The sequence below is a fragment of the Corynebacterium durum genome (assembly GCF_030408675.1).
Classification (GTDB): domain Bacteria; phylum Actinomycetota; class Actinomycetes; order Mycobacteriales; family Mycobacteriaceae; genus Corynebacterium; species Corynebacterium durum.
Map to the genome: position 1 here is coordinate 2476698 of NZ_CP047200.1, position 57401 is coordinate 2534098.

Below are 57401 nucleotides of genomic sequence, written 5' to 3' on the forward strand. Positions count from 1 at the left end.
CCACCATTTTCCACAAAATATCCCACTACCAGGGCAATGAAGCAGGCTTCCTCCGGCGAGGCAACGTCGGTGACCAGCGGCGCGAGTTGCGTCATGGCGTAGTGCCGTCGTTCGCTGTCGTCGCCAACTTCTTGCATGACCGGCGACAATGCAGCTTTCACATCATCACCATTGTGTTGCGGATTGCGGATTACTGTCAGGAAGTCGGCGATGGCTTTTTCGATCATGGGCGTGAGGTCCTCTCAAGGTAATGAATAAAGCATAATTGCTACCTTCTTCAACCATACAACCTCGCCACACTCCATCACATGGGAAGCGTGCCCGTCCGAAGCGAATGAACAGGGCTCCACATGCGGGCGTATCGACGTCCCGATGAACTACGGCAATCCCGGCGGCCCCTTCGGCTCGGTATATGACCGTTGTGATACGAATGCCAGATCGCTGTACTGGGCAGCCCGCAATAAGCAGGCACAACCCACGCCCTAGTCCGCCCTATGCCTCTGGCTTCACAATCGGGAACAGCACGGTTTCGCGGATTCCCAGTCCGGTCAGGGCCATGAGCAGGCGGTCGATACCCATACCAGTACCCGCTGTGGGGGGCATGCCCTGCTCCATGGCGGCGAGGAAATCCTCGTCCAGGACCATGGCTTCGTCGTCGCCCCCGGCGGCAAGCCGGGCTTGGTCTTCAAAGCGTTCCCGTTGGATCACCGGATCCACGAGTTCGGAGTAGCCGGTGGCCAGCTCAAAGCCGCGAATATACAGGTCCCACTTTTCCGTCACACCGCGTTCGGTACGGTGCTGGCGGGTCAGCGGAGAGGTTTCCACGGGGAAGTTCCGCACAAAGACCGGGCCGTAGAGCTGGTCGGCACAGAGTTCTTCCCAAATTTCTTCGACGAGTTTGCCGTGACCCCAGCCACCATTCTCGGGAACCTTGACCCCCACGACGTCGGCAAGCGCCTTGAGTTCTTCGACGGTGGAATCCACGGTGACCTCGGGTTGACCGGGGTGTTTACGCTGTAGTGCCTCATTGAGGGAGGGGTACATTTCCATGGTGGCCCACTCGCCACCGAGGTCGTAGTCGGTGCCGTCCGCGAGGGTGACGGTGGTGGAACCGAACACCTCACGGGCGACACTTTGGATGAGACCCTTGATCATCTCGGCGCCGTCGTCGTAGGTGCCCCAGGCTTGGTAGGTTTCCAGCATTGCGAACTCGGGGCTGTGGGAGGAATCCACACCCTCGTTACGGAAGTTGCGGTTCACCTCAAAGACGCGTTCCATGCCACCAACCACGCACCTCTTGAGGTACAGCTCGGGGGCGATGCGCAGGTAGAGATCGATATCCAGGGCGTTGGAATGGGTGACAAACGGCCTAGCCGCCGCACCACCGTGCAGGGTCTGCAGCATGGGGGTTTCCACCTCTAGGAAGCCCTCGCCCTCCAGGTAGTTGCGCAACGCACGCATCACCTTGATGCGGGTGAGCGCGTTAGTGCGGGCGGCATCGCGCATGATCAGGTCGGTGTAACGCTGCCGCACGCGGGTGTCCTCGCTCATGTCTTTGTGAGCCACAGGCAGAGGGCGCAGGGCCTTGGACGCCATGTGCCAGGTGCTAGCCAGCACGGATAGCTCACCGCGTTTGGAGGAAATGACGCGCCCGCGCACAGACACGATATCGCCGAGGTCAACGGTGGTTTTCCAATTGGCTAGGCTTTCCTCGCCGACTTCCGCCAGCGACAGCATGGCCTGCAGTTTGGTGCCATTGCCCTCTTGAAGAGTGGCAAAGCACAGCTTGCCGGTATTGCGGACAAAGATCACGCGCCCCGCAACAGCCACCTCATCCTGGGTTTCCTCCCCCACGGCAAGGTAACGCACGCCCTCGCGTTTTTCTTCGTGCTTATCGACGCTCTCGTCCTCCCGCAGCACCACATAATTGTTGCGCAGGTCCGTGATAGAGGTGGTGCGATCCACAACAACTGGGTAGGCATCAATGCCGTCTTCCAGCAGGCGGGCGCGTTTTTCACGACGAATGCGCAGTTGTTCTGGGACATCATCGTTGCGGTTGTGGGGGTTCTTCGCGTCAGTCACAGGTTTACAGATTAGTCCATCACGGCAAAAGACACAGCTACGGGAGTCATGGAAGGCATGAGCAAAAATCTGATATCTATTTTTGTGATAAACTGATATCAGTTTTTTCGTAAGCGCCTTGTAAGGAGTGACACCATGTCCGCCGATACCCCGTCCACTGACCCGGCCCAGGAGGAGACCATCGTTGTCTCCGACACCCCCGTCGGTCATTCGGGAACAAACGTCGATGTGATGGAGAAACCAGCCTGGACGATGGGTCCAGGCGCAGCCATTGCAGCAATCCTCGTTTCCCTCGCGCTGACGGTAGGGTCCGTGGTTGCCGTGCTTGCCAAAGCCGCCCAAGAAGACGCGAAACAGTTGGGCGGCCAGATAAACGTGACACTCATTGGCCTTGGCATCTTGGGGGTCGTGATGGGCACATTGGTCGCCGGAATGATCAAGGTCAACAGCCCCGGCCACACCCAAGTAATCCAGCTGTTCGGCCGCTACCTGGGCACTAACCGTCGCACTGGATTGTCGCTAGTGCCGCCACTGACCAACGCGAAAAAGGTCAGTGTACGTGTGCGCAACTTTGAAACCAACGAAATCAAAGTCAACGACCTCAATGGCAACCCCGTGGTTATCGGCGCGATTGTGGTGTGGCAGGTAGCAGACACCGCCAAAGCCACTTTTGCCGTGGAAGACATGAAGGAGTTCATCTACTCCCAGTCCGAATCCGCGCTGCGGCACGTGGCCACCACACACCCCTACGACTCCACCAACATTGACACTGTTCCCAGCCTGAGCGGTTCCACAGACCTGGTATCCCAGGAACTCGCTGATGAAGTGGCCGCACGGGTCGCTGTTGCTGGTCTGGAAATTGTTGAGGCCCGCATCTCCGCGCTCTCCTACGCCCCCGAAATCGCGCAGGCTATGCTGCAGCGTCAGCAGGCCACCGCGATTGTCGACGCCCGCGAAACCATCGTGGAAGGTGCCGTCACCATGGTAGAAAGCGCCCTGGACAAGCTGGACGAACGCGACATCGTGGACCTCGATTCCGAGCGCCGCGCATCCATGGTGTCCAACCTCCTTGTGGTTCTCTGCTCTGATTCCTCTACCCAACCCGTGGTGAACACCGGCAGCCTCTACACTTAAACCACAATGCCCAGAAAAAATGTGCCCCTCCGCCTCGACCCGGCGATCTACGACGCGATCGCCCAGTGGGCTGGGGACAACATGCGCAGCGTCAACGCCCAAATCGAGGTGATGCTGCGCGATAACCTCCGCACTGCGGGCAGGCTCCCCAAGGACGCAGGTGACCTGCCCAAACGCGGCCGCCCCAGAAAAGACCCTAGTTGATCAGCCAATCGTTGGGGCTAAACAACTCAAAGTGCACATCAGCCGGTGCTTGGTCGGCGGGAATGGCATCAATCTGATCGCGAACTGACTGCAGGAACCGCACCCCGCCACACAGATACACGGAGGCACCAGCGGGAATGATGGCCGGGGCGTCGACACGCTCGCCCTGGTCACGGAAATACAGCTCGAGGCGAGCATTCGGAAGCTGCTCCACCAAGCGCTCCATCTCGGATTTCTGCGCGCACTCAGCCTCTGAGGCATCCGCGTGCACCACAATGACCTGCCGCTGAGAACGTTGCGCCGCCAGATACGACAACATACCCACCATGGGTGTCGAACCAATGCCCTGGGAGAGTAACACCACAGGATTATCGCCATCAGTGAGAATCAAATCACCCGCCGCGAGTGTTGCCTGAATCGTATCTCCCACAGCAACATGATTGTGCAAAAACTCCGAGACTTCGCCCGAGCGCTCCACCGCCACCCGATAGCAGGAGGTTGTTTGCTCATAGGCACCATCCAGCAGGGAGTATTGGCGCAATTGGCGGGCACCATCAGGAAGAACAACACCAAGAGACGTGTATTGCCCTGGACGTGGGGGCACCAACCCTTCACCCACGAGCGTGAATTCAGTCACCGTATCCGAAAGCGGTTTCTTGTCGGCCACCGTCACATCACGGAACACATCCCCCGCAGCCACACCTGATGCTGTGTAGAGCTCTTTTTCAAAACGGACGAGCGTATCGGCCATCATCCAATAGACAGCATCCCATGCTTCCGCCACTTCAGGCGTGACAACGCTTCCCAGCACCTCGGCAATGGCGGCAAACAGATGATCATGAACAATCTGGTACTGGTCTTTTGTAATCCCCAGAGACACATGCTTGTGCCCAATGCGGGCCAACATCTCATCTGGGTGCGGTTTATCCGGGTCAACCAACACAGAAGCAAACACCGCGATAGACGCGGCCAGTGCTTTGGCCTGATCGCCATGTTGTTGATTGCCGCGATTGAACAGATCGGCAATAAGCTCCGGATGAGCGGTGAACATCTTCTTGTAGAACACCGGCGTGATGTCGTTGATCCGGGAGCCAACAAGCGGAAGGGTAGCGCGGATCACCTCGGCATGGGCGTCGGAAAGCCCGGAACGGTCAGTGGTGGGAGTTGGCGTGTGATGGTCATGGATGTCGTGAGACATGGCGATAAAGCTCCTTACTTCACATGTAGGGGGGGCAGGTAGCTATATTAAATTCATATCGCAGCGTCCGGCATTACGCCCTAAACCAACCGAAAGTTTGACTTAGGCAAATGCTTCCGTGCGATCGCTAGGGTCAATCATTTGCGGGATCCCCAACCCCACAGCCCCTGAGCGCTTATGCTCACGAGCTGTGTGCTCCAGCAAATCGGCAATCGTGAGGTCATCTAGGGCAGCAAAAAACGCCTCCCGAGCGCGGGCCAAACGCGTGCGAAGCAGGCAATTGTTGGAGTAGTACGGGCATTCAGTGGGCTCAACACAGTTGATCACCTCACTGCTAACCTCCAGCTTGCGCAGCACCTCCCCCACCTTCATTGAGGGCGCGTCATCCGCAAGAACGATGCCGCCCTTGCGCCCACGGACACTGTTTGCCACACCAATATTCACCAACTTGGCCACGACTTTGGCCACATGCGCACTCGACGCACTGATGTCTTCCGCAAGGTTATTTACGGTATTGCGTCGCCCTTCCTGGTCAGCGCTGGGAGCGCCGAGTCGCATCACAACGCGCAGACCAAGGTCTGCGAAGCGCGTCATTTGCACGAGTACCACCTAGACTTGTCCATAGAGCAAAGCTTCACATCTGAGGCACCGATCAGCCACAGAAAAAGCTTTATGTAATAAATATATGCCTATTATTTCCTACTATTTGTCGGAACGTCAACAAAGTTACACCTCCGTTTCACCCGAAAAGGAAAATGAATATGATTACCATTTGCGGCGAAGGGCTTGTCGACCTCGTGCCTTCCCCCACCATTACCGGCGAACCACACGCAATACCACTACACCCCGCCCTTGGGGGTGGTCCCTTCAATGTCGCCATAGCCACCGCCCGACTCGGAGCTCCCACCCGATTCCTTTCGCGCCTCTCCCACGACACCTTCGGAACAGCACTATACAACCGGCTAAACAGCGAGAATATCGACACTGAACACGTCCAGCGCGGTGTCGAACCCACCACGCTCGCCCTCACCTCCATCGGCGCGGACGGAAGTGCCAGCTACACCTTCTACGTTGACGGCACCGCCGACCGCTTCGTCGAACCACCTCAAGACCTAGACACCCACATCGCTTGTTTTGGAACGTGCTCACTCGCTCTTGAACCCGGCGCGTCCCGGTACGCCACCCTGTTGCATAGCCTTGCGGCGCGCGGAACGTTTATCGCGCTTGACCCCAATATCCGAGACTTCTACGCCACTGATGCTCACCGCGACTTCCTGCATTCGCTCCTGCCTAGCGTCACGCTGCTGAAACTTTCCGAAGAGGAGGTGGACTTCCTCGGCGACACCGATGTTCCCGCACGCGTGATCACCCGTGGCGCCAACGGTATCACCCTCGAAACACGCGACCTGCGTATCGACGTCCCCGCGGTCTCCGTCCCCGTCCAGGACACCATCGGCGCGGGTGACACCATCATGGGAGCTCTACTCACACAATTCGAACTACGCGGCAACGGAAACCCGCGCGCCCTCGTCGACTCCCTCACAGCCGACGAATGGCGCGATATTCTCACCTACGCCGCCACAGCCGCAGCCATCACCTGCTCCCGCGTCGGCGCGCAACCGCCGACTGATGCGGAAGTACAGGGCATGCTTGCGTAGAAACCTTACGTCTCGCGCTGAACTTCCCCGAGCAGGATTCCCGCGTTATCAATGAGCCGCGTGGTCCCCACGCGCGCGGCAATCAGCAGCCTGGCATCCCCCGCAGCCTTGTCCTCGCCAATCTCGCCCAGGTCGGAGGCGCGGCGGAGTTCAAGATAGTCCACATCTAAGCCATCAACAGCGGCGAGGACGCTACGGGCTGCTGCGAGCACAGCATCGGCACCACTCTCGGAGGCATGGGCACCCGCAGTCAGCGCAGCAGAGAGGCCCAGCGCCACCTCATGTTCCTCCTCGCTCAGGTACCTGTTGCGGGAGGACATTGCCAAGCCGGAGGCTTCACGCACAATGGGCACCCAATAAATGCGAATGCCCATATTCAGGTCTGTCACCATCTGCTGGATAAGAATGAGCTGTTGATAGTCCTTCTCGCCGAAGATAGCGTCGGTTGGCCCCACAATGTTGAACAGCTTGTTCACCACCGTCAGCACGCCCGTAAAGTGCGTGGGCCGGAACGCGCCTTCAAGAACAGTTCCTAACGCGCCGGGCTGAACGGTGGTACGGAACTCGTTGGGATACATCTCCCTGGCAGAGGGCGCGAACACAACATCGGCACCTTCACCACGCAGCAACTCCACATCGGCATCCAGCGTGCGTGGGTAAGCGTCAAGATCCTCCCCTTCTGCGAACTGCAGGGGGTTGACAAAGATGGAAACAACCACGAGCGCACCGGGGATGCGTTTGGCCACACGCACGAGTTGAAGATGCCCCGCGTGGAGCGCTCCCATCGTGGGCACGAGCACGACAGGTCGCCCTGCTTTCCTGAAAGCACCTGTGATTTCCTGAAGGTTGTCTATGGTTTGTACCAGGGTCGCCTGCCCTGATTTAAAAGTTGGGGTCAATGTTGTTCTCCGGTGTGGGCCCACAGTTCTACATCGTGTGCGCCGGTGAGTTCGGCTGTTCGGCGCGCTAGTTCACGATACGCTTGTCTGCGTCCAGCATCGTCAATTGCCCCCATGTGTCGCTGCACCATGGCTACATCGTCGCGGGCTGCGGGCCCGGTGATGGCATCTGGCCCGGCTTCCAGCACGTTGCGTATCGACGCCTCGACAAGCGGCCTGAGCACCCGCGCCGCCGCATCCTCGCCGCTCTGTAAAGCATCAGCGAGCTGGGCGCGAGCGTCGGAAAGCACAGTGGCAGTGTAATTACTGGCATAAGCGAGGGCGGCGTGGTACGCAACGCGTTTGTTGTTGGACACCCGGATCATTTGTCCACCGAGTTCGGCGACGAGCAGTTCCGCAATGGTGTCGCTGAGCTCATCGGTGGTGGTGACTCCCCAGTAGCATCCTTCCAGGTTGCTCGCGTCTTCAGGCCCACCAACGAAGGTCATGATGGGGTGCATGGCCAGGACTATCGCACCGGTTGTTTCAATGGGATCCAGGATGTCTAAGCCGTGCGCTCCCGAGGTGTGCAGGACAATATGCCCGCGTTTCACGTGCGGTGCGAGTGCCGTCACGACATCGCTAAGCTGCGGGTCAGGAACGCTGAGGACGATGAGTTGGCAAGTCGGGGCGTCAACAAGCAGCGAGGAGCTGTCACGCGTGATGCGATGCACAATGCTGTGGCCTGCGGCGCTGAGGCGTGTCGCCAGGGCGGTGCCCACACGACCCGCGCCGACGATGGCCACATCCATGCGTGGCGGCAATTAGCTGTTCCTGTTGAAGTTCTTAAGCAGGTCAGCGACGGACGGTGCTTCGCTGTTTTCGTCGCGGCGACGACGACCCCGGCGGGAATCGTTCATGGGCGCAGGTGTGGGTTCCACCTTGGGTTCGGTGTTGGCGGGTTTCCACTGCACAGCGGCGAAAGCCGTGGTGTCGAAGCGTTTCGAGGGTTCCGGAGCGGGGCTGGGTTCGGCCAGGTAGTCCTCGGAGCTGAAGTCACTGTCGTAGGAGAAGTCACTGCTGTCGTCGTAGTCGTCGTAGCTGTCCTTGGTGGTAGCGTAGCTGCGCACCGAACTTGCCGTACCACCTGAACCTTGCATCGAGTAGTTGCTGGCAGCGTAGCTGGAGGAGAAAGCGTTGGTGGCGTACTGAGTGGACGTGTACTCAGCTTCGGTGTACTCGACTTCTGTGACGGAATCGTCACCCGAATAGCTGTCGTTACCGTAGCCCGTGTCGTAGGCGCTGGTGCTGTAGCTGTCGCCATAGGATGATGTGTCGCCGTAAGACGTATCGCTGTAGGAGCTGGCACCGTAGGAGCTTAGGCCACTAAAATCATCCTCAGTCGCCTCACTGGGGCCGTGAACGGGGCCAGAAAGCTCAGCCATGTCATCCATCCGCATAGCGGAGGCACGCAGTGCTGTGGGCTCGTAGTCGAAGGACCTGCCGTTGAGTTCTTCCAGCTGCTCACGCACGACTGTTAATTGATCACGAATATCATCGAGGCGGTTGTCTTCTTCCTTCATCAGCGTCTTGCGCAGAGTCTGCTCCAAACGCAGCTCCTGCTCACGGTGGGCGGCCTTTTCCAGCTCCAATTCGGCCTCATGGCGGTCGTACTGTTCCTCCAGAAGCGTCTTTTGCTTCTCATACTGCCTGCGGTAACGAGAGACCAAAAGCAAGCCGAAAAACGCAGCCCATAGTGCCGCTAACACAGCCACTTTCATCACAGCGGTGCTATCGGTGAACAGCATAGCCACGCTGGCAAAGACGGCAAGGGCCACTAGCACGATTTGAAGGATATTGCTGCGGTCTTGTTGTACTTTGTTTTCGGCGCTCATGCGTTCCAATGTACCTAAGCTTTCACGCAGTTTCGCCATCCGGCGGCGGCGGGGCGACACAGTGCCGCTCCAGAACCACGCCAGCGACACACAATGCAACCGCACCGGACAACGATGCCAACACACCGGGAAGATCATCTGAAGCCGCCACAAGCTCCCCGGATCGCGGCACCACAAAACTGGCTATACCTGCATAAACGCCGGACACGATTGCTCCGGTCCAGGCTGACGCTTTGCCCACGACAAGCCACTGCGCGGCGGTCATGGGATTGATTTGCGATCGATCCATGCCGATACCGCCCTTTTCCATGCCGCTTCGCATGCGCCACGCCATCACTGCACACACCACCGACATGAGCCACAACGTGACCGATACGCTCACCCCCACAGGCGGCATATAGCCATAAAAACCCCAGGTCAGAATGCCTGATGCCGCCCCGACAAACAGGCCGGTAGCCACCAACGCACGTATCGACGTCCGCTTCACTCAAGCCCCCTTTCCGCGAAACTGCCGACCACTCGCACGGCCTCAACGTCCGCCGGATCGAGCGCAGCTAGCAGTTCGGTGACATGTACACCATTGAGTGTGGCTTGCGAATCGGCGTCCAGCCACGGTACCAGCACAAACACACGCTCTGCTGCCCACGGGTGCGGCAATGTTAACGTCGGATCGCTGGACTCGATAGAGTGCCCAGCACCGTCGGCGCAACAAATTAGATCAACATCAAGTGTCCGTGCCCCCCATTTGCGGGTATGTACCCGATGTGCTGCACGCTCCAGAGCCTGCCCCGCGCGCAATAATTCCATCGGCGACAATGACGTCTCAACGATCAGAATCGCGTTGAGAAAGTCCTCCTGGTCCGTCACGCCCCACGGTGGGGTGGCGTAGATATGTGATGCCGCGACAAGCTCGGGGCGGAAATGGTCGTACGCGCCCTGCAAGAGGGCGCGTCGGTCATTCATGTTGGATCCGATGGACAGCACAGCTCTCATCACCCCACCACCCGCGGTGCACTCGCTGCTTTTTTGCGGGATCGGCGTGCAACAACAGCGACGTCGGCAAAGCTCAGGGGAATCGGGGCCTGGGGTTTATGCAGGGTAACTTCGACAGCATGGAGTTGGGGATACTCCGCCATGGCGGAGTCGGCGATGTTCGCGGCGACGGTTTCAATAAGGTCACACGAAGGTCCTGAGACTATAGTGTGCGCCATATGAGCAAGGTCCGCATAATTAATAGTCAAATTTAAGTCATCTGTGCGCGCCGCTTCTGCACAATCCAACCAACATATAAGGTCAACAAGAAAAGTCTGCCCGGTGCGTTTTTCTTCCTCAAACACACCGTGGTACCCGAAGCATTCCAATCCGCGCAGCTCAATACGATCAGCCATGAGGTGCCTGCCCTCCCGCAATGCCACCTTCGCGCCAGGCCTGGGCAACATCCACGGCATCGCGGTTGCCTGCAACATCGTGCACACGCACCGCCCACGCACCCTGCATGGCAGCCAGGGCGGTTATGGCAAACGTCGCGGGATCGGCGGAATGTTCGGCAGTACCTGGCAACGCCATATCCAACATCCCACGGTCGGTGCGTACCGCCTGCAGGAAACGCTTGCGGCTCGCCCCCACCAGGATCGGAAAACCCGTGCCAACAAACGAGGGAAGTGCGTGGAGCAGAGCCCAATTATCTTCGGGGGTTTTGGCGAACCCTAGGCCCGGATCAAGGATAATCCGCTCGGGAGCGATGCCCGCCGTCACGGCGCGCTCGACAAGGCGACGCAACTGCGCATGCACCTCATCGACAACATCTCCCTGAATATGCGCTTGACCTGCAGCGTCACCATACTCTTCGGCCTTCCAATGCATGAGGCATACGCGCTGGCCACTGTCGGCCATCACGGACAGCATGTCTGGGTCGGCAAGGCCACCAGACACATCGTTGATGATCTCCGCGCCCGCTTCCACAGCGGCAGCAGCCACCTTGGCCCGCATTGTGTCCACGCTGACCCGCACTCCCGATTGCGCGAGTTCTCGCACTACGGGAATGACGCGGCGCTGTTCCGTCGCGGCGTCGATACGCTGCGCACCTGGGCGGGTGGACTCCCCGCCGACATCAATAATGTCCGCCCCTTGAGTCAGGAGCTCACGAGCGTGATCGACGGCCACGTCCTGGTCGAGGTAGCGGCCTCCGTCGGAAAACGAATCCTCCGTAACATTGACAATTCCCATGACCATGCAGCGTGCCATTAGTGACCTCGAATCAACGCCAGCGCCTCAGCACGTGAGGACGCATTTCTCTTAAAACCACCACGAACAGCCGAGGTTGTGGTCATGGCACCCGGCTTGCGGATTCCCCGCATAGCCATGCACAGATGCTCACACTCGATCACCACAATCACGGCCTGTGCGCCCAGCTTGTCCACCAGGGCGTCTGCAACCTGGCTGGTCAGACGCTCCTGCACTTGCGGACGCTTAGCAAACAAGTCCACCAGGCGCGCCAACTTGGACAATCCGGTCACCTGGCCGGACTCGCCCGGAATATAGCCGATGTGGGCGACACCGAAGAACGGCACAAGATGGTGCTCGCAGGTGGAATAGATAGGAATGTCCCGGACCAGCACCAGCTCCTGGTGATTCTCCGAAAACGTCTTATTCAACACGTCCGTCGGTTCGGTGTGCAGGCCAGCAAACATTTCCGCATACGCGCGAGCCACCCTTGCCGGGGTTTCCAGCAAGCCCTCACGGTCTGGGTCCTCCCCTACCGCGATGAGCAACTCGCGTACGGCAGCCTCGGCGCGCTCACGATCAAACACACCGCTAGGCATGATCGTCCTTCTGGTCCCGTGAAGAATCGCCGCTGCCGTGCTCGGGGCGTTCCGGGTATTCCGGCTGCTCGTTATCAGGCAGCCGGAAGCCAATGATCTCAGTTGGAGCTGAGCTCGGTGGGTTTTTTGCAGCGTGACTATTCTGTGTGGGCTGGTCGCCGTACGTATCGGGCGCACCCGGACCGTAGGAGTTCATCCCAGGATGTTGGCCGCGCGGCTGCGGCTCTGGTTGCGCATGCCTGCCACCATCTGAAGGCTGCGATGGTTGCGCTCCCTGGGGTGCGCCCTGTGGTGTGTCCTGCGGAGATTGCGGCGATTGCGAGTCCCAGCCGGGCACAGTCCAGTTCGCTGGCGGCGGCGTGCCACCATAGGTGGGCTGGCCACCCGTGTGCTGGGGCCCCCGAGAACCACCAGAACCAGGACCACCCGCGCCATTGTTGTAGTTACCTGGGCCATTGCTGGTGCCATCTCGACGCGTCGCTGCATCCACCGGCGGCAAGGGCATCAGCCCCTGAGCTGCGCGTTCCGCTTCGCGACGGGCGCGAGCAGCCTTGGACGCCTCCAACAGAGAAAAACGCTTCGGCGGCTCTTCGCCACGCTCAATGGCCAGTTCCGTGGGGGTTTTCACCGGTTCGCGGCCGATTTGCGCAGGGAAGTAGGTTGCCTCGTTGGGGAATACTTCAACACGTTCGCGCTGCGGCATGCCTTCGAACAGAACCTCCAGGTCGGGGCGTCGTAACGTTTCCTTTTCCAGTAGTTTCTCGGCGAGTTTGTCCAGCACGTCGCGGTTATCGCGGAGGATGTTGTATGCCTCTTCGTGTGCCTTGTTCATCAGGTACCGCGTTTGCTCATCGATGGTTGCGGCAACAGCCGGGGAGTAATCCATCTGGTTCCCCGCACCACGCCCCACAAACGGGTCGCCTTGTTCCTCGCCGTACTTGACCACACCCAACTCTGGGGACATGCCGTATTCGGTGATCATGGCGCGGGCAATCTTGGTGGCCTGCTCAATGTCATTGGAGGCACCTGTGGTGGGCTGGCCAAACACCAGCTCTTCGGCGGCGCGGCCGCCCATGGAGAACACAAGCCGGGCAAACAATTCGGCGCGGTTGTACATGCCTTTATCGTCTTCGGCGGCTGTCATGGCATGCCCGCCGGTACGTCCACGGGCCAAAATGGTGACCTTGTACACGCGCTCGATGTCTTTCATCGCCCAGGCAGCCAGGGTGTGGCCGGACTCGTGGTAGGCGGTGACTTTCTTTTCGTGCTCGGAAATGATCTTGGAGCTTCGGCGCGGGCCACCCACCACACGGTCGGTGGCTTCCTCCAACGCATCAGCCGTGATCACATTTCCGCCAATACGGGCGGTGAGCAGCGCGGCTTCGTTCAGCACGTTTTCCAGGTCCGCTCCAGACATGCCGGCGGTGCGCTTGGCCAGGGATTTCAGGTCTGCATCATCGGCGAAGGGCTTGCCCTTGGCATGCACCTGAAGGATTTGTTCGCGGCCTTTCAGATCCGGGTTGGTCACCGGGATTTGCCGGTCGAAACGCCCCGGACGCAGCAGGGCCGGGTCCAGAATGTCGGGACGGTTGGTGGCGGCCATGAGGATCACGCCTTGGCGGTCTCCGAAGCCGTCCATTTCCACCAGCAGCTGGTTGAGGGTTTGTTCGCGTTCGTCGTGTCCGCCGCCCATGCCGGAGCCGCGCTGGCGACCAACCGCATCAATCTCGTCGACGAAGATGATGCAGGGGCTGTTTTCTTTGGCCTGTTTGAACAGGTCACGGACGCGGGAGGCACCCACACCGACGAACATTTCCACAAAGTCCGAGCCGGAGATGGAATAGAAAGGTACGCCTGCCTCACCGGCCACGGCCCTGGCCAGCAGGGTTTTACCGGTTCCGGGTGGGCCGTAGAGCAGCACGCCGCGCGGGATTTTCGCCCCGAGTGCTTCGTAGCGGCTGGGGTCCTGCAGGAAGTCTTTGATTTCGTGGAGTTCGTCCACGGCTTCGTCCGCACCGGCTACGTCGGCAAACGTGTTGGTGGGCATGTCTTTGGTGAGTTCCTTGGCGCGGGATCCACCAAAGCCGAACATGCCCATGCCGCCGCCCTGCATGCGGTTGAAGAAGAACATGATCAGGCCGAACAGGATGAGCATGGGCAGCAGCATGCCCAGCATGGAGGTGAAGAAGTTCTCGCGGTTGACCTTTGTGGTGTACTTCTCGGGGTTGCTGGCCTGCACCTTGTCAAAGATGACCGGCGCTGAGCGAGCTGGGTATTCGGCGATAATTTCCGTCACACCATCACGTTTATCCACGTTGATGCCGTTTTTGAGGGTGAGGCGGAGGCGTTGTTCGCGGTCGTCGATTTGCACTTCTTTGACGTTGTTGTCATTGAGCTGTGCCATGGCGACCGAGGTGTCCACCTTGCGGAAACCGCGGGTGTCGTCGATCAACACAGTGATTCCGAAGAGCACGATGAGAACGACGGCGGCGATGGTGCCGAATCTGAGGATTTTCTTGTTGTCCATTGGTTAGCCTGTGGCGGCGTTGACCTTTCTTTGTCAAAGAGCAGATTGTTTCAGTGTACTTATTCCACCGTGGTTCTTCCGCGTGCGCTTCTTAGGTTGCCGTGAGCTGGCTGTTAGTTACCGTTGTCGGTGGAGTACACGCGGGGGTGCAGTGTTCCGACGTAGGGGAGGTCCCGGTAGCGTTCCGCGTAGTCTAACCCGTAGCCGATGACAAATTCATTGGGGATGTCGAAGCCAATGTCAAAAAGATCGACTTTTCCGCGCACGGCCTCGGGCTTGCGGAGCAGCGTCACCACGTCGAGGGACTTGGGTTTGCGGTTGCGCAGGTTTTTCACCAGCCAGGACAGGGTCAGCCCCGAGTCGATGATGTCTTCAACAATAACAACGTGTTTGTCTTCAATGTCGCGGTCCAGGTCTTTCAGAATCCGCACGACACCGGAAGAGGACGTGGAGTTTCCGTAGGAGGAGACCGCCATGAATTCGATTTGCGTGGGTATGGACATGGCTCGCGCAAAATCGGTAATAAAAAAGACCGCGCCTTTGAGCACGCAGACGAGGATCAGGTCATCGCCTGCGTCTTTGTATTTTTCGGAAAGTCGATCGGCCATTTCTTGAATGCGGGTGTGGAGGAGTTTTGCATCCACCAGCACTGCTTCAATGTCGTCACCGTAGGGTCCTGCGGGAACGTTGTAATCCTTCTTGTCGTGCATCGGCGAGGGCATCCTTTGTCAGAGAGTCAACGTACAGACACTGCAAGAATGCCATTTTTCCGCGCCACAACCAACCTCCGCCCACCCGGGGCCTTTCCAATGGCCACGGGTCCCTGACCACGCCACGCCACTATCAATTGTTCTACTGCCGCGATGGTCGCGGCAGATTCCCGACCACCATTGGTTCGAATAAACTCCGCCAGCACGGCCCGACGCAGCGCGGGGTGCGGGGGTACCTGCGCCACCTCCAGCTCGACAATCCCCTCCCCCAAGCCCTGCTTATCGACGCCCACCCGAACCAGGTCCGCTTCCCAGGCCGCCCTTTCCGCCGCCTGCGCCAACCCGGGAACGGGATCCCCACCAATAATGTCAGCGAGATCCGGCAGAAGACGATTCCGTAGCGCCACCCGGCGAAAAGACTGGTCATCGTTGTGGGGGTCGGACCACACTTCCAGCCCAAGTTCCGAGCACGCTCCGACCGTGTTGGCGCGGCGCACCCCTAGCAATGGCCGCACAATTGTCGTGCCATCCTCCCAGGTGCTGCGTTCCAGCATGCCTGTGGCGTGTCCGCGTAGCGCGCTGAGCAGCAAGGTTTCTGCCTGGTCATCCATGGTGTGCCCCACCCAGATGGGCCGGCCATTGGCCGCCGATGTTAACGCGGTGTAGCGGGCGTGCCTGGCGTTTGCCTCCATACTTCCGGTAGACGGGACGTCGATACGCAGAACCGTAGCCGCAGCACCGAGTGCGCGTGCCGTCTCAGCGGCGGTGGCGGCGACCTCGGCGCTGGCATCTTGGAGGCCGTGGTCAATGCAGATGGCCTCCACCTCACGGCCTTCGGCAAGTGTTCCTGCCAGTAACGCCACGGAATCCGGGCCACCGGATAACCCCACCACCACGCGCATATCGGTGTGCCTACGCACAGCCCGACGGATCTCAAGAAAATGTGGGCTGGTGTGCGGCAGTTCCAGGGAGCCGAGGTGGCTGGGCATGGTTTAGTCCCGAATTGCCGAGGTCATAGCGTCCATCGCGGCGCGGGACCCCTGCACGTCGGCATCGTTGGAGAGGAAGCCATAGCTGTAGATGTGGCCGTCAGCGCCCATCACCGTGCCCGCGAGACCAGTGGTTTTAGTGAGGGTCCCGGTCTTGCCGCGTACCCACCCCGCACCGGCTTGATCGCGGTAGCGTTCCTCCAGGGTGCCACTGGCACCGGCCACGGGAAGGGTTTCCAACAACGGCCGAAGCTGCGGGTCGGTGACCGCACGGTGCATGATGTCGTTGAGCAACCCTGGGGGGATCAGGTTCTTGGTAGACATGCCGGAATTGTCCACCAGGGTCACGCCGCTGGTACTGAAACCATTGCTGTTAAGAATCTGCAGAGTGGCGGCTACTGCGTCCTTGTTTGTTCCTGTCATTCCTTCATGCAAGGCAATCTCGCGCCCCACGGCTTCCGCCGCCACGTTGTCGCTTTGCTGCATCAACTCCCGAAGACGTTCCTCCAGGGTGTCGGAGTGGACGAGGGCCAGCGGCGCTTCCTCGGTGGTGGGGGCCTGCCCCAGGCCGCTTTTCTCCGCGCCTAGGCGCGTCGCCAACTGCCGCGCCACGTCCAGCGCCGGGGTTTCGCTGCGCGGTACGTCACCGGTGGTCTCTCCGATACGCGCACCGTAGAGCATGACCGGTTCCATGGGCGCGATGAATCCGCCTGCGATGTCGGCTCGGTCCCAGTCGGAGAGGAAGGATTCGCCGCTCCAGTGGGAAGTATCCACCAGCACGGTATTAATTGGCGCGGGGTGACTGTGTTTAATCTGTTTCGCCAGGTCGTCAAGCTTTTCGGTGGTGAGCATCACGTCACCTGCGCCGCGAAGGACCACAGTCCCAGGAGCGTCGCCCTCCACAACGGCAGTGTCAATGCGATCGTCCGGACCAAGCACAAGAAGTGCGGCCGCTGCCGTGAGGATTTTGGTGGTGGACGCGGGCGTCATGGGTTTGGTGGGGTGTTTCTCCCACACAATGGACCCGGTGGTGGCGTCGGTCACTTGGCCACCAAATTGCCCTAACCGGGGGTCCTGGGAGAGCGTTTCCAGGGTGGTACGCAACTCGTTATTCGTCGACGGCGCCACCGCTGATGTGGACGTGTCTACAGAAGTGGAGGTGCCCACCGGCTGGACAAGCTGCTGCGGTTCAACGGCTGCCATCGCCGGATCATGTACTAAATCCCCAGGTCCGGTTGCGTTGATCACCGCCAACGTTGTGCCGCCGCCCACCGCAATGGCAGCTGCGGAGGCGCCTAGAATCCACCAAATCTTCTTAACAGTCACGTCACTAGGTTAGACGGTGATGGTACTGGCTTGTGTTATTGACAGGGTAGGATGTTGGGAAAGATTTGAGTAGTTTAACCCGCACCTTTACCGTGGGTGCTGGGAGAAGGGACCACTGTCCATAGTCATGAGTATTGAAGTTACTATCGAGATCCCGAAGGGTTCCCGCAACAAGTACGAAGTTGATCACGAATCCGGCAAGGTCTACCTGGACCGCTACCTGTTCACTCCGATGGGATACCCCCTGGATTACGGCTTCATTGACCACACCCTCGGCGAAGACGGTGACCCGCTGGACGCGTTGGTAATCCTTCCCGAGCCGGTGTTCCCCGGCGTGATTGTGAAGGCACGTCCGCTGGGCGTATTCAAAATGACCGATGAGGCAGGCGGCGATGACAAGTTGCTCTGCGTCGTTGATGATGTTCGCTGGAACCACCTGCAGGACATTGACGATGTGTCCGACTTCCTCAAAGACGAGGTGGAGCACTTCTTTGTCCACTACAAGGACCTGGAACCCAACAAGGAAGTCACCGGCTCCGGCTGGGCAGGCAAAGCCGAGGCCGAGCGTATCCTCACCGAGGCCGTGGAACGCCACAAGTAAGACACCACAGCATAAGGAGTATTGCATGAAGTCCGTCACGGTCACCGAAGTCCCCGACGAGGCACAGCTTATCGACGTCCGCGAACCCGACGAATACGCCGCAGGCCATGCGCAGCACGCCATCAACATCCCTATGAGTGAATTCGCCCAACGTGTTGGTGAGGTGGACACCAACCGTGACGTGTACGTCATTTGCCTATCTGGTGGCCGTTCAGCCCGAGTCTGCGAATACCTGGACGCCCACGACATCGCATGCATCAATGTCGAGGGTGGAACCTCTGCATGGGAGGCCGCTGGGCTTCCGATGTCGTAGTTTATGGTCAACCGATTTATGATTTAACTATGCCTGGTTTGCCCGAGATACCCACGCTGCTGCTGGAATCACCATCTTTCCAGCTGGAGCGGCTGCGTCGCCGTACCCGCGATGAGGTAGAAAAATCGCTTGTGGACTACGACACAACCCTGCGTGAGTACTGGGCACTCACAGCCCTGGTGGCGGGGGATGCCGCCAGCCAATCCACCTTGGCATCCATCCTCGCCGTCGATGCCTCCGACATGGTACGGCTGATCGACTCGATGGAAAAGCACGGCTGGGCAAAACGCGAACGCGACCCGAAAGACCGCCGCCGCCAGATCGTGGCAGCCACTAAACGGGGCCGTAAAGTGCATGAAGAGCTGGCAGAACTGGTCAGCCACGCCGAGGATCGAGCCCTGGATGATTCAACCTCCAAGCAACTAAAGCACCTGCGGAAACTCGCGGCATCGATTATTGCCGCAGAAGAGGAGTGAGTGAAGACTGTGGGACTGCCAGCGGTTCCAACGCAGTTTTTACGCAGCGCTTCGGCCCCGCCGGAACGCACACTTGTAGATATTCTTCGACACACCGCAGCCACCCACCCGGAAGCCGCAGCCATTGATGACGGCACCACAGTAATCACCTACTCCGAACTGATGGACACCCTCGACGCAGCGGTGGCCGACCTTTATGAGCAAGGCATACGTCGAGGTGATCGCATTGGCATCCGACTGCCCAGCGGTTCCCACGAGCTTTACATCGCCATTCTGTCGGTGCTTGCGGCGGGGGCCGCCTACGTTCCGGTGGATGTGGATGACCCTGACGAGCGCGCTACCTTGGTCTTTGATGAAGCCGACGTCACCGCGACCATCACCTCAGATGGCCTTGACCTACGCCGCACGCGCAGTCGTGGAGACACTGGTCCCCCACTCCCCCATGACGATGCCTGGATCATTTTCACCTCCGGGTCCACCGGCACCCCGAAAGGCGTGGCCGTGACCCACCGCAGCGCCGCCGCGTTTGTGGATGCGGAAGCCACGTTGTTCTGCCAAGACTCACCCCTCGGCCCCGACGATCGTGTCCTTGCAGGGCTTTCCATTGCCTTTGATGCCTCCTGCGAGGAAATGTGGCTGGCTTGGCGTCATGGTGCCTGCCTGGTTCCCGCCCCGCGTTCGTTGGTGCGCTCCGGCATGGATCTCGGCCCGTGGCTGATTCGGCGCAACATCACTGTAGTCTCCACGGTTCCAACGCTTGCAAGTTTATGGACCACAGAAGCTCTTGACCAAGTGCGTTTACTCATTTTCGGCGGGGAGGCGTGCCCGCAGGAACTGGTTCAGCGAGTGTCCGCGCAGGACCGTGAGGTGTGGAATACCTACGGCCCCACGGAGGCGACCGTCGTATCCTGCGCTGCCCCACTACAACCTGGTGAGGCAGTATCCATTGGACTGCCGTTGTCGGGGTGGGATCTCGCGGTCGTCGATACGCACGGAAATCCAGTGGAGGTCGGGCAGACCGGGGAGCTGGTCATTGGTGGCGTGGGGTTGGCGCGTTACCTGGACGCGGACAAAGACCGCACCACGTACGCACCGCTTCCAGCCCTCGGATGGAAGCGAACTTACCGTTCCGGCGACCATGTACGCCTGGCCGAGGATGGGTTGTACTTTGTGGGGCGCGTGGACGATCAGGTGAAGATCGGCGGGCGCCGCATCGAGCTGGGCGAGGTGGAGGCCGCCGTCTCAGGGCTGACAGGTGTGCATTCAGCGACGGTGGTGGTTCGGGAAACCCCAGGTGGCGATAAGATTCTAGTAGCGTACCTCACACTCGACACTCCGCACCCAGACTTTGAGAACATCGCCACCGCGCAGCTCGCGGACCTCATGCCGCGGGCACTCATTCCCCGCCTGTGCGTTCTGGACGAGTTACCCGTCACCACCTCCGGAAAGGTAGATAAAAAAGCATTGCCCTGGCCCCTGCCTGGCACGAATGTGCAGGCGGAAGGCTTAACACCCACGGAGGACTGGCTCGCGCAGCTGTGGGTCGATGTCCTTGGCACCGCTGTGACGGAGAGGGACGCAGACTTTTTCGCCCTCGGCGGAACATCACTGGCTGCGGCGACGCTGGTGGGTCGGGTGCGTGACCGCATGCCCACCGTATCCGTCCGTGACCTGTACGATCACCCTCGGCTCGGCGCATTCGCCGAACATGTCGATGCCATTTCCAGCACCCTGAGCCCCAGCGCCACGCGTATCGACGCCCCCACTCCCGACCCGTCACCCGTAAGTATGCGCACCCGCGTGGCACAGGAGGCAATCCAGGTTCTGGTGATGGGAATGCAGGCGGCAACACGCTGGGTGCCGTGGTTGCTGGTGATCAACGCTTTTGCCGCGTACCTGGGTTACGCGTGGGCGCGCCCCGTATCAGTACCCTGGTGGCTGTTGTTGCTGGTTGTTCTTGTTTTTCTCACCCCACTGGGTCGGCTTCCCCTGTCGGCGCTAGCAGCACGGGTACTCACTGCGGGTATCACGCCGGGTGACTACCCACGCGGTGGTGCTACGCATCTGCGACTGTGGGCTGCGGAACGTCTCAGCGACACCCTTGGGGGACGCGATGTCTCTAGCGCCACGTGGGTGCTGTATTACGCCAGGCTTCTTGGCGTGCAGGTAGGCAGCGGTGTGAATCTGCATTCCCTACCTCCGGTGACGGGCCTGCTCACACTGGGTGACCACTGCTCCGTGGAACCGGAAGTTGACTTATCAGGCTACTGGCTGGAGGGAGACATCCTGCACGTGGGGGCGATTTATATTGGCCACGGTGCCCGCATCGGCGCGAGATCCGTGCTGTTGCCCGGCACACGCGTGGGCAACAACGCCCATGTGGAGGCTGGATCCTGCGTGACCGGGCGGAAAAAGGTGAAAGATCAGGCCCGCTGGTCAGGATCCCCGGCAGCGAAGGTGGGTCGTGCCCGGCACCGATTCCCCACCGACCCACCGCCCCGGGCTACCTATTGGGTTCCGATATTTGGGTTGACATCCCTGCTGCTCAGTGCGTTGCCGCTGGTGGCCGTGGTGGCAGGCGCGGCGTCGATAAGCGGAGCCCGGAGTTTCCTGCAGTTGGTGGCGCTGACACCGCTGGGGGTGCTGGTGGCGATGGCAACCTACGCTGGGTTGACGTGGCTGCTGGTGCGGCTACTCGCCATCGGCTTGCGACCAGGGATTACGCCCGTGCGCTCGCGCCGGGGATGGCAGGCGTGGGCGACGCAGCGCCTCATGGACGACGCACGTAGGCACCTGTTTCCCCTGTATGCCGCGCTGCTTACCCCGCTGTGGCTGCGGAGCCTGGGCGCACAGGTGGGCCGCAACGTGGAGATTTCCACGGCGGTCATGATTCCGCGGTTCACGGTGGTGCGCGATGGCGCGTTCCTGGCCGATGACACGATGCTCGGCGGCTACGAGCTGGGCGGCGGGTGGATGCTCACGGGAGTGTCGAAAATTGGCAAGCGCTCCTTCCTGGGCAATTCCGGTATGACTGGCCCCACCCGCAAACTATCAAAGAATTCCCTGGTTGCGGTGCTGTCTTCCACCCCCAAGAAGTCCCAGTCGGGTAGCAATTGGTGGGGGTCGCCCCCTGAACGCCTGCGCCGAGTTGTGGTGCAGTCTGCGGCAGGTGAATCCAGCACCTACGAGCCGGGCTGGCGGGTCAAAGCGGCCCGCGGCTGTGTGGAAACTGTGCGTCTGTGCGCGCCCATGACCTCTGCCGTGCTGGGAGTCTGCGTGCTCGGCGCGCTGCAGTGGGTGTATGTGCGGCACGGACTTGGGTGGACAATACTTTCCGGCGGTCCGCTCCTCATGGCTGCGGGTGCCTGCGCCGCGGCGATCACTGTAGCCATGAAATGGATCTGTGTGGGCCGGATACGCGCAGGATCGCACCCCCTGTGGTCGCGGTTTGTATGGCTGAACGAGCTACAAGACACCTTCATCGAAGTCGTGGCTGCGCCCTGGCTGCTCAATCACGTGCCCGGGTCAAGTGCAATGAACGTTTTTCTGCGTTTTCTCGGCGCACGCATCGGCAGAGGTGCCTGGTTGGAAAGCTACTGGCTCCCCGAAGCCGACTTGTGCCGCATCGGTGTCGGTGCCACCATCGGACGGGGTTGCGTCGTGCAAACCCACCTATTCCAGGACCGCGTGATGAGCCTCGACCAGGTGCGTATCGACGCCGCCGCAACCCTCGCCCCGCATTCCGTTGCGCTTCCCGGCAGTGTCCTCGGCACGGGGGCTGTGGTAGGGCCAAGTTCCCTAGTGATGCGCGGCGACCATGTTCCCTCGGCGACGCGCTGGCAGGGCAATCCGATTGAAATATGGGGATGAAACAGCGTTGGGTAGTTATCCTGTTTAGTCGCCGATTTGGTCCCTGCCGCGGTGCACAATCTTCGGGTCAGGATCCCCTACTAGGTCATGATCCTTGCCGGTGTACTCGAACTTGCTGAGCACATACTTCATGGCGTTGATGCGCGCCCGCTTCTTGTCATTCGATTTAATGGTGATCCATGGGGACTCGTCCGTGTCTGTGTAGCGGAACTGTTCCTCCTTGGCACGGGTGTAGTCATCCCAGCGGTCCAACGATGCCAGGTCCATAGGCGACAGCTTCCACTGACGCACCGGGTCTACCTGGCGGATGGCGAAACGAGTGCGCTGTTCCTTCTGGGTGACAGAGAACCAGAACTTAGTCAAAGAGATACCCGACCCCATGATCATGTTCTCGAGCATGGGCACTTCCCGCAGAAACTCCGCGTGCTGCGACTCCGTGCAGAACCCCATGACGCGCTCCACCCCCGAGCGGTTGTACCACGAGCGGTCAAAGAACACGATCTCACCCGCAGCAGGGAAATGCTGGATATAGCGCTGAAAATACCACGAGGTGGACTCTCTAGGCGAGGGCTTCTCCAACGCCACCGTGCGCGCGCCACGGGGATTCAGGTGTTCGTTGAAGCGTTTAATGGTACCGCCTTTTCCTGCGGCATCGCGACCTTCGAAAAGAATGATATGGCGTTGACCCGTGTCCTTTGTCCAGTTCTGCCACTTCAGCAGCTCAATTTGCAGAGCACGCTTGATGTGCTCGTACTCATCGCGGCTCATGCGTTCCTGGTACGGGTAGTTTTCCCGCCACGTTTGCACAGGCTCACCGTTCGGTTGGATAAGGACGGGGTCATCCTCATCTGAATCATCAACGATGTAACCCTGAGTTGCCGCTAGGTCAACAACGGGCAAATCCTGCTCATTCGTTTCATCCATAGGTTAAGTCTACCCCGCATAATGGTGCCCTGTTAGGGGAAATGATTAACCACATGTGGTTTTTGACCACACCACCACATACCCCCCATCCCCCCATCCTCATATATGCAGCACCATGCAGTGAGGCAGACAGAAAGAAAACCCCGGCGCGCACCTTGCACGGCCGGGGTTGTACATCTTTGAAAGATGACCGAATTAGGCCTTCGGAAGCAGACCGAGGAGGTCACCAACGGCGTCTGCAACCTTGCCGAAGGGGTTCAGGAAGCCTGCGAGGGTGTTCAGGAAGGAACCTTCCGTGGAGAAACCTGCAATGCTGTGTACAGCGTCTGCCTTGCTCATGAAACTACTCCTAGTGATTAAAAGTTGGTATGGATGATTATCGACCGATAGAGGCTACTTGCCCATCAGGGAAGAACCCTGGAAGGCTTCAGCGGAGAAGAACACATTGTGTGTTGCCTTCGGGAAGAAAGTAACAAGGTCGCCGAAAGCGCTCACGAAGGTAGCAAAGTTGTCGAACTGAGTCTTCAGGACTGAAAGGTCCATGTTGTATCTCCTTGAGAGGCACCAGCAATGAAGCTGGTTGTGTTTCCAGTTGCTGACGCCGCTCACGACGTCCTAGAGCAAATTTAAGCACATTTCAGCGCTGAGTCAACCTGTTTTGAAATTTCTCACGTTTGCGTGTCCCACTTATTTCAACAAAAGTGTCACCTTCACTGCCCTGGGATTTTGCGTCACTCACCTGCATTTTTCCATTTCAGAGCGTGGATAGTTTTGCACACATGGCAGGCAGTCAAGGGTTTTAAGGAAAAAATTTTCATAATTCCGTAACATCGCGTTCGGGACGCGCGATTAGGGGGAATCTGTATCAGAATCGTTATCCAATATACCCTATTAAGGGGGTAAAGAACGTGCTGTAAGCGCCTCTGAGCGCCGAATCGGACGTCTCTACACAGCCGCAATAAAGAAGCATGCCCCGCAACAGCCTGCTCAGAATCCTGAGCAGAATCTGTCACGGGGCATACGAAACCCTGTGCCGCACCAAGCAATTGGCGGGCGACACCAAGCATGTGAGGCCGATTAGAAGCCGCCCATGCCGCCCATCTCGTCGGCACCCGGGGTTGCGGCACCGGCGGGCTGCGGCTTGTCAGCCACCACAGCCTCGGTGGTCAGGAACAGTGCCGCGATGGAGGCTGCGTTCTGCAGGGCAGAACGGGTCACCTTCACCGGATCGTTGATGCCAGCGGCCATGAGGTCCACGTAGTCACCGGTAGCGGCGTTCAGACCCTCGCCTGCGGGCAGGGAGGCAACCTTATCGGCCACTACGCCGGGTTCGAAGCCAGCGTTCAGGGCGATCTGCTTCAGCGGAGCGGACAGTGCGGTACGCACGATCTTCACGCCGGTTGCCTCGTCGCCGGTAAGGCCAAGGTCGTCGTTAAGCACGTGAGCAGCCTGCAGGAGGGCGACGCCACCACCAGCAACGATGCCTTCTTCAACGGCTGCCTTGGCGTTACGCACGGCGTCCTCAATGCGGTGCTTGCGCTCCTTCAGTTCCACCTCGGTGGCAGCACCAACCTTGATCACTGCCACGCCGCCGGCCAACTTAGCCAAGCGTTCCTGCAGCTTCTCGCGGTCGTACTCGGAGTCGGAGTTGTCAATCTCAGCGCGGATCTGGTTCACGCGGCCTTCGATCTGCTGGGCGTCGCCAGCGCCTTCGACGATGGTGGTATCGTCTTTGGTCACCACGACCTTGCGGGCGCGGCCCAGCATCGGCAGGTCAGCGGTTTCGAGGGACAGGCCAACTTCTTCGGAGATGACCTGACCACCGGTGAGGATGGCAATGTCCTGCAGCTGTGCCTTGCGGCGCTCACCAAAGCCAGGAGCTTTGACGGCCACGGACTTGAAGGTGCCGCGGATCTTGTTCACCACGAGGGTGGATAGTGCTTCACCTTCCACGTCTTCCGCAATAATCAGCAGCGGCTTGCCGGTCTGCATGACCTTCTCCAGCAGCGGAAGCAGGTCCTTGATGTTGGAGATCTTGGAGGAAACGAGGAGGACGTAGGGATCCTCCAGCACAGCCTCAAGGCGCTCCATGTCGGTGGCAAAGTAACCGGAGATGTAGCCCTTGTCAAAGCGCATACCCTCGGTGACTTCCAGTTCCACACCGAAGGTGTTGGACTCTTCGACGGTGATTACGGATTCTTTGTTCAGCTGACCGTTGCCCACGGCATACATGGCCTCGGCGATTTTCTTGCCGATGGCCGGATCGGCAGCAGAAATACCAGCGGTAGCGGCAATCTGCTCTTCGGTTTCTACTTCCTTAGCGCCGGAGAGCAGCTGGTCGGTCACCTTGGACACAGCCTGCTCGATGCCCCGCTTGATGCCCATGGGGTTGGAACCAGCGGCGACGTTGCGCAGACCTTCGCGAACCAGGGCCTGCGCCAGCACGGTGGCGGTGGTGGTGCCGTCACCGGCGACATCGTCGGTCTTCTTGGCTACTTCTTTAACCAGTTCTGCGCCGATTTTTTCGTAGGGGTCTTCCAGCTCAATTTCGCGAGCGATGGACACGCCATCGTTGGTGATGGTGGGGGCGCCCCATGACTTTTCCAACACAACGTTACGACCCTTGGGGCCGAGGGTAACCTTCACTGCATCGGCCAGGGTGTTCAGGCCGTTTTCAAGGCCACGGCGTGCTTCTTCATCGAAGGCGATGATTTTTGCCATAGTCGGTGTTTTCTCCTTGTTATTAGAGGACGACACTCGCGTCTTCTTCAGCGGGCGCCCGCGACGGCATGGTTGGTGAGTGTGGTGCCAACCTCACCCGCATCCGATGTTTCATTTCCTGGCACTCTCACGTATCAAGTGCTAAATCCGTTCTAGCAGTCTCCCCCGTCGAGTGCAAGGCACGTGCTCTAAAATTGAGACGCATGAGCGACCATATAACTACAGCAAAGATACCTGCGGACACGGTGCGCGCGAGCGTCGAAAAGCAAAGGGACCGCATCAAGCAGGACCTCACCGAGCTTGTGTCCTTTAATTCCGTACACGGCGACCCATCCACGAAGGCCGACACACAGGCCGCCAAGGAGTGGGTGAAAAATGCGCTCCAGGCTGCGGATTTCGCCGTCGATGAACATGTGACCGACGACGGTTCGGTAACGCTGATCGGCAATCGCGCGGGATCGCCCGACGCGCCAACAGTGCTGCTCTATTCGCACTATGATGTCGTTCCCGCCGGGGACCCCAGCCTGTGGACCACCAACCCGTTCGCCCTGAGCGAGCGCAACAGCCGCTGGTATGGTCGCGGCACCGCCGACTGCAAAGGCAACCTAGTGATGCACCTGGCCACGCTGCGCACCGTTCAGGAGCTGGGCGGGACCCAACTGAACCTAAAGGCAGTCATTGAAGGCTCGGAGGAGCAGGGCGGTGAAGGCCTGGAACGACTCATCCGCACCCAACCGGACCTATTCCAGGCCGATATCATTTTCATTGCCGACACCGGAAATGTCGCCGCAGGCACCCCCACCCTGACCATCACCCTCCGCGGAACCGTACAGGCCACCGTGACCGTGGACACCTTGCGCGCACCCGTGCATTCAGGTGGTTTCGGTGGCCCCGCACCCGATGCCGTCGCCGCGCTTGTCCGCCTACTGGATACGCTGCGCGACGAACACGGCCGTACCACCATCGACAACGTGGACTTTTCCGCCACCTGGGAGGGCGAGCCCTACCCGCCCGAGATCTTCCGTACCGACGCCGGGGTACTTGACGGCGTTGACCTCATGGGCGGCCCCGACGACACCCCCGCCGATCTGGCATGGGCACGCCCCGCCATCTCTATCATCGGCTTCACCTCCACCCCCGTGGACCAGGCCGTCAACGCCGTACCTGCCCGCGCCGCAGCCAAGCTCAACCTACGTGTCCCACCAGGAATGAAAGCCAGCGATCTTGCCGACGCCCTGACCGCCCACCTTAAGGCTCACGTCCCGTGGGGTGCCCACCTCACCGTCGACATTGAGGAAATGAACGACCCCTTCCGCGCCAACACCGACGGCCCCGCCTTCGCCGCGCTTGCCGACGCCCTGAGCGCCGCCTATTTCGATGTACCCACCGTGTTCAGCGGCACAGGCGGATCCATTCCCCTAACTACACTGCTCGCCGAGAGCTTCCCGAGTGCCGAACTCATGCTTTTTGGCGTAGAAGAACCCCTCTCAACTATTCACTCCCCCGACGAATCCGTCTCACCGGACGAAATCATCTCTATAGCCATTGCAGAGGCATTATTCCTGCTCAACTACATATAGTTGGGACCCGCACCGGCAGCGGGGGCACCCAAGCTAGCCCCCGAATTTGCCCCCGCACCCAACATCTGACTAGCATGTGCTTCGTGATATACACAGTTAACCTTCGCGACACGGCCCTCGCCGCCACCGTAGCGGCGCCTGTGGCCGACGTAGCCGCGCTTCGAGTGCTTCAGGCTACGTACCTCTGCGAAGGATAACCGGGACTGACCCCTTCGCACGGGGCAGTAGTCGTTAATCTTCACCAACAACCATGGTCGGTCCGCCCCATCACACACACTTTATTTACTAAGGACCGCTACCATGCAGACCTCCACCATCACCCAGACGCGTACACACCGGACCCGCACCTCCCCTCACCCCATCTCACCGATCCGCAGCACCTGCCGCACACTCAGTGACGATCCTTTCCGCAGTCGCTTCGGCCACCAACTGCCACCAGGGTTGCGTGAAGAAGCTCGTGGAATGCAGTGGCGCACCTTTACCGCCACCTATTCTCCAGCCAGTTCCCTGCGGATTCACAACATTGAATCCCAACGACTGCGCGCCGGTAGATTCCATTACACCGCCACACTGACCAGCACCGATGCCGGATGCCGCCGCAGCGAAAACAAAGACATTATTGCCATGGGTCCGATTTCGGCCTGCACCAATCTGTTAGCTGATGCCGGGCGTCGCGTCGAAATCCTGGAATTCCACCAGTACGAGATTTTCGAAGCCACCGTCATCTTCATCCGCACCTGCGACCACGACAAGCAAGCATGGGCCATGGGATTCGGTGCCACCACCGAACTTGCTGCTGCTTCAGCTCTCAGTGCCGCTGCTGAGCGCCTTCACGGCTAATCTTCGACACAGGATTGAGCTCCATATACAACTGGCACGGGCTTACAAACCTCGTAATGACGGAGCGTGCATGCTCATGGGAGCCAGCACCCCCAGCACCCGTCACGCGTTTTCGCATTAATAATGGCCCTCCTTGTGGGGCAGGGCACCCAACGTGCCTGCTTTCAAGGAGGGCCTGTACACCCGGGTTTTTCTCTCCCGGGATCATACTGAAACTACTGCGGATTAATCCTTCCGGTTAGCGTGCTCGACGGGAACGAACCACCAGGAGAACCACACCGAGAACCAGCACTGCCAGGGCGGCGCCAACAATTTCAATGACACGCACACCGGTGTTGGCCAGAGTCTTTTCAGCCTGAGCAGCGGCTGGGGCTGCAGAGGTCGGGGTAGCCTGCTGGCCACCACCTTGGCCTGCGGGGATACCCTTGGCCGGTGCTGCCGCTGGGGCACCACCATTACCGGCTGGGGCTGCCTGCTGCTGGCCTGCGGGCCTATTCGGGCCGGGGGCTGCGGCAGGCGCTGCGGCCGGGCCGTTGTTGGAGCTACCCACGGCGGAACTCCCCACGGCAGAGCTTCCTACTACGCCAGCGGCGAGCAACGGCACAGCCAGCAAGCCAACCCACAGCGGCAGGCCAGAGGACCCAGCGGAGGACCCCTCACTGCTTCCGCCACTGCTGCCGCCACCAGTGATGAGGAGTCCACCACCCGTGGTCTTCGGCTTACCAGTTGCGGAGTTGGTGACCTTGATGTCGGCGTTCTTATCGTTGCTGATCTTGACGGTCACGCTGTTGCCGTTCACAACAGGATTATCAACATCATCAGCGGAGTACTGCGGATCCTTGAAGGTCAGGCCACTAACCTTGGGCAGGTTCTCTTCAGAGACGGTGACGCGGGCACCAGCGGGGAGTTCCTTCTTGCTCACATAGGTCTTGTCGGCCTTGAGTTTGATGGTGTCGGTGGAGTCGAAGCGGTCGTCGTCAGCGTCAACCTTGACGGTCACCTCAAATTCCTGGTTGGCATCAATCGGAGCGGAGTCAGCAGCGATCTTCTTGGTGATCTGGTAGCCCTTGCGGGACACACCACCGATGGTGCCGGAGGCATCGTCCTTGTAGTCCACAACGTGGGTGCCAAAGTCAATGTTCTCGGCCTTTGCACCATTCTTGAACACGCCCTCAGCAACTGGGCTGTCCACGCAGGTGTGGTACTTAATGCGGTAGCCCTCATCAGACTTCCAGCCGCCCTCTGGGGGATTGACGGTCAGGTGCATGGTCTTGTTGTTGTTCTCAAAGGTCTGCGCAGTCACGCCGAGATGAGACTTTGCGTTGTTATCCAGGTCTTTGAGCACGTCAGAGGAGTTACGGAAACCCAGTGCCTGAACGCGGAAATTCCCTGGACCCTGCGGAACAATGTAGCCCTGGTCGGGTGCACACTTGAAGGTGTGTGGGCTGCTATCAGCAGGAATAGCGTCGGTGATGTGCAACGGCATGCTGGGGTTGCTGGGCAGAGACTTACCCGGCACGTAGAGGACCCAGGTGAGAGTGCGGCCGTCGTTTTCCATCCAGCCACTCTTAAAGGAGTTCTCTGGGAAGTTCTGACCACGGCCAACAATGCCCTTGTTACCAGGAACATAAGCTTCCACGGACCCCTTACCAATGGTAAAAGCGTAGGAGGTGAGGTTGGCGTTTACCCCGCGGGTGGCGGCAGCCACACGGATAGTGCCATGCACGTCATCTTTGTCAACAAAGCGGTCATCGGGGTGGCATGTCACTTCACCTTTGGCTTCATTAGCAACGCAGGTGCCGCCGGATTGACCATTGGTATCTACGAGGTCGAACTCGCGACTCTGCTTCAAGCCCAACAGCGGTGCACCATTGTCATCCTTGGGGAATTTGATGGTGAACTCATCCCCCGCCTGCACACCACCCTTGGGTGCAGACCAGTCAAATTCAACTTCCAGCCCGGACCATTCGTATAGGTTCCCGTCAGCATCAACGGACTGGGGGTAAGGCTTCAAGGTTACGTTGTCAACGCGATAACCATCATTGTTGGTGGTCTGTGCGCTGGCGGTGGGCACATAGAAGATGCTCGCCAGCACCAGCATAAGCGCAGAAAAGATACGAAGCGCCATGGATGTCTACTACCGTTTCTTACTTCATTGGATATTACCTTCTACATATTATCTTGTTAGGTAGTAAAATTGAAATCTAATCGCGCTCAATTTCGTCACAGATAGCATCCACCGCAGGATTCCAGTTGTTTGCTACCCGATAAAGTTCCCGCTGACGGGCATAATTTGGGGTCCGATAGATCATCTGTGACACGTCACACAATTGTGGGTAGCACCCTAATTTTTGGGCCGTTTCCCCCAGCTCACGCACCCACCATTCAAGGTCTTCTCTCACCAAAATCTCATCTGTGTCACGGTTTTTGATGATAATCGCATCCATCCCGTAGCGTGCGGCACGCCATTTATTTTCCTCCACATGCCACGGCTGCAGCGATGGGAGGGGTTCACCACGGTCTATTTTTTCATCAAAATACACCACGAGGCAGTGCATAAAAGCGGAAAGCGCTGCAAGTTCTATGGTGCTGCTAACAGAATCACAGACGCGTAACTCTACTGTCCCCCATTTACCCGCCGGGCGGATGTCCAGATGCATCGAACCCGTATGGTTGATCACACCAGACCGGGATTGGTCCTTCATATAAGAAGACCATTCTTCCCAGCTGTGAATCTGCGGAGGCAACCCGGCTGTGGGCAGCTGCTGGTAGAGCATGGTGCGATTCGACGCGTAGCCGGTGTCAAGGCCATTCCATCCCGGCGAGGAGGACGACAAGGCCAACATGTGCGGGTGGCAGGTCATCAGTGCATGGATCAACGGCCACACGCGGTCTTCATGCCGAATCCCCACATGGGCGTGAATTCCCCAGATCAGCATCTGGCGGCCCCAGAACTGCGTGCGCTCAATAATCTCGGTGTAGGTGCCCTTCTCCGACACGGGCTGGGTCTGCCAGTCAGAAAACGGGTGGGACCCTGCCGTCCACACCCGCAATCCCAGCTCCGCCGCAGCGGACCGCACCGCATGTAGTCCGCGTCGCAGCTCCTCCACCGCCTCTGGAACTGTCTCGCACACGGAGGTGACAAGCTCCACCGTGTTGGCCAGAAACTCCCGTTCGATATGAATATCTGGGTGGGTTTCCGCCACACGCTGAACTATCTCAGGAGCTCGGGGAACAAGGTCTCGTGTCACGGGGTCCACCAACGCCAGCTCCCATTCGAGTCCCAGCGTTGGCTTATCAGAACGGTTAAAAGGTAGCAAATCCATTATTTAAGGTCTTCGGTGATCACAAGGATGATGCCGGGCGGTGTGCTGTTTAGCCGCTCAGGGCGTGGAGCTGCGGTGATGCCCAACTGCTCGGCGAGCGCCTGCGCAGCACGCTCCTCAACGGCATTGCCCTGGGTGAAAAACACCACGGAAGCGGGCAGCACCTCGTAGGGATAATTCCCCACCTCGCCAATCGTCCACCCTTTGGCTTTGACTTGCGCAGCTACCTGCTGGGCAAGTCCTTTCACAGTCGAATTATTCAATGCGTGGACGGGCACAATCACAGCGGCCGAAGCCGTTGTGGAGGATGGTTGTGTCGTATTGCTGGTGACGGCGGCAACCGGCGTGTCCGTCGTTTGTTCAGGTTCACTGGGATCATCTCTCGTGGCAGAATATACGCCCCAGCCAGCAAGAAGTATGGCCACGGCCGCGAGAATCATAGCGAGGCCGCGAAGCGGTAGACCTGAGGTTTCATTGTTCGGCACGGTTATAGATATTAGCGGCATCTCGTGCCTCAGCGCGCATGTCACGCCGCCGCCGAAGTCGTGCCATCAGTAGTGGATGTGCGGCGTTAGCCTCCGGGACGTCGATAAGCGTGTTGAGGCGCTGATAGTAGCGTGTTGGGCTTAACCCGAGTTCCGCGCGGATGGCTTCCTCCTTGCGTCCCAGCGAGCGTGGCGCGTTTTCCTCAAACAGGAGGATGCGTGAATCAAAGTCGGAAAGCTCAGCCATGAGGATAAGACTAGACTGTTCGACTATGACTGTTCGGCCAATTGTGATCCATGGTGATCCTGTGTTACATAATCCCACGTCACCGGTGTCGGAAAGCCCCTCCGAGCTTGCCCAGCTAATCACCGACATGTACGAAACAATGGATGCGGCCCACGGTGTTGGCCTCGCCGCGAACCAAATCGGTGTGGGGAAACGTCTTTTCGTCTACGACTGCCCCGACGTTGATGGGCCAGAGGGAACCGAGAAATCCCAGGAAGACATTGATGCACAAGGTGGCCCCATGCGTCGCGGCTGCGTGATCAACCCGGTCCTGGAAACCTCCACCATCCCCACCGGCATGCCCGATGACGACGATGACGAAGGCTGCCTCTCCGTCCCAGGTGAATCCTTCCCCACCGGGCGTGCTGACTGGGCGCGGGTCACCGGCACCGACGAACATGGCAACCCCGTCACCATTGAGGGCTACGGCTTCTTCGCCCGCTGCCTGCAACATGAGGTTGGGCACCTCGACGGGTTCCTGTACACCGACGTGCTCACCGGGCGGTGGAAGCGCATGGCAAAGAAAACCATCAAAGCCAACAGCTGGACCGAACCAGGCCGCACCTGGATGCCTGGGGTTGACCCCGACCCCTTTGGCCACGACGACGTTCCTGATGATCCCCATGCGGAAAATTAGCACCCCCAGCATCGGCGACCGCGTGGTGGTTCGCCGATTCGTGCCCGACCAACCGGGAAAAGTATCGGACATTATTGGCCATGTGCTGGCCACCGAACCGCTGACGGTACGCCCCCAGGACGGCACCCCTGAGGTCATCATCCCCGTCGAACTCATCCAGATCCTCAAGATCATTCCTCCGCAGCGAGTCCGCAACTCCGACATTCGCGCTGTGGAAACCGCCACCGCCAAAGCATTTCCCGGTATTGATCACCGCTGGGAGGGGCAATGGCTGCTCCGTGCAGGCGACGGCATCACCGAACGCTCCAACTCCGCCGCACCGCTTGGGCATTCGGCCGGCCTCAGTGAAGTGCCCACCCAGGCGATTTTCGAGTTCTACCAGCATCACAACCTCCCCATCCGCATCCTCATCCCCGACCGCATCGGCAACCCGGCACGCACCCTATGCCAAGGCCCAGCATGGCACTACGGCCCGGAGATCAGCGTGATGACACGCACCCTCAACGACCTCCCCGAGGCACCTGAGGTGCGGTTCCGTCTCGACGTCCAACCCACCAAGGATTGGCTGAACCTTTACCATTTCCGCGGCACCGCGCTCCCCGAACACGCCCTCAATCTGCTGCGCACCCGCATTGACGGAACCATGGGCTTCGGCCAACTCATTGACAGTGATGGCCGCACCGTCGCCATCACTCGAGGCACCATCACCACCTCCGACGATGGGCGCACCTGGCTCGGTTATTCCGCCGTGGAGGTTGATGCCGCGTATCGACGCCGCGGCCTGGGCACCCAGCTGGGCATCCACATGCTGCATTGGGGCAAACAGCAAGGCGCGGACCACACCTACCTGCAGGTGGTCGACACCAATGTGGCGGGGATTAGTCTGTATAAGAAGCTGGGATTTGCGGAGCACCACCGCCACCGCTACGCCGAGTACCGCGCTGGATAACGCGAGTGCGGGCCGTGCGGTCGTGTGGCCCCATGCCAAACGCGTCGGTGCGGGCCGAGGCCGCAAACCAACCGGCGACCCCCACGGTGATAAACGGACCCGCGAAAGGAATGAGCGGCAATAACAGCCAGGAATTCCTGCGCGCAGCCTGTCCGAAACTCACGGGAACATCAGCGGGGCCAACCACCCGCAGACCCATCATGCGCTTGCCGATACTCCCGCCGCCCGCGTCCAAGGCGGATTGCAGGAGATAGGCGGGTACCACGCCGCCGAAGAGCAGGAACCACCACCAGGCGTTGCCAGTCGCAACGGTGATGGCGATGAGGGCGCTGATCAGCAGGGCACTGTACAGCGCGGCGTCGATAGTCAGTGCGGCGATGCGGCTACCCACTGGCGCATTGCTCACGTCCGGCGCACCCGGGTTAAGCCCAGGAGTGAAGGCGCGGTAGCGTTCCATGGTGCCGTAGCGGCGCGGGGCGTCGAAAAGTGACACCGAAAGCTGCTTCAAGCGGGAAGGACGCGGCTGGTGCGGCATGGACGTGTTCACACTACAGAAACGTTTGGCAGCAGTGATGAGTTCCCCCGAGGAGTTCCCTGAGCCGCTAGTGTGGATGACATGCGCATTGTGAACTGGAACGTCAACTCCGCACGCACTCGGGTGGACCGCATGACGGATTTCCTCCAACGTCACGACGTTGACGTGCTGGCCGTGCAGGAAACCAAATGCACCGATGCCCAGTTCCCCTACCTGGCCTTTGAAGCACTCGGCTACGAGGTGGCCCACTACGGGCTGAACCAGTGGAACGGTGTGGCCATTATCTCTCGGGTGGGCATTGACGACGTGCGCACTAGCTTCCCCGGGCAACCTGGCTTTGCCAAAGACCCCTCCGCACCCCAAGACGTGGAGGCCCGCGCCATCGGTGCCTTCTGCGGCGGCGTGGACATCTGGAGCCTGTACGTACCCAACGGTCGGGAAATAGCCGACCGACACTACGACTACAAGCTCCGCTGGCTCTACGCCCTGGGTAATTACGCCTCCACTCGCCTAGACGTACCCGCCGTGTTCCTCGGCGACTACAACATCGCGCCCCGTGATGAAGACGTGTGGGACATGGCATTTTTTGAAGGCAAAACCCACGTGACTGAGCCCGAACGCGCAGCCTTCGACGACCTGCTTGACCTTGGGCTTAGCGAAACCACACGGCAATTTACCGAGGGCGGCTACACCTACTGGGACTACAAGAGCGGACGCTTTGGCAAAAACGAAGGCATGCGCATCGACTTCCAGCTCGCCACCCCTTTACTGACACCGGTTGGCGGGTTCATTGACGTCGAGGAACGCTCCACCAAAGGCGCCTCGGATCACGCACCCGTCGTGGTGGATTATGAGGTCGGCGGGGATGCCCGTGGGGCTAGCAAGGCCAGCGGGGAAGACACGCCATGATTCATATCGAATGGTGGCAAACCACTGGCCTCATCCTCGAATACTCCATCAAGCTTCTGGCAATTGGCATCGTCCCGGAAGGCCGCCGCCCCAGCTCCTCCAGCGCCTGGTTGCTGGCCATCCTGGTGGTTCCTGTGGTCGGACTACCATTGTTCCTGCTCATGGGCAGTAAGCACATCAACGCCCGCAGGCACCGCGTGCAGCGCGAAGCCAACGCCATGATCAAAGACGTGCACGCCGACTTCCCCGACATCCCGCCCGGCGCGCGCGTCACAGACGAGCTGCTATCCATCATCCGCTTGAACCGCACCCTTACCTCCATGCCCGCTGTCAGCGGTGAAAGTCGTGGGGTACTCGCCGACTACACCGAATCGCTGCTTCGCATGGCCGAGGCCATCGACTCGGCAACGTCCTATGTACACATGGAAATCTATATTGTGGCCTGGGACAACGCCACCGATGAGGTATTTCGCGCCATGGAACGCGCCGTGCAACGCGGCGTGAAAGTGCGCCTGCTTTTCGACCAAGTTGGCTCCTGGAAATACCCCGGCTACCGGGGGTTAGGCAAACGCCTCACCAGCATCGGCGTCGACTGGCACATCATGCTGCCGCTGCAACCCTGGCGGTGGAGGTTCCGACGCCCCGACCTGCGCAATCACCGCAAACTCCTGGTTATCGACGGCCGCGTCGGCTTCATGGGGTCACAAAACCTCATTGACTCCTCTTACCTCATGTCCACCAACATCAAAAAAGGCAGGCATTGGGTTGACGTGATGGTGGAGCTCACCGGACCGATAGTCACGTCCCTGGAAATGGTATTCGCCATGGACTGGTACATGGAGAGCGAAGAAATCCTTATAGGCGACGCCGATAGTCTGCCCAACTCCCCCGCACCAGAAAACGTCCTCCAGCTCATCCCATCTGGACCCGGATACAGCACAGAACCCAACCTGCGCCTGTTCAATTCCGTGGTGCACCACGCCAAAGATCGGCTCATCCTGTGCAGTCCCTACTTCATTCCTGACGAGTCCCTGCTCGAAGCCGTCACCACCGCTTGCTACCGTGGTGTGCGTGTCGATCTGCTGGTCAGCGAAGAATCCGACCAGTTCATGGTCGGCCACGCCCAATCCAGCTACTACCAGGGACTCCTCGAAGCCGGATTGCGCATCTTCCTCTACCCCGCCCCCGACGTTCTACATAGCAAGTTCATGATTGCCGACCCGTTGGGAGTTTCCGCCGCTGTTGTTGGCTCCTCCAACATGGACATGCGCAGCTTCGGCCTCAACTACGAAATCTCCCTGCTCGTAGCCAGCGGCGACCTGATTGATTCACTCTACAATCTGGCCGAAGAGTACATGTCCGTTTCCACCGAACTCACCCTCGAAGAATGGAACAAACGCGGTTTCATCCGGCGCTACGTGGACAATGCGATGCGGTTAACGTCGGCGTTGCAGTAAGGCTATGCCAACAGCATAATTGTCTGCCTCAATGCTATATCTGCACCCTGATATGAAAACTGCTATACTGAAAATTTAAAGGTATTACTTTCACAGGGAGGACTGTCATGGCCACGTTAATTACGGGCGCATCATCGGGTATTGGCGAGGAATTTGCATACCGTTATGCCGCGCAGAAACACGACCTCATTTTAGTAGCACGAACCGAAAGCAAACTCGAAACCCTTGCCAAAAAGCTACGCACAGAATATGGCGTTACAGTAACAGTATTTCCCTGCGATCTTGCCGCGCCGGATGCAGCTGAGCGCTTATGGGAAGAAACGAACCATGCTGGCCTAGAGGTTGATGTGCTTGTCAATAACGCCGGATTTGGCACTCAGCGTGATGTTGCCGACGATGATCCAGACAGACTTGAACAAGAAGTACGGCTTAATTGTCTTGCTGTTGTGGGCCTGACGGCGCGGTACTTGCCGGCGATGCGTGAGCGTCGGAGCGGTACGATCATCAACATAGCTTCAGCTGCCGCTTTCCAGCCGATGCCTCATATGGCAGTGTACGCGGCAACCAAAGCGTTCGTTCTTTCTTTTACTGAGGCACTGTGGGCCGAAACCCGGAAAGATGGCATCCGTGTACTTGCTGTTTGTCCTGGTTCGACAGACACTCCCTTCTTTGATTCTGGCGAAGGGGTTGTCGTTGGGAAACTGCGCTCTACACGTCAGCTGCTTGATAATACGATGCGAGCCCTCAAGACCAACAAACCCAGCTTTGTAGACGGATTAGGGAACGCCATCGTAGCCCGATTTGCCGTGCGCATAGTACCTAAACGCATTATCCTTGCGGCGACTGAACGGGTATTTAGAATTAAATAACCGATTCCACTTGCAGGCATGGGATACGAACGGCCATTACAATGCCTGCCGCTGAGCTTTATGTTTGTTGTGGTCAAGCGCGAGTCCTGTTGGTTGTGCGTTCCTTCGGCGTTCACCTCGCCGCATATGCGTGAGAGAAATGAAAACCAGAACACCGAGGCACTGTTGCATGCATTTTCGTTGTTCTAGTTGCTGCTGCGCTGTGTGCGGCGAATTCTCAGCCTGACTAGGCTCATCAAACCCTATTTCTGGCCATCATCATCCCGCCCACAGCAATGGCACCACACACCGTAATGCAGATGCCGGTGGCAATGATCGGGTTGCCACCCAAGCCCACGAGCGGGCTCACCATGCCGCCCACCAGGAACTGCGCAAATCCCATGACGGCGGACCCCGTGCCGGAGCGTTCCCGCACCACACCATTGCCGAGCGCGGTGGCGTTACCCAGGATGAAACCGAGGCTGCTTGCCACAATGAACAACAGCGGCAGCACCAACCATTCCGACTGAGCCACAAGCAATAGTGCCACCCCGGACACCGCAAGTACGTAGGTTGCATTGCGTAGCAACACGTGAGGTTCCATGCGCCCCACTATCCTCGCGTTAATCATGGATCCAATGACGATACCCAGCGAGTTAAGGGCGAACACCACGGAGTACACCACGGGAGGGAGCCCGAGTTGCCCTTGAATGATAAAAGGCGAGGCAGAGATGTAGGCGAACAGCCCGCCGAATCCAAAGGAAAAGGCCAGGAGATAGCCCACGAAGCGGCGGTTGCGAAGTACGGCAACAAGGTTGCCGAAGAATGCCTTCAGCCCACCTGATGTCCGCGATTCTGCGGGCAAGGTTTCGCGGACAACCAGCACGGCGACCGCGAGCTGCAGCGCAGCGAGCCCGGTGAGCACCCAGAATAGGCCACGCCAGCCGATGGGCTCCGCAAGCAACCCACCCAGGATGGGCGCAATGACAGGCGCAAGCCCCTGGATGGTCATCATGATCGAAAACGCACGGGCGGCGCTCCGGCCGTGCGCCAAATCCGAGACGCAGGCGCGCGCAAGCACCACACACGCACCACTGCCAAGTCCAAGGATGAACCGCGCGGCAATCAGCAGGTTGATGTGCGTAGTCAGGGCACAGCTTGCCGACGCCGCGACGGACACCACCGCACCAATGACGAGGAGGCGGTGCCTGCCGCGGGTGTCGGAAAGCGCACCAACGAAAAGTTGTCCCAACGCCATGCCGACCATAAACGTTGAGAGTGTCAGCTGCACCAGGGACGGTGTGGTGTTGAGGTCGGCGGCGATAGCAGGAAACGCCGGGAGGTACATGTCGATGGCAAAGGGGCCACCTGCCGCCAGCAGCGCGAATGCCGCTAACGTGCCTCCATTGAGCCTCATGCGTCCCGCCGGTTAAGCAGCACCACACCAATCACGAAGAGTCCTACCGCCCAGGCAATGAAGTAAAACAGGCTGCCGTTGTATCCCCACGCGATGTCTGGAACATCGGTTTTGGTGTAGAAGGCGTTGAGGTTCACAAACGGCATGTAACCGTGGATTTTCGGGCCAACCTTGGGCACGATTACGAGTAGACTTTCAAGAACCAGGTACCAGATCAGCACGATGGAAACCGCGCCGGCGGTTTGACGCACCAGCCATGCCACGGCCATGGCGAAAGTGACCACCAACACAGCCTCAAGCGGGAGTGCCCACATGAGTCGGACGACGTCGTTATCAGTGAGTTTAAAGGGCGAGTCAGGCAGGATGCCTTTGGCTATTGAAAGGCTCGCAACCAAGCACAGGAAGGTTAGTATCGCTGCGAATACCGCATAGACCAACCATTTGATAAAGGCAACGTAGGTACGATTCGGGGTGGTTTGGAAGGTGGTGGCGATGAAGTTGAAGCGGTATTCGCTGGTCACCACCATGATTGCCTGGATGATCAGGATGATCAATCCGATTTGCTGAATACCACTCGCAGCATCTGATGCTGCCATAACAGCTGGCACATCAGCTTCTTGGTTTTTCTTGGCCAACACGGCGAACACACCAATGAAGCCCACGCCAAACACAATGAACAGCACAGTGGTCCACCAGAGGGAGGCGGTGGTGCGTAGTTTTGTCCACTCAGACAACGCGGTGCGCATTATTTACCTCCTTGGTATTGCACGGCATCACTGGTCATTTCCATGAACGCGTCCTCTAGGGAGGCTTTGTGCTCGGTCAATTCAGAGAGAAGCACGCCCACCGAGTAGGCGAGGGCACCGATGTCGTCGGTGGTTCTGCCCTCAATGACCAGGGTGGGACGTTTTTCCTCGTCCTGGGAGCGCTGGAACGCAATGCCTTCAGCCTGAAGCGCATTGGCAAATTCCTCATAGTGCGTGGTACGCACCACCACACTGGAGGTGGAAGAATGTTTGATGAAGTCATAGGTGGAGGAGTGGGACACCAGCTTCCCGCGACCAATGACAATCAGCTGCTCTGCGGTCTGCGACATTTCAGAAAGCAGATGGGAACTCACCAGCACAGTGCGCCCCTCTGCGGCGAGGTTTTGCAGCAGTGTGCGCACCCACCGAATGCCTTCCGGGTCCAGGCCGTTGACGGGTTCGTCAAGAATCAGGGTTTTTGGGTCCCCCAACAGTGCAGTAGCAAGACCCAGGCGCTGCCCCATGCCCAACGAGAATCCCCCGGCTTTTTTACCCGCCACTTGCGTGAGTCCCACAAGGTCCAGCACTTCATCCACCCGGGAGGTGGGAACGCCGTTGGATTGCGCCACCCACTTCAGGTGGTTAGCGGCGCTACGGTTGGGGTGCACAGCTTTGGCGTCAAGGAGCGTACCGACTTCGCGGATAGGGTGTTTCAGCTCCGAATACCGCTTCCCATCAATAAGAGCGGTGCCCGCTGTCGGGCGGTCCAACCCGACTATCATGCGCATGGTGGTGGATTTACCAGCACCGTTGGGGCCCAGGAACCCGGTGACAACACCTGGTGAAACGCTGAAAGTCAGGTCGTCCACGGCACGGACGGAGCCGTAGTGTTTCGACAGTCCATTGACTTTGATCATGCAGACCAGTGTTGCACAACATCTACATAATGGCTACATGAAAGCAAATAGCAAATTTTATGTGCATTTGATGCACCGGTACAACATAGGCATAAATGCTCACTGATAATTACGGGAAATCGGGAAATCTCCGTGTTTCGGACAGCTTTAGGGTTATCCTGAGACAATGACCGTCGCCGGACCACCAGAGACGCTTGAGACGCAGGACCACTGGCTTGACAGTGTGGGCACCTCGGAACAGCGCACCCGGCACCCCGTGATCGCACTCATCCAAGAATCGTTTGGGCAGCCTATCCAGGCGGTGCAGAAAACGGTGAGCTTCCTCAGCACCTCCCCCGGCCTCATGACCGCCATGTCCGCGATCATTGCTGTGGCCATTCTTGCTGCAGGGTGGTCCATGTCGAGCTCATCAAACGACCGCCAGGTGGCCCTACAGGAACTACTGAACAACACCGAGCCGATGTCCTATTCGGCACACAACCTATACACCTCCCTGTCCGTGGCAGACACCATGGCTACCACCGGCTTCGCACAGGCAGAAGAGGAATCATCCCGTAGCCGCGCACGGTACAACGATGCCATTCAAAAAGCCACTCTCGCGGCCACTGAAACAGCGGCCGGAGTATCGGATGTAAATACCCGCGAGTTAGCACTAATTGCGCAAATTCAACAACAGTTACCCGTTTATACGGGACTTGTAGAAGTTGCACGAACAAATAACCGTTCCGGAAACCCCGTGGGAGCCGCCTATTTGGCGGAAGCATCAGCTTTGATGCGCGAACAAATTCTGCCAGCTGCAGGGGAGTTGTTTTCTTTAACAACACAGGCGGTGACGGATCAACAGGATCGCTTCACCAAACCACAATGGATTCCCCTATCCGGCCTGGTGGTGGCGTTGGTGCTGCTTGGGGCAGGCCAATATTGGCTGACACTGCGCACCAACCGCCGCTTTAATAAGGGTTTTGTGTACGCAACCGCGTTTATGCTGATCGCGCTACTGTGGGTGTCTATGGCCAACTGGGCAACCTGGCATGCGGGTAGGAAAGGGTTTGAGGAGGCGTCCGCGCCGCTTGGTTCTTTAGCAAATTCGCGCATTGTCGCCCAGCAGGCGCGCACCGAGGAAACCCTGGCATTGATTCGTCGGCAGGATTTGGAAAGTTGGAATAACTCATTCAACGGGTCAATGCACCGGATTGAATCGGAATTGGACAGCTATTCCACCTTGTCTATCGCGTCCTCGGAGGCTAACCAGCAGAGCACGGAGGTCGCACGTGGTGCCGTTGAAAAGTGGAAGGACCATCACTCACAATTGGCGGAACTGCAGCGTGTAGGCAACTACGACGAGGCCATGGAAGTGGCTCTAGGCCCTAGCGATGACGCGTTTTCCGAATTTGATTCCAGCATGGCCTCACTGATCTCCGACGCCCGCAGCGGCCTCCGTACCTACATCGTGGATGCGCTGGTGGCCACCCGCCTTGTCTCCACCGCTGTTCTTACCCTCTCATGGCTCGCTGTGATCGCTGTGGCGCTAGGTATTCGACCACGACTCCAGGAGTACCTGTGAAACGCATACACGTTGTGACAGGCGCACTGAGCATCTGCGGGCTGCTCAGCCCCATACTCCTGTCCGGGTGTGCCGCCACCCTGGATGAGGCCCAACAACCCTGGGCGCTGTCCAGCAAACTGCCGCTTCCCGACGGTGCGCGCATGGAGGATCCTGGCAGCGAACCCGCCACAAACGTTCTGACCAGCGGACTCCGGGGGTCACTACGCCCAGATGACCGCACCCCCGAGGAACGGGTGCCGCACATCATTGAGCGCGGTCACATTGTGGTGGGGGTGGACCAGTCCCAGAACCTGCTCAGCTTCCGTGACCCCGCAACCGGGAAGATGACGGGCTTTGAGGTGGATATGGCCAGGGAGATAGCCCAGGACATATTCGGCGACCCGAACAAGGTGGACTTCCGGTTTGTCAACAGTGGTGATGCCGTCTACGCCCTGGAATCACACCAGGTGGACATAGTGATCCGGTCCATGGCTATCACCCGCAAGCGGCAAGACCAGATGACCTTTTCCACCCCGTATTTTTCAGCACGGACCCGCCTTTTGGCGTTTACTGGCTCGGGCATTAAGAGCGTGGACGATCTTCCCGGAAAAACCGTCTGTGTGCTGGACGGCTCCACGACTCTCCAGCACACTCGTAAACTCGCCCCCGAATCACCGATTATGAAAGTGCGAAGCTCAGCGGACTGTTTGGTGGCGTTGCAGCAGAATCAGGCAGATGTGATCATGTCCGACGACGCTGTGCTCTCGGGCATTGCCGCTCAGGATCCATACACCTCTATTGTGGGCGATGCGATTGCCACGGAATCCTACGGCATTGCTATGGCCACGCCGGGGGTGAAGCACAACACGGATGGGCTGGTACGCCAGGTCAATTCCACCATTGAGCGCGTCATCAACGACGGCACTTGGTGGAAGCTGTACAACCAGTGGTTGTCCCGCTACCAGGACACCCCTGGGCCACCAGCGTTGGATTATCGGAACGAAAACGGACAATAAGACCGGACAATAGCACGAGGACACACCGTGACCACCGAGAACGAGCTGCACACCGAGCCGCACACTGAGGCTGCCCCCTTCAACCCGTTTGAGGATGACGATTACGAAGACAGCACCGGCATTCTCGCCTTGCTGGATGATCTGGGAACCATCAGGGACACCAGCGACGTCGGCAACCGTTCACGTGAACAAGCGCTGACCACGTTCCGGGAGCGTCGCGGCGCACACCGCCAGGGCCGCACCGTCGCGGACGGCATGGTGACGTTGCCGTTTATCCGGCCGATTAACGCCCTGGGTTCCTTGATCGACCCGTCGAAAGAGGATGATCCTCCGCAGCTGAAACCCGGCGACATGGTGGCCGACCAGTATGAAATCGCCGGGGTGATCGCACACGGCGGCATGGGCTGGATTTACTTGGCCAACGACCGAAACGTGTCCGGCCGCTGGGTGGTGCTCAAGGGTTTGATGGACGACGTGCAGGCCCGCGACCACGTGGTGGCGGACGCCGAGCGGGAGTTCCTGGCAGACATTACCCACCCCGGGATTATTAAGATCTTCAACTTCATTGACGATCCTCGCGTCCCCGGTGGCTTCATTGTCATGGAGTATGTGGGTGGCCCTTCCCTGAAGGACCGCCGCAAGGAACAACCAGGTCACGTGTTTGATGTGGACATTGCCATTGGCTACATCCTGGAAATCCTGCCAGCCTTGGAGTACCTGCATTCCCGCGGGGTGGTGTACAACGACCTCAAACCGGACAATATTGTGGTCACCGAGGACCAGGTGAAGCTTCTGGATTTGGGTGCGGTCAGCGGCATCGGCGCTTTTGGCTACATTTACGGCACTAAAGGTTTCCAGGCCCCTGAGGTAGCCACCGAAGGCCCCTCTGTGGCATCGGACATTTACACGGTGGGCCGTACCTTGGCCGCTATGTGCTGCCGCCTCCCGATTGTCGACGGCGTGTTCGCACCCGGGCTGCCCTCCCCCAGTGAGGAACCCCTGTTCCGGCAGTATTTGTCGCTGTATCGCCTTCTGCTGCGCGCCACCCATGAAGACCCGAAGCAACGTTTCCGGGATATTAGCGAACTGCAAACCCAGCTGTACGGAGTGCTGCGGGAAATCCTGGCCATCCGCGACGGCAAACAATTTCCGGCGCAGCACTCATTGTTTTCGCCGCAGCGTACCACCTATGGCACCAAGCATCTGGTGTTCCGCACGGACCAGCTCATTGACGGCATTGACCGCCGCGTCAAAATCACCTCCCCAGAAATTGTGGCGGCGCTGCCAGTGCCACTGATTGACCGCAACGATGTGGGCGCGGCGCTGCTGTCGGGGTCGTCGTACGCCGAACCGAGTGAGGCCCTGGAGACGATGCGGCAGGCGATGCAGGCGGAGGAATACGCCTCCAGCACGGAAATCCCCCTTGGGGTGGTGCGCGCGCTACTGGACTTAGGGTTCACGGCGGAGGCACGCACGTGGCTGGTGTCGCTGGCCCCGAAGCTCACCCAGGATTGGCGCTACCAGTGGTTTTCGGGCGTCACGGACCTGCTTCTCGACGATTTCGAGGCCGCCCAGGAGCACTTCAACAACGTCCTCAACATTCTTCCCGGGGAGGCCGCCCCGAAGCTGGCCTTGGCGGCTGTTGCGGAAATGCTGCTGCAGCAGGCGGCCCTGGAACAGGCACCGCTTCTCGACGCCGCGACCACCCGCGCCGCAGCCAACATCGACACTACCCCCGCCGAGCTGGTGATTAGCACCGACCCTGAATCCCTGCGCTATCAGGCCATGGTGCTATACGGGCTGGTGTGGGCCACCAACCCAGCAACCGTGTCCTCGGCGTTTGGCCTGGCCAGGCAACTCATGGCGGAGGGTCAAGTGGAGTTGGCGGTGGCCGCGCTGGATAAGGTTCCCCAACCGTCGCGCCATCACCGCATGGCAAAGCTGACCACGATTTTGCAGCTTGTGTCCGGCACCCCAGAGGACCTCACAGAGGCCCGGCTGCGCCGGGCGGCGCGGCGCCTAGAAGAAATACCCACCAACGAACCACGGTTCCTACAGATCAAAATCGCCGTGATGAGCGCCGCACTGAACTGGCTCGGCAGCCACAACTTGGACTCCGCGGCCAGCTCCAATGACTTGTTCGAGTGGCCGTTTACGGAGCGTGGCTTGCGCACCGGACTGGCTGCGGCACTACGCCAGCAAGCCAGGTCGGCCCCCTTTGCCCGACACCGCTACACGCTGGTGGACATCGCCAACGCGGTGCGGCCGACCACACGGTTTTAAGCTTCGGCGGCCAGCTTCATGGCGTAGCGGGCGATGGCAAGCTCCTCATTGGTGGGCACCACAAACACCTTGATCTTGGAGTCATCAGTGGAAATTTCGCGGGCACCGTTGTTGGGGAGGCTGTTGCGCTCTGGGTCGATCTTGATGCCCAGTTCCTCCAGGTTAGCCAAGGCGTCGGCACGCACATTCGGCGCGTTCTCGCCTACACCAGCGGTGAAGGTAATCGCATCCACCCGGCCCAATGCCACCATATAGCTTCCGATGTATCGACGCAGCTGGTGGATGTAAATGTTGTAGGCCAACCACGCGTCCTGGTCGCCCTGCTCAATGAGCTGGTCCAGTTCGCGGAAGTCATTCACACCGGAAATGCCCTTCACACCGGAAGAACGGTTAAGCAGTTGATCAATCTCATCAATGCTCATTCCAGCGGAACGATGCAGGTGGAAAATAATGCCCGGATCCACGTCCCCTGAGCGGGTACCCATGACCAAACCAGCCAACGGGGTCATACCCATCGACGTATCCACGGCCATGCCACCGCGAATCGCCGATGCCGACGCACCATTACCCAGATGTAGCGTGATCTGGTTCACCTCATCGGCGGGTTTGCCCAGCAGTTCCGGGATGTGCTGGGACACGTATTCATGGCTGGTGCCGTGGAACCCGTACCTGCGCACGCCATGCTCCGCCGCTACCTCAGCGTTGATCGCATACACCGCTGCTGCGGGAGGGACAGTGCTGAAAAAGCCGGTGTCAAACACCGCGACGTGGGGGACGTCGGAAAGCAGATTGCGAGCCACCTCAATGCCGTCAATATTCGCTGGATTATGCAGTGGTGCCAGCGGAATCAGGTCCCGCACCATGCCCAGCACCTCATCGGTGATGATCACCGGCTGGGAGAACAAAACACCACCATGCACCACGCGGTGCCCCACGGCAGAGATGTGCACGTCCTCCAGACCGCAGCCATGCTCGCCCATCAGCGCAAACGCCATATCCAGGCCAGCAGAATGATCCGGGATCGGTGCTGAGGTGGTGTATTTTTCGCCACCGAACTTCAGGGTCACTGTGCCCTGTTTCTCGCCGATTTGCTCTACCAAACCAGACGCAAATGGCTCATCGGTTGCGTGTTTTTTCGGGTCAACCAGTTGGAATTTAATCGACGACGACCCGGAGTTCAGCACCAACGCAAGATTCTCAGGTGCCTGCACCTGAGGTTCAACGGTGTTCATTTATTTGTCTCCTGCCTGAATAGCGGTGATAGCCACGGTATTGACAATATCCGCCACCGTCGCGCCACGCGACAAATCGTTCACCGGCTTATTCAAGCCCTGCAAAATTGGTCCGACAGCCAGGGCGTGGCCCGTGCGTTGCGCCGTCTTGTAACCAATGTTGCCGGCATCCAAATCAGGGAAAATAAACACGTTTGCCTGCCCCGCCACCGTGGATTCGGGCATTTTCTTCGCCGCCACCACGGGGTCCACGGCCGCATCGAACTGCAAAGGACCATCCACATGCAGCTCCGGGTCCAGCTTCTTTGCCATCTCCAGGGCAGCCGCCGCACGATCCACATCAGGACCAAAACCGGACGTTCCCGTCGAATACGAGAGGATAGCCACCCGAGGATCGATACCGAACTGCGAGGCAGTCTTTGCCGAGACCACCGCAATCTCACCCAGCTGCTCCGCTGTGGGGTTCGGATTCACCGCACAGTCGCCAAACGCCCACAACCGACCACGCAGCACCATCAAGAAAATGGATGACACCACGGACGCGCCGGGCACAGTCTTGATGATCTGGAACGACGGCTTAATCGTGTGCGCGGTGGTGTGCGCCGCGCCGGACACCATGCCATCAGCCAGTCCCATGTGGATCATCATCGTCGCGTAGTACGAAATGTCCTTCATGGTTTCGCGAGCCTCTTCCAAGGTCATTCCCTTGGATTTGCGCAGCTCCGTGAACTTTTCAGCGAATTCCTCAGCACGCGGATCCGTCAGCGGATTCGACAGCGTGGCCTTAGACAAATCCAACCCGAGCTCCGCCGCCCGTGCCCGAATCGCCTCTGGGTCGCCCAAAATGGTCAAGCGACAAATGTCCCGCTTCAACAGCTCATCAGCCGCCTGCAGAATACGGTCATCGTCACCTTCAGGCAGGACAATATGCGAGTTGTAGCCCTTTGCCTTCTTCAGCAGCCACGTTTCAAACACCACCGCGCTCATCACAGGTTCAACGTCCACCTGCAACGCGGCCTTCACCTTATCGACGTCCGCGGCTTCCGCAGCAGTCACCGCAGCAGCCACCACTGCACCCAACGCTGATACCTCCTGCAACGTCACATCAACATGGGGACCCGGGGCGTCGATAAGCAACAAAAGAGGAATGCCCAGCGCCGATGCAGCCCTGGCGTCAAAATCGATATTGCCAATGCCGCGCAGCAACACCGGCGAATCGCCAGCTAGCGGATCAGCGGCAACAACATCCTCCAACACTAAAGAATCAGTGACAAGGTCGCGGGGCACACAGCCCAATGAGGTTGCAAGGGCAGAAATATCAATATCATCAAAGTTGCGACCAATGGTGGTCACTAGGACGGAACGAGCATTGCCAGTCACGGAAGTCCTTTCTATACCGCTTTTTTATAGGCTGTGATTCACCGCATAAGTGTACCTATTGTGTCGATCTGGTGACAGTACCGCACCCCCACATACTGTCTTAACCGAACCAAGTAAGATAATGGACAAAAATCCCCCGAGACGCAAGGAAAACAGAACAGCATGTCCCGCCCCCTGCGCGTAGCAGTCATTGGAGCTGGTCCCGCCGGCATTTACGCCTCTGACCTGCTTATGAAGTCCGACACAGACGTCCTCATTGACCTTTATGAGCGCATGCCCGCCCCCTTCGGACTTATCCGCTACGGCGTGGCACCCGACCATCCCCGCATCAAAGGCATTGTCACATCCCTGCACAAAGTGCTGGACAAACCGGAACTGCGACTCCTTGGCAACATTGACATCGGCAACGAGGTCACCGTCGACGAACTCCGCGAATACTACGACGCCATCATCTTCTCCACCGGTGCCACCGGCGACCGCAACCTAGACATTCCCGGCGCGGACCTCGAAGGCTCCTTCGGCGCAGGGGAATTCGTGGGATTTTACGACGGCAACCCCGACTTCGAGCGCTCTTGGGATTTGTCCGCCGAGTCTGTGGCCGTTGTAGGCGTCGGCAACGTTGGCCTTGACGTGGCCCGCATCCTCGCCAAAACCGGCGACGAACTCCACGTCACCGAAATCCCCGACAACGTGTACCAAAGCCTCAAAAACAACAAGGCTAAGGAAGTACATGTGTTTGGTCGGCGCGGCCCAGCCCAGGCGAAATTCACGCCGCTGGAGCTCAAGGAACTTGACCATTCCCCCACCATCGAAGTGATCGTCAACCCCGAAGATATCATCTACGACGATGCTTCCGAACAAGCACGACGCTCCTCCAAAACGCAAGACCTGGTGTGCAACGTGCTTGAACAGTACGCCATCCGCGACCCCAAAGGCGCACCCCACAAGCTCTACATCCACTTCTTCGAATCCCCCGTGGAAATCCTCGGCGAAGACGGCCATGTGGTGGGAATACGAACCGAACGCACCGAACTCGACGGAAACGGGGGCGTGCGCGGCACTGGACAATACACAGATTGGCCTGTCCAAGCCGTGTACCGCGCTGTGGGCTACCGCTCCGACGCCGTTGGGGGCGTTCCCTTCGACGCTGAGCGCGCAGTTATCCCCAACGATGGCGGACATGTACTTGACGAGGACGGCGCCATCATCCCCGGGCTTTACACCACGGGCTGGGTCAAGCGCGGACCAGTCGGGCTCATTGGCAACACCAAGGGCGATGCCAAGGAAACCACCGAAATGCTCCTCGCTGACTGGAAAAATGGCACTCTCACCCCGGCCGCCAAGCCCGAGGAAGACGCCGTGATCCAATTCTTGACCGACAAAAATATTGCCTACACAACCTGGGGCGGCTGGCATAAACTCGATGCTGCTGAACGCGCACTTGGCGAAGCCGAAGGACGCGAACGCAAGAAGATCGTCGAGTGGAACGACATGGTCACCCACGCCCACCACAAAAACGAGGATTAGGTTGAGGTGGCGTGCAGCGTGCAGTCTTCGTCTTTGGCAACACACCCACAGCACCCATCCCACACCAACCGCCTATTGTGAGCAACGTCGCCCTGTGGGAAATGCCGCAATTTCCAGCACACTTTTTTCGTCCCGGAAAGTTCACAACGCCGCCCCGAATAGCGTGCTGGTAAGGCTGTTATCAAAGTTCATTGTTGCATTGTGGTGTGGTTAGGCGAGTTGCTGCAGTTCGGAAGCCTTCCTGCCCGCACTTCTGAACACTACAAACACGCCACGATTTGCGCCATGCCGGGTTTGCCATGGCGCCTCATAGTGGTGTTTTGAGTCTAGACTGTGGGCCATGCCCATTTATTTTGCTGTTTCTCACCTCGCGCAATTGAGCGCGCTTGAGGTGCATAAGTTGTATAAGTTACGTGTTGATATTTTTGTCCATGAGCAGAAGACCCCTTACGCAGAGATTGACGATGCCGATGCGCTGGACACCACATTCCACGTATTGAATTGGGATGCGGATAAGAATTTGATCGCCACCGCACGTGTATACCCATGCGTTATCGAGGGCAAGGACATGGTTCAGATTGGTCGCGTGTGTGTGGCCGAGAATCACCGTCACCAGGGCATTGGCGAAGAGCTGATGCGCCAAACCATGCGCCTAGCGGATGAGCAGTTCCCCGGCCTGGATGTGTTTTTAGAGGCGCAGACCAAGCAGCGCGATTTTTATGAGGGTTTTGGGTTTGAGGCGGTAGGTGAGGAGTTCACCATTGAGGGTGTTCCGCACCTGCCCATGCTGAAGAAATCACAGTAGCCACTAGCTATCTAGAACACTGTGATTGCGGAGGCCGCGCGTTGTGCGCGGTCTCGTGCTGTTTCTGCGTCTTCTGCGGTGGCGAGGGCAACGCCCATGCGGCGTGTTGGGTAAGAGACGGGTTTTCCAAAGAGCCGGATGTCGGCTTCTTCAACGGCGAGGGCCTCGGCCACACCGTCGAACGTGACCCCCGCGGCGTCGATACCACCGTAGATGACGGCAGACGCACCGGGCGAGGTGAGCGTGACGTCGATAGGCAGACCGAGGATGGCGCGGGCGTGGAGCTCGAATTCGGAGAAGCGCTGGGTGGCCAGGGTAACCAGGCCAGTGTCGTGGGGGCGGGGCGAGACTTCGGAGAAGTAGACGTCGTCACCGGAGACGAACAGTTCCACGCCGAAGAGTCCGTGCCCACCGAGGGCGTTGGTGATGCGGGCGGCGACGGAGCGGGCATTTTCCAAGGCAATGCTGGGCATGGGAATGGGCTGCCAGGATTCCACGTAGTCGCCGTCGCGTTGGAGGTGCCCGATGGGTTCGCAGAACCAGGTGGCGGTTTTACCGGAGCGGGGGTCGATGGAGCGGACGGTGAGGAGGGTGATTTCGTAGTCGAAGTCTACGAATCGTTCAACAATAACGCGACCGCCCTCGACACGCCCGCCGGATTGGGCGTAATCCCAGGCTGCGGCAATATCATCGTCGTCACGGACAATGGACTGCCCTTTGCCGGAGGAACTCATCACGGGTTTGACCACGCAAGGGAAGCCCATGGCGGCGACAGCCTGTTTGAATTCGAGGGGGTTGGAGGCGAAGGAGTATGCGGAGGTCGGGAGTCCGAGTTCTTCCGCAGCGAGACGCCGGATTCCTTCGCGGTTCATGGTCAATTGTGTGGCACGGGCGGTGGGGATGACGGTAACGCTGTGGGCTTCACAGTCGTCGAGCACATTGGTGTCCACCGCCTCGATTTCGGGGACGATGAACTGCGGCTTGACCTCGGCAATGAGTCGCCGCAGTTCGTCGGGGTTGGTCATGTCGATCACGTAATGCGCGTGCGCAACTTGGTGCGCGGGCGCATTTTCGTAGCTATCCACCGCGTGTACTTCCACGCCGAGACGTTGAAAGGCAATGGCCATTTCTTTACCGAGTTCACCTGATCCGAGAAGCATCACTGTGGTTGCGCTTGGGCTGAGTGGGGTGCCAATTCTATTCGGCGTGAACACGATGCTCTGACTCCTTCAGGCGGTTTGACTGTGGGTGTCGGTCTGTCGCAAGTATATTCACTCATAGCGCTACATGCAGTATGTTTGCGTAATGCGCGATGGTATCAACAAATTTTTCATCGTGGCTTGTCAGGATCACGGCTTTGCCGCGCGCGAGTTCGGCAGCAAGCATCCAGTGGAAGCGTTCGCGATCGGCGCTGTTCAGGGCGGTATCGGGCTCATCAAGGAGAATCAACGGTCGGTCATAAGCAAAGATCGCACCAAGTTGGGTGAGCTTCAGTTGCGACCTTGTGAGATCAAGGGGGTGCGTGTCGGGGTTGTTTGGTGCATCCGGCCACCACTGCCTTACCGTGGAATGAATCACCTGGTCCGCCGCGTTATGCAGAGCAAAAGCCGCCTCATGATGCTTTTCGACGCCCCGAAGAAGCGTTGTTTTGCCGCTCCCGTTAGCGCCCCGCAACCACAGCACCCCACCCTTGCGCGGGGCAAGGCGTATCGGCCCGACACGAAACTGTGGCGTTGCTTTTTGATGAAACTTCCACCAGGGCTGCGGCTGGGTGCGCTCCCCCACAATTTCCCCAAGGTCAAGGGTTTCCCCCGGTTCGACGGCATCCGGCAGGTTAGTGCACGGTTCTATTACTTCTTCTCGCACGGTGACGTGCGGCAAGGTACCCAACAGAGCCCTGAGCTGGGCAGTTGATTCCCGGTCAAGCCCTTCGTAAGGCTCGTCAAGCACCAGGTGCGGCGGCTCCACCACCAACAGCATCGCAAGTGTAAGGCGTTTGGTCTGCCCTGTAGACAATTCCCGAGGGTTGCGTTCCAGCAGGTCAGAAAGCCCCAGTTTATCCGCAATATCCAGGCAGCGGCGCTGCATCTCACTGCGCTCTACGCCACGTTGCTCAAGGCCAAAGGCGATATTCTCAATCACAGTGTCCCGCAGGAACATCACATCCACAGCGCAATCACCACCACTATGGCTGCTGCAGGAACAATAATGCGCAGAGCTTTGTGCGTCGCGCTATCGGCAACAGGACGCAGCACAGTACGACGCCCCGGCAGCCCCACACCCAAAACCTCCAGGTCAGGCGCGCGCTGTGCTCCCGCATCCAACAGATGCGTGATGGTGGGCAGGAGCGCGCGGGCGGTGGAGAGCAGGGGGTTCACGGGGCGTCGATACGCGAGATGCTGCGCGTACCGAACCTTCTCAAACGTCGCACGCCCCTCCGGGAGGATACGCAGAGCGGAACCAAGGATGTAGCTGAGGTTCGCGGGAGCGCGGGTGGCTTGCATAGCTTTCGCCAGTTCAGCAATAGTAAAAGTACTGAAAGCGGCCAGAGCAACGGCAACCAAGGCGGCGCAGCGCAACGCCAATTCAGCGGCGAGATGCGCGTGCCCAAATGGAATGTGGATCACTGCCAGCGAGAGTGCCATCGGCAAGACAAGCAACGCGGTGGGCACCAGCACGCGACGCCACAGCAACGCCGCAACCAAGAAAAACGCAGACAACCAGGGGTTATTCACGCCCAAGATGAGAATCCACGCGCTGGCGGCGAAGGAAAGAATGGTCAGAGGGTTCATCGGAATGCGGCGAGTGTTCGCTTGGGCAGGGACTTAAGCACCAGCCAGACCAGCAGCATCACCAACGCCTTATCCAACGGATCCGAAATAAACGATTGCAGCGTCACCGATTGCAGCAACGAATGCCCCATCTCACGCAGCAACGACACCACCGCCCCCGTGCCCACCCCGGCCGTTCCACCGTACACAAACGCCGCAACCGGGGCCGCGAGCATGCCGACAACAATGCCAATCACAGCACCAGAGAGCAGCACAGTTGCTATATTCTTCAACGCGCCGTGTTTGATAGCGACACCCGCGAGCCCTCCGACGGCTGCGCTCGTTGCAGCAAAAGGCAACACCGAGGGGTTAAAAGCACTCCACACCAGCGAACTCAACACGCCCGTGGCTATGCCCGCCCACGGACCAGCCAACGCCGCCACCAGCACCGTTCCCGTCGAATCCAGGTACAGCGGAATACCCACTGAACCAATAATCTGGCCCACCACGATATTCAGCACCAGCGCCACCGGGATCATCGACACCAGCCGCGCGGGCAACGCCGGAACAGTAGCCACCAACAGCAACACCGCGCCCGTGACATACCCACCCAGTGTGATCAACGCCTGCGAACTCGCCCCCACCGACGACCAATCAGTCGGCCTCGCCACCACCACAAACAACCACGCCGCAGCGATAAACAACGCCCCCACACCGGCAAGGGCCTTTTGAACAGCACTCAGTGACATACCACAACCTCACAACATAAAACCCCTATGTCACCTCGGGGTTTACCTACAGCACATCATCATAGCAACTGCTTAACGACGCCCACCAACTCCCGCTTCGCAGCCTTAACATCCGCATCTCGCACCAAACGCGCATTATGCGGGCGACCCCAATGATTCCTAAAATCCGCGACCGTGGTGCCACGAAGAAGCTGTGATGTGGTTTCCACATCGACCGTGACGGGGATTGCTTGGTAAGGCACCGCACCTAAGGCAACCATGCAGGTCAGGAGGTCATGTATCTGCGCCTGGTAGCCCTCCCCTTGAGCCTGGTGAAACTCAAAATAGAACCTCAACATTGGGTGCAGAAACTCCGGCAACAACGGCAGATCATCCGGGGTGATCACCATTTGCTCCGTCACCTCTAGGGAACAGACTGTGATCGGCGTTGGCGTATGTTTAAACGCAACCTGAGCCGCGTGCGGATCAACCCAGCTATTCCACTCCGCAGTCGGGGTCGTGTTGCCCGGGTACAGATATGCCCCGCCCATGAGCGTGATGTGCTTGGGCAGCTGGTCACGTTGCTGCATGTAGGTGGCCAGATTAGTCGCCGGACCAGTCACAATAAGGTGCAGATCCTCATGCTCTCGGATAGCCTCATCCCACAGGCGCATCCACTCCCCCGGCCGGGCTGGCGGCAGATCAACCGAGTGTTCCGCATAACCCACGCCTAGAGGTCCATGCGTCTCTGGGGTGGTCACCAATGGAACCTCCAAGGGTTCGGTGCAACCGGCGGCCACCGGGACGTCGACAAGCGAACACTGATCCAGCACAAACCTGGAGTTCATCGCGGCCTGCGTTGCCGAGGTGTTACCCGCCGTGGTTGTGACCGCCGCGAGGTTGATGGTGCCCTGACGATGCAGGCACGCGAGGTACGTCAGGGCGACGGCATCATCAATACCGGTATCGCAATCAAGCAAAACGGGGCGCATATCCAGGGACTATACCAAGGTAGGCGGGGCTAGACTGGACGCATGGACGCCTGCAAACTTTGGGACGACGGACTACAGCGATACGACATGGGCTGTGATGCCCAACCACTCGCGCTTTACGGACCACAGGGCGTTGGAAAAAGCACTCTCATGAATCAATTTGCGCACATAGCACATACACGCAGGTGGATCGTTGCACACATAACAGGCCACAGCATGAACACGCTGTGGGATTCACTTGTGTCAACGCTCACTAGCAACGGACATTGGCCACACAACTACGACGTAGTAAATGAAACCCTTGACCTTGAATTACTGAAGGAAATCTCCGCGCAAGGCGCAGGATTTGCGCTTCTTATTGATGATGCAGACGAACTTCCACTAAAAGACCTAGAAGCCGTCTGCGCTGCGCTCCATGAAGCAACACAGGACGGTCTTCGTGTCACTTCGGCACTCAGCGGGCTACCCACCTTGCCTGCCAAACTTGCGGAAGCCCAATCCTATGCGGAACGTCTTTTCTACTTTCTTCCGATCGACCCTAACTCTCCATCACGTCGTTGATCACGATTGTCTGGTCGCGGCCCGGGCCAACGCCAATGTAGGAAATGCGGCAGCCTGACAGTTCCTCCAGGCGGCGAACATAATCCTGCGCCTTCTGGGGAAGCTCATCGAAGGTGGTGCACTCAGAAATGTCCTCGTCCCAGGCGGGCATCGTCTCATAGATCGGCACCGCATGGTGGAAATCGGACTGGGTGATGGGCATCTCGTCGTGACGAACGCCGTCAACATCGTAGGCCACGCAGATCGGAATCTCACCAATGCCGGTCAGCACATCCAGCTTGGTTAAGAACAAATCAGTAAAACCATTCACACGCGACGCATAGCGAGCAATCACCGAATCGTACCAGCCACAACGACGCTTACGGCCCGTATTCACGCCGACCTCACCGCCGGTGGTCTGCAAATACTCACCCCACTTATCAAACAACTCCGTGGGGAACGGCCCGGCACCCACGCGAGTGGTATATGCCTTCACGATGCCTAACGACGACGTGACACGCGTTGGCCCAATACCAGAACCAACGCAGGCACCACCCGCCGTGGGGTTCGACGACGTGACAAACGGATAGGTGCCATGATCCACATCAAGCATGGTGGCCTGGCCACCCTCCATCAGCACATGCTTGCCCTGGTCAAGAGCCTTATTCAGCTCAAGTTCGCTCTCGATGACCATCGGGCGCAGCCTGTCCGCATAGCCCAGGAAATACTGCACAATCTCCTCGGCGACAATCGCCTTGCGGTTGTACATCTTCACCAGAATCTGGTTTTTCACGTCCAGAGCGGACTCGACCTTCTGGCGCAGAATCGACTCATCGAAAATGTCCTGCACGCGAATACCCACGCGAGACACCTTGTCCGCATAGGCAGGGCCAATGCCGCGGCCTGTTGTGCCGATGGCGCGCTTACCCAAAAAACGCTCCTGCACCCGGTCCAACACCTGGTGATACGGCGCGACAACATGGGCGTTGGCAGAAATACGCAGGCGGGACGCATCCGCACCACGGGACTCCAGGCCGTCGATCTCATCGAACAGCGCTTCCAGGTTGATCACCACGCCATTGCCCAACACTGGCACCGCGTTTTCCGATAGCACCCCCGCAGGTAGAAGCTTCAGCTCGTACTTTTCACCACCAACGACCACTGTGTGCCCGGCATTGTTGCCGCCATTAGGTTTTACTACATAGTCGACCTGGCCGCCCAGGATGTCGGTGGCCTTACCTTTGCCTTCATCGCCCCATTGGGCACCGACGATGACGATTGCCGCCATAGTGTTAGTCACTTCCGATCGTTGGAAACTTTA

Annotated in this window: 56 protein-coding genes (1 of these 56 only partly in view); 20 read left to right on the forward strand and 36 right to left on the reverse strand. The window is 59.0% G+C overall.

Translation table 11 applies throughout. From position 1 onward, the window contains the following. Both CDUR_RS11550 and lysS read right to left on the reverse strand, forming a co-directional pair. Positions 1-227: the 5' end (the start) of a hypothetical protein gene (locus CDUR_RS11550; RefSeq protein ID WP_179418316.1), read on the reverse strand. It extends 901 nt beyond the left edge of the window; the window shows 227 of its 1128 coding nt (coding positions 1-227); its start codon is at positions 225-227; its stop codon lies beyond the left edge, outside the window. Positions 228-492: 265 nt separating this feature from the next. Beyond that, positions 493-2082 carry a lysine--tRNA ligase gene (gene lysS, locus CDUR_RS11555; RefSeq protein WP_179418317.1) on the reverse strand — a complete coding sequence of 530 codons (1590 nt, stop codon included), beginning with the start codon at positions 2080-2082 and terminating at the stop codon, positions 493-495. A 135-nt stretch (positions 2083-2217) separates the two neighbouring features. On the opposite strand from lysS, the gene CDUR_RS11560 reads away from it, so the two are divergent. Together CDUR_RS11560 and CDUR_RS11565 are read left to right on the forward strand one after the other, a co-directional pair. Further along, positions 2218-3216 (forward strand): SPFH domain-containing protein, encoded by a 999-nt coding sequence (locus tag CDUR_RS11560; protein ID WP_179418318.1) that lies wholly within the window; start codon positions 2218-2220, stop codon positions 3214-3216. Between the two features lie 6 nt (positions 3217-3222). After that, positions 3223-3420 (forward strand): type II toxin-antitoxin system antitoxin, encoded by a 198-nt coding sequence (locus CDUR_RS11565; protein WP_179418319.1) that lies wholly within the window; start codon positions 3223-3225, stop codon positions 3418-3420. Here the strand turns inward: CDUR_RS11565 and CDUR_RS11570 are convergent. Together CDUR_RS11570 and CDUR_RS11575 are read right to left on the reverse strand one after the other, a co-directional pair. Then, positions 3413-4618 (reverse strand): globin domain-containing protein, encoded by a 1206-nt coding sequence (locus CDUR_RS11570; RefSeq protein ID WP_006062383.1) that lies wholly within the window; start codon positions 4616-4618, stop codon positions 3413-3415. The two genes, CDUR_RS11565 and CDUR_RS11570, sit on opposite strands and share 8 nt — an antisense overlap. A 102-nt stretch (positions 4619-4720) precedes the next feature. Next, complete coding sequence (locus CDUR_RS11575) at positions 4721-5212, reverse strand: RrF2 family transcriptional regulator (protein WP_006062382.1); 492 nt, start codon at positions 5210-5212, stop codon at positions 4721-4723. Positions 5213-5373: 161 nt separating this feature from the next. Between CDUR_RS11575 and CDUR_RS11580 the strand changes: the two genes are divergently transcribed. Continuing rightward, a complete protein-coding gene (locus CDUR_RS11580; RefSeq protein ID WP_179418320.1) occupies positions 5374-6276 on the forward strand; it encodes a carbohydrate kinase family protein in 903 nt (300 codons plus the stop codon). Positions 6277-6281: 5 nt separating this feature from the next. Here CDUR_RS11580 and panC read toward each other — a convergent pair whose 3' ends face one another. The 12 genes from panC to dacB all read right to left on the reverse strand — a co-directional run bounded on the left by panC (position 6282) and on the right by dacB (position 17423). Continuing rightward, the gene (panC, locus tag CDUR_RS11585; protein WP_179418321.1) at positions 6282-7175 is read right to left on the reverse strand and encodes a pantoate--beta-alanine ligase; all 894 of its coding nucleotides are present in this window, start codon (positions 7173-7175) and stop codon (positions 6282-6284) included. Beyond that, entirely contained in the window at positions 7172-7978 is an 807-nt protein-coding gene (locus tag CDUR_RS11590; protein WP_179418322.1) for a Rossmann-like and DUF2520 domain-containing protein, read from the reverse strand. The genes panC and CDUR_RS11590 overlap by 4 nt, the downstream gene beginning before the upstream one ends. After that, entirely contained in the window at positions 7979-9049 is a 1071-nt protein-coding gene (locus CDUR_RS11595) for a DUF6779 domain-containing protein (protein WP_179418323.1), read from the reverse strand. 22 nt (positions 9050-9071) lie between these two features. Next, positions 9072-9536, reverse strand: a complete 465-nt coding sequence (locus CDUR_RS11600) for a DUF3180 domain-containing protein (RefSeq protein ID WP_179418324.1) — start codon at positions 9534-9536, stop codon at positions 9072-9074. After that, positions 9533-10042 (reverse strand): 2-amino-4-hydroxy-6-hydroxymethyldihydropteridine diphosphokinase, encoded by a 510-nt coding sequence (gene folK / locus CDUR_RS11605; protein WP_006062376.1) that lies wholly within the window; start codon positions 10040-10042, stop codon positions 9533-9535. Before folK ends, CDUR_RS11600 begins: the two co-directional genes overlap by 4 nt. Next, a complete protein-coding gene (folB, locus tag CDUR_RS11610) occupies positions 10042-10437 on the reverse strand; it encodes a dihydroneopterin aldolase (RefSeq protein ID WP_179418325.1) in 396 nt (131 codons plus the stop codon). Before folB ends, folK begins: the two co-directional genes overlap by 1 nt. Continuing rightward, on the reverse strand, positions 10430-11275 hold the full coding sequence (folP, locus tag CDUR_RS11615) for a dihydropteroate synthase (RefSeq protein WP_375379393.1): 846 nt from the start codon (positions 11273-11275) through the stop codon (positions 10430-10432). Before folP ends, folB begins: the two co-directional genes overlap by 8 nt. A gap of 17 nt (positions 11276-11292) precedes the next feature. Next, positions 11293-11871: a GTP cyclohydrolase I FolE gene (gene folE / locus CDUR_RS11620; protein WP_179418327.1), complete on the reverse strand. Its 579-nt coding sequence runs from the start codon at positions 11869-11871 to the stop codon at positions 11293-11295. Then, a complete protein-coding gene (gene ftsH / locus CDUR_RS11625) occupies positions 11864-14398 on the reverse strand; it encodes an ATP-dependent zinc metalloprotease FtsH (RefSeq protein ID WP_179418328.1) in 2535 nt (844 codons plus the stop codon). Before ftsH ends, folE begins: the two co-directional genes overlap by 8 nt. 113 nt (positions 14399-14511) lie before the next feature. Beyond that, the gene (gene hpt / locus CDUR_RS11630) at positions 14512-15108 is read right to left on the reverse strand and encodes a hypoxanthine phosphoribosyltransferase (RefSeq protein WP_179418329.1); all 597 of its coding nucleotides are present in this window, start codon (positions 15106-15108) and stop codon (positions 14512-14514) included. Positions 15109-15134: 26 nt separating this feature from the next. Continuing rightward, the gene (tilS, locus tag CDUR_RS11635) at positions 15135-16097 is read right to left on the reverse strand and encodes a tRNA lysidine(34) synthetase TilS (protein ID WP_179418330.1); all 963 of its coding nucleotides are present in this window, start codon (positions 16095-16097) and stop codon (positions 15135-15137) included. A 3-nt stretch (positions 16098-16100) separates the two neighbouring features. Next, the gene (gene dacB, locus CDUR_RS11640; RefSeq protein WP_179418331.1) at positions 16101-17423 is read right to left on the reverse strand and encodes a D-alanyl-D-alanine carboxypeptidase/D-alanyl-D-alanine endopeptidase; all 1323 of its coding nucleotides are present in this window, start codon (positions 17421-17423) and stop codon (positions 16101-16103) included. Positions 17424-17550: 127 nt separating this feature from the next. Here dacB and CDUR_RS11645 point away from each other — a divergent pair, with 127 nt between their 5' ends. Genes CDUR_RS11645 through CDUR_RS11660 form a run of 4 tightly spaced genes read left to right on the forward strand, consistent with a single transcriptional unit; the run spans position 17551 to position 22683 of the window. Continuing rightward, on the forward strand, positions 17551-18024 hold the full coding sequence (locus CDUR_RS11645) for an inorganic diphosphatase (RefSeq protein WP_006062368.1): 474 nt from the start codon (positions 17551-17553) through the stop codon (positions 18022-18024). Positions 18025-18049: 25 nt separating this feature from the next. After that, a complete protein-coding gene (locus tag CDUR_RS11650) occupies positions 18050-18337 on the forward strand; it encodes a rhodanese-like domain-containing protein (RefSeq protein ID WP_179418332.1) in 288 nt (95 codons plus the stop codon). 29 nt (positions 18338-18366) lie between these two features. After that, entirely contained in the window at positions 18367-18813 is a 447-nt protein-coding gene (locus tag CDUR_RS11655) for a MarR family winged helix-turn-helix transcriptional regulator (RefSeq protein WP_006062366.1), read from the forward strand. Between the two features lie 9 nt (positions 18814-18822). Beyond that, the gene (locus CDUR_RS11660) at positions 18823-22683 is read left to right on the forward strand and encodes a Pls/PosA family non-ribosomal peptide synthetase (RefSeq protein WP_179418333.1); all 3861 of its coding nucleotides are present in this window, start codon (positions 18823-18825) and stop codon (positions 22681-22683) included. A 24-nt stretch (positions 22684-22707) separates the two neighbouring features. Here CDUR_RS11660 and ppk2 read toward each other — a convergent pair whose 3' ends face one another. From ppk2 to groL, 4 genes are all read right to left on the reverse strand, one after another. Further along, positions 22708-23607 carry a polyphosphate kinase 2 gene (ppk2, locus tag CDUR_RS11665; RefSeq protein ID WP_006062364.1) on the reverse strand — a complete coding sequence of 300 codons (900 nt, stop codon included), beginning with the start codon at positions 23605-23607 and terminating at the stop codon, positions 22708-22710. A 195-nt stretch (positions 23608-23802) separates the two neighbouring features. After that, positions 23803-23946: a hypothetical protein gene (locus CDUR_RS11670; protein ID WP_179418334.1), complete on the reverse strand. Its 144-nt coding sequence runs from the start codon at positions 23944-23946 to the stop codon at positions 23803-23805. Positions 23947-24000: 54 nt separating this feature from the next. Next, complete coding sequence (locus tag CDUR_RS11675; RefSeq protein ID WP_006062362.1) at positions 24001-24150, reverse strand: PorH family porin; 150 nt, start codon at positions 24148-24150, stop codon at positions 24001-24003. A 534-nt stretch (positions 24151-24684) separates the two neighbouring features. Next, positions 24685-26328, reverse strand: a complete 1644-nt coding sequence (groL, locus tag CDUR_RS11680; RefSeq protein ID WP_179418335.1) for a chaperonin GroEL — start codon at positions 26326-26328, stop codon at positions 24685-24687. A 203-nt stretch (positions 26329-26531) separates the two neighbouring features. Here groL and CDUR_RS11685 point away from each other — a divergent pair, with 203 nt between their 5' ends. Together CDUR_RS11685 and CDUR_RS11690 are read left to right on the forward strand one after the other, a co-directional pair. Next, complete coding sequence (locus tag CDUR_RS11685) at positions 26532-27908, forward strand: dipeptidase (protein ID WP_179418336.1); 1377 nt, start codon at positions 26532-26534, stop codon at positions 27906-27908. Between the two features lie 300 nt (positions 27909-28208). Beyond that, on the forward strand, positions 28209-28748 hold the full coding sequence (locus CDUR_RS11690; RefSeq protein WP_040358931.1) for a hypothetical protein: 540 nt from the start codon (positions 28209-28211) through the stop codon (positions 28746-28748). A 238-nt stretch (positions 28749-28986) separates the two neighbouring features. On the opposite strand, the gene CDUR_RS11695 is transcribed toward CDUR_RS11690, so the two are convergent. The 4 genes from CDUR_RS11695 to CDUR_RS11710 all read right to left on the reverse strand — a co-directional run bounded on the left by CDUR_RS11695 (position 28987) and on the right by CDUR_RS11710 (position 32806). Beyond that, complete coding sequence (locus CDUR_RS11695) at positions 28987-30876, reverse strand: DUF5979 domain-containing protein (RefSeq protein ID WP_179418337.1); 1890 nt, start codon at positions 30874-30876, stop codon at positions 28987-28989. Positions 30877-30952: 76 nt separating this feature from the next. Continuing rightward, positions 30953-32074 (reverse strand): glutamate--cysteine ligase, encoded by a 1122-nt coding sequence (locus CDUR_RS11700; protein ID WP_006062356.1) that lies wholly within the window; start codon positions 32072-32074, stop codon positions 30953-30955. Continuing rightward, on the reverse strand, positions 32074-32559 hold the full coding sequence (locus CDUR_RS11705) for a LytR C-terminal domain-containing protein (protein ID WP_179418338.1): 486 nt from the start codon (positions 32557-32559) through the stop codon (positions 32074-32076). Before CDUR_RS11705 ends, CDUR_RS11700 begins: the two co-directional genes overlap by 1 nt. Continuing rightward, entirely contained in the window at positions 32546-32806 is a 261-nt protein-coding gene (locus tag CDUR_RS11710) for a DUF3263 domain-containing protein (RefSeq protein ID WP_040358929.1), read from the reverse strand. The genes CDUR_RS11705 and CDUR_RS11710 overlap by 14 nt, the downstream gene beginning before the upstream one ends. 25 nt (positions 32807-32831) lie before the next feature. On the opposite strand from CDUR_RS11710, the gene CDUR_RS11715 reads away from it, so the two are divergent. Further along, a complete protein-coding gene (locus CDUR_RS11715) occupies positions 32832-33482 on the forward strand; it encodes a peptide deformylase (RefSeq protein WP_179418339.1) in 651 nt (216 codons plus the stop codon). Further along, the gene (locus tag CDUR_RS11720; RefSeq protein WP_179419135.1) at positions 33460-34431 is read left to right on the forward strand and encodes an N-acetylglutamate synthase, CG3035 family; all 972 of its coding nucleotides are present in this window, start codon (positions 33460-33462) and stop codon (positions 34429-34431) included. Before CDUR_RS11715 ends, CDUR_RS11720 begins: the two co-directional genes overlap by 23 nt. Here the strand turns inward: CDUR_RS11720 and CDUR_RS11725 are convergent. Beyond that, positions 34361-34978 carry an RDD family protein gene (locus tag CDUR_RS11725; RefSeq protein WP_290207747.1) on the reverse strand — a complete coding sequence of 206 codons (618 nt, stop codon included), beginning with the start codon at positions 34976-34978 and terminating at the stop codon, positions 34361-34363. The genes CDUR_RS11720 and CDUR_RS11725 overlap by 71 nt on opposite strands. 69 nt (positions 34979-35047) lie before the next feature. Here CDUR_RS11725 and CDUR_RS11730 point away from each other — a divergent pair, with 69 nt between their 5' ends. The 3 genes from CDUR_RS11730 to CDUR_RS11740 all read left to right on the forward strand — a co-directional run bounded on the left by CDUR_RS11730 (position 35048) and on the right by CDUR_RS11740 (position 38201). Further along, positions 35048-35875, forward strand: coding sequence for an exodeoxyribonuclease III (locus CDUR_RS11730; RefSeq protein WP_179418341.1), 828 nt, complete (start codon positions 35048-35050; stop codon positions 35873-35875). Next, complete coding sequence (gene cls, locus CDUR_RS11735) at positions 35872-37332, forward strand: cardiolipin synthase (RefSeq protein ID WP_179418342.1); 1461 nt, start codon at positions 35872-35874, stop codon at positions 37330-37332. The genes CDUR_RS11730 and cls overlap by 4 nt, the downstream gene beginning before the upstream one ends. 107 nt (positions 37333-37439) lie before the next feature. Beyond that, the gene (locus tag CDUR_RS11740) at positions 37440-38201 is read left to right on the forward strand and encodes an SDR family NAD(P)-dependent oxidoreductase (protein ID WP_179418343.1); all 762 of its coding nucleotides are present in this window, start codon (positions 37440-37442) and stop codon (positions 38199-38201) included. 235 nt (positions 38202-38436) lie between these two features. Here the strand turns inward: CDUR_RS11740 and CDUR_RS11745 are convergent, their stop codons facing one another. Genes CDUR_RS11745 through CDUR_RS11755 form a run of 3 tightly spaced genes read right to left on the reverse strand, consistent with a single transcriptional unit; the run spans position 38437 to position 41260 of the window. Continuing rightward, positions 38437-39597 carry a multidrug effflux MFS transporter gene (locus tag CDUR_RS11745; protein ID WP_179418344.1) on the reverse strand — a complete coding sequence of 387 codons (1161 nt, stop codon included), beginning with the start codon at positions 39595-39597 and terminating at the stop codon, positions 38437-38439. Further along, complete coding sequence (locus CDUR_RS11750) at positions 39594-40343, reverse strand: multidrug ABC transporter permease (RefSeq protein WP_179418345.1); 750 nt, start codon at positions 40341-40343, stop codon at positions 39594-39596. The genes CDUR_RS11745 and CDUR_RS11750 overlap by 4 nt, the downstream gene beginning before the upstream one ends. After that, complete coding sequence (locus CDUR_RS11755) at positions 40343-41260, reverse strand: ATP-binding cassette domain-containing protein (protein WP_179418346.1); 918 nt, start codon at positions 41258-41260, stop codon at positions 40343-40345. Before CDUR_RS11755 ends, CDUR_RS11750 begins: the two co-directional genes overlap by 1 nt. Before the next feature lie 166 nt (positions 41261-41426). Here CDUR_RS11755 and CDUR_RS11760 point away from each other — a divergent pair, with 166 nt between their 5' ends. The 3 genes from CDUR_RS11760 to CDUR_RS11770 are packed head-to-tail and all read left to right on the forward strand — an operon-like array spanning position 41427 to position 46105. Beyond that, positions 41427-42824, forward strand: a complete 1398-nt coding sequence (locus tag CDUR_RS11760; RefSeq protein ID WP_179418347.1) for a GlnX family signal transduction membrane protein — start codon at positions 41427-41429, stop codon at positions 42822-42824. Then, on the forward strand, positions 42821-43822 hold the full coding sequence (locus CDUR_RS11765; RefSeq protein WP_179418348.1) for a glutamate ABC transporter substrate-binding protein: 1002 nt from the start codon (positions 42821-42823) through the stop codon (positions 43820-43822). The genes CDUR_RS11760 and CDUR_RS11765 overlap by 4 nt, the downstream gene beginning before the upstream one ends. 27 nt (positions 43823-43849) lie before the next feature. Beyond that, positions 43850-46105 carry a serine/threonine protein kinase gene (locus CDUR_RS11770; protein WP_179418349.1) on the forward strand — a complete coding sequence of 752 codons (2256 nt, stop codon included), beginning with the start codon at positions 43850-43852 and terminating at the stop codon, positions 46103-46105. Here CDUR_RS11770 and CDUR_RS11775 read toward each other — a convergent pair. Beyond that, on the reverse strand, positions 46102-47337 hold the full coding sequence (locus tag CDUR_RS11775) for an acetate kinase (RefSeq protein WP_179418350.1): 1236 nt from the start codon (positions 47335-47337) through the stop codon (positions 46102-46104). The two genes, CDUR_RS11770 and CDUR_RS11775, sit on opposite strands and share 4 nt — an antisense overlap. Continuing rightward, positions 47338-48717: a phosphate acetyltransferase gene (pta, locus tag CDUR_RS11780; protein ID WP_179418351.1), complete on the reverse strand. Its 1380-nt coding sequence runs from the start codon at positions 48715-48717 to the stop codon at positions 47338-47340. 162 nt (positions 48718-48879) lie between these two features. Between pta and CDUR_RS11785 the strand changes: the two genes are divergently transcribed. Then, entirely contained in the window at positions 48880-50244 is a 1365-nt protein-coding gene (locus CDUR_RS11785; RefSeq protein ID WP_040358923.1) for an FAD-dependent oxidoreductase, read from the forward strand. Positions 50245-50584: 340 nt separating this feature from the next. Further along, positions 50585-51049: a GNAT family N-acetyltransferase gene (locus CDUR_RS11790; protein ID WP_006062331.1), complete on the forward strand. Its 465-nt coding sequence runs from the start codon at positions 50585-50587 to the stop codon at positions 51047-51049. 11 nt (positions 51050-51060) lie between these two features. Here the strand turns inward: CDUR_RS11790 and purT are convergent, their stop codons facing one another. The 5 genes from purT to CDUR_RS11815 form a co-directional block, all read right to left on the reverse strand. After that, on the reverse strand, positions 51061-52263 hold the full coding sequence (purT, locus tag CDUR_RS11795) for a formate-dependent phosphoribosylglycinamide formyltransferase (protein WP_179418352.1): 1203 nt from the start codon (positions 52261-52263) through the stop codon (positions 51061-51063). A gap of 61 nt (positions 52264-52324) precedes the next feature. Then, on the reverse strand, positions 52325-53209 hold the full coding sequence (locus tag CDUR_RS11800) for an ATP-binding cassette domain-containing protein (RefSeq protein ID WP_233453080.1): 885 nt from the start codon (positions 53207-53209) through the stop codon (positions 52325-52327). Beyond that, positions 53209-53841, reverse strand: coding sequence for an energy-coupling factor transporter transmembrane component T family protein (locus CDUR_RS11805; protein WP_179418354.1), 633 nt, complete (start codon positions 53839-53841; stop codon positions 53209-53211). Before CDUR_RS11805 ends, CDUR_RS11800 begins: the two co-directional genes overlap by 1 nt. Next, positions 53838-54569, reverse strand: coding sequence for an ECF transporter S component (locus tag CDUR_RS11810; RefSeq protein ID WP_179418355.1), 732 nt, complete (start codon positions 54567-54569; stop codon positions 53838-53840). The genes CDUR_RS11805 and CDUR_RS11810 overlap by 4 nt, the downstream gene beginning before the upstream one ends. A 59-nt stretch (positions 54570-54628) precedes the next feature. Continuing rightward, positions 54629-55540 (reverse strand): nucleoside hydrolase, encoded by a 912-nt coding sequence (locus tag CDUR_RS11815; RefSeq protein WP_179418356.1) that lies wholly within the window; start codon positions 55538-55540, stop codon positions 54629-54631. A gap of 42 nt (positions 55541-55582) precedes the next feature. On the opposite strand from CDUR_RS11815, the gene CDUR_RS11820 reads away from it, so the two are divergent. After that, positions 55583-56101 carry an ATP-binding protein gene (locus CDUR_RS11820; protein WP_179418357.1) on the forward strand — a complete coding sequence of 173 codons (519 nt, stop codon included), beginning with the start codon at positions 55583-55585 and terminating at the stop codon, positions 56099-56101. Here CDUR_RS11820 and CDUR_RS11825 read toward each other — a convergent pair. Then, the gene (locus CDUR_RS11825) at positions 56079-57368 is read right to left on the reverse strand and encodes an adenylosuccinate synthase (protein WP_179419136.1); all 1290 of its coding nucleotides are present in this window, start codon (positions 57366-57368) and stop codon (positions 56079-56081) included. The genes CDUR_RS11820 and CDUR_RS11825 overlap by 23 nt on opposite strands. Positions 57369-57401 lie beyond the last annotated feature (33 nt).

What these genes read in the sequence shown, in the direction of transcription:
- CDUR_RS11560 (WP_179418318.1), top strand. Translation starts at nt 2,218, where the DNA reads ATGTCCGCCGATACCCCGTCCACTGACCCGGCCCAGGAGGAGACCATC.
- CDUR_RS11565 (WP_179418319.1), top strand. Translation starts at nt 3,223, where the DNA reads ATGCCCAGAAAAAATGTGCCCCTCCGCCTCGACCCGGCGATCTACGAC.
- CDUR_RS11570 (WP_006062383.1), bottom strand. Translation starts at nt 4,618, where the DNA reads ATGTCTCACGACATCCATGACCATCACACGCCAACTCCCACCACTGAC.
- CDUR_RS11575 (WP_006062382.1), bottom strand. Translation starts at nt 5,212, where the DNA reads ATGACGCGCTTCGCAGACCTTGGTCTGCGCGTTGTGATGCGACTCGGC.
- CDUR_RS11580 (WP_179418320.1), top strand. Translation starts at nt 5,374, where the DNA reads ATGAATATGATTACCATTTGCGGCGAAGGGCTTGTCGACCTCGTGCCT.
- CDUR_RS11595 (WP_179418323.1), bottom strand. Translation starts at nt 9,049, where the DNA reads ATGAGCGCCGAAAACAAAGTACAACAAGACCGCAGCAATATCCTTCAA.
- folK (WP_006062376.1), bottom strand. Translation starts at nt 10,042, where the DNA reads ATGAGAGCTGTGCTGTCCATCGGATCCAACATGAATGACCGACGCGCC.
- folB (WP_179418325.1), bottom strand. Translation starts at nt 10,437, where the DNA reads ATGGCTGATCGTATTGAGCTGCGCGGATTGGAATGCTTCGGGTACCAC.
- folP (WP_375379393.1), bottom strand. Translation starts at nt 11,275, where the DNA reads ATGGGAATTGTCAATGTTACGGAGGATTCGTTTTCCGACGGAGGCCGC.
- folE (WP_179418327.1), bottom strand. Translation starts at nt 11,871, where the DNA reads ATGCCTAGCGGTGTGTTTGATCGTGAGCGCGCCGAGGCTGCCGTACGC.
- ftsH (WP_179418328.1), bottom strand. Translation starts at nt 14,398, where the DNA reads ATGGACAACAAGAAAATCCTCAGATTCGGCACCATCGCCGCCGTCGTT.
- hpt (WP_179418329.1), bottom strand. Translation starts at nt 15,108, where the DNA reads ATGCACGACAAGAAGGATTACAACGTTCCCGCAGGACCCTACGGTGAC.
- tilS (WP_179418330.1), bottom strand. Translation starts at nt 16,097, where the DNA reads ATGCCCAGCCACCTCGGCTCCCTGGAACTGCCGCACACCAGCCCACAT.
- CDUR_RS11645 (WP_006062368.1), top strand. Translation starts at nt 17,551, where the DNA reads ATGAGTATTGAAGTTACTATCGAGATCCCGAAGGGTTCCCGCAACAAG.
- CDUR_RS11650 (WP_179418332.1), top strand. Translation starts at nt 18,050, where the DNA reads ATGAAGTCCGTCACGGTCACCGAAGTCCCCGACGAGGCACAGCTTATC.
- CDUR_RS11655 (WP_006062366.1), top strand. Translation starts at nt 18,367, where the DNA reads ATGCCTGGTTTGCCCGAGATACCCACGCTGCTGCTGGAATCACCATCT.
- ppk2 (WP_006062364.1), bottom strand. Translation starts at nt 23,607, where the DNA reads ATGGATGAAACGAATGAGCAGGATTTGCCCGTTGTTGACCTAGCGGCA.
- CDUR_RS11670 (WP_179418334.1), bottom strand. Translation starts at nt 23,946, where the DNA reads ATGAGCAAGGCAGACGCTGTACACAGCATTGCAGGTTTCTCCACGGAA.
- CDUR_RS11675 (WP_006062362.1), bottom strand. Translation starts at nt 24,150, where the DNA reads ATGGACCTTTCAGTCCTGAAGACTCAGTTCGACAACTTTGCTACCTTC.
- groL (WP_179418335.1), bottom strand. Translation starts at nt 26,328, where the DNA reads ATGGCAAAAATCATCGCCTTCGATGAAGAAGCACGCCGTGGCCTTGAA.
- CDUR_RS11685 (WP_179418336.1), top strand. Translation starts at nt 26,532, where the DNA reads ATGAGCGACCATATAACTACAGCAAAGATACCTGCGGACACGGTGCGC.
- CDUR_RS11690 (WP_040358931.1), top strand. Translation starts at nt 28,209, where the DNA reads ATGCAGACCTCCACCATCACCCAGACGCGTACACACCGGACCCGCACC.
- CDUR_RS11695 (WP_179418337.1), bottom strand. Translation starts at nt 30,876, where the DNA reads ATGGCGCTTCGTATCTTTTCTGCGCTTATGCTGGTGCTGGCGAGCATC.
- CDUR_RS11700 (WP_006062356.1), bottom strand. Translation starts at nt 32,074, where the DNA reads ATGGATTTGCTACCTTTTAACCGTTCTGATAAGCCAACGCTGGGACTC.
- CDUR_RS11710 (WP_040358929.1), bottom strand. Translation starts at nt 32,806, where the DNA reads ATGGCTGAGCTTTCCGACTTTGATTCACGCATCCTCCTGTTTGAGGAA.
- CDUR_RS11715 (WP_179418339.1), top strand. Translation starts at nt 32,832, where the DNA reads ATGACTGTTCGGCCAATTGTGATCCATGGTGATCCTGTGTTACATAAT.
- CDUR_RS11720 (WP_179419135.1), top strand. Translation starts at nt 33,460, where the DNA reads ATGATCCCCATGCGGAAAATTAGCACCCCCAGCATCGGCGACCGCGTG.
- CDUR_RS11730 (WP_179418341.1), top strand. Translation starts at nt 35,048, where the DNA reads ATGCGCATTGTGAACTGGAACGTCAACTCCGCACGCACTCGGGTGGAC.
- cls (WP_179418342.1), top strand. Translation starts at nt 35,872, where the DNA reads ATGATTCATATCGAATGGTGGCAAACCACTGGCCTCATCCTCGAATAC.
- CDUR_RS11740 (WP_179418343.1), top strand. Translation starts at nt 37,440, where the DNA reads ATGGCCACGTTAATTACGGGCGCATCATCGGGTATTGGCGAGGAATTT.
- CDUR_RS11745 (WP_179418344.1), bottom strand. Translation starts at nt 39,597, where the DNA reads ATGAGGCTCAATGGAGGCACGTTAGCGGCATTCGCGCTGCTGGCGGCA.
- CDUR_RS11750 (WP_179418345.1), bottom strand. Translation starts at nt 40,343, where the DNA reads ATGCGCACCGCGTTGTCTGAGTGGACAAAACTACGCACCACCGCCTCC.
- CDUR_RS11755 (WP_179418346.1), bottom strand. Translation starts at nt 41,260, where the DNA reads ATGATCAAAGTCAATGGACTGTCGAAACACTACGGCTCCGTCCGTGCC.
- CDUR_RS11760 (WP_179418347.1), top strand. Translation starts at nt 41,427, where the DNA reads ATGACCGTCGCCGGACCACCAGAGACGCTTGAGACGCAGGACCACTGG.
- CDUR_RS11775 (WP_179418350.1), bottom strand. Translation starts at nt 47,337, where the DNA reads ATGAACACCGTTGAACCTCAGGTGCAGGCACCTGAGAATCTTGCGTTG.
- CDUR_RS11785 (WP_040358923.1), top strand. Translation starts at nt 48,880, where the DNA reads ATGTCCCGCCCCCTGCGCGTAGCAGTCATTGGAGCTGGTCCCGCCGGC.
- CDUR_RS11790 (WP_006062331.1), top strand. Translation starts at nt 50,585, where the DNA reads ATGCCCATTTATTTTGCTGTTTCTCACCTCGCGCAATTGAGCGCGCTT.
- CDUR_RS11800 (WP_233453080.1), bottom strand. Translation starts at nt 53,209, where the DNA reads ATGTTCCTGCGGGACACTGTGATTGAGAATATCGCCTTTGGCCTTGAG.
- CDUR_RS11805 (WP_179418354.1), bottom strand. Translation starts at nt 53,841, where the DNA reads ATGAACCCTCTGACCATTCTTTCCTTCGCCGCCAGCGCGTGGATTCTC.
- CDUR_RS11810 (WP_179418355.1), bottom strand. Translation starts at nt 54,569, where the DNA reads ATGTCACTGAGTGCTGTTCAAAAGGCCCTTGCCGGTGTGGGGGCGTTG.
- CDUR_RS11815 (WP_179418356.1), bottom strand. Translation starts at nt 55,540, where the DNA reads ATGCGCCCCGTTTTGCTTGATTGCGATACCGGTATTGATGATGCCGTC.
- CDUR_RS11820 (WP_179418357.1), top strand. Translation starts at nt 55,583, where the DNA reads ATGGACGCCTGCAAACTTTGGGACGACGGACTACAGCGATACGACATG.
- CDUR_RS11825 (WP_179419136.1), bottom strand. Translation starts at nt 57,368, where the DNA reads ATGGCGGCAATCGTCATCGTCGGTGCCCAATGGGGCGATGAAGGCAAA.